General features: G+C 71.5%; 40 protein-coding genes and 1 pseudogene (1 of these 41 cut by a window edge). 27 read left to right on the forward strand and 14 right to left on the reverse strand.

Translation table 11 applies throughout. The features are described from left to right. Positions 1–1,068, forward strand: partial view of a glycosyltransferase 87 family protein gene (locus Dsi01nite_RS11495; protein WP_203846081.1) — the 3' portion only. It extends 543 nt beyond the left edge of the window; the window shows 1,068 of its 1,611 coding nt (coding positions 544–1,611); its start codon lies beyond the left edge, outside the window; its stop codon occupies positions 1,066–1,068. Here Dsi01nite_RS11495 and Dsi01nite_RS11500 read toward each other — a convergent pair. Then, entirely contained in the window at positions 1,052–1,483 is a 432-nt protein-coding gene (locus Dsi01nite_RS11500; RefSeq protein ID WP_203846082.1) for an SRPBCC domain-containing protein, read from the reverse strand. The two genes, Dsi01nite_RS11495 and Dsi01nite_RS11500, sit on opposite strands and share 17 nt — an antisense overlap. A gap of 97 nt (positions 1,484–1,580) precedes the next feature. Between Dsi01nite_RS11500 and Dsi01nite_RS11505 the strand changes: the two genes are divergently transcribed. The 6 genes from Dsi01nite_RS11505 to sigB all read left to right on the forward strand — a co-directional run bounded on the left by Dsi01nite_RS11505 (position 1,581) and on the right by sigB (position 6,029). Next, entirely contained in the window at positions 1,581–2,048 is a 468-nt protein-coding gene (locus Dsi01nite_RS11505; protein WP_203846083.1) for a heme-degrading domain-containing protein, read from the forward strand. Positions 2,049–2,161: 113 nt separating this feature from the next. Further along, entirely contained in the window at positions 2,162–2,602 is a 441-nt protein-coding gene (locus Dsi01nite_RS11510) for a hypothetical protein (protein WP_203846084.1), read from the forward strand. Between the two features lie 51 nt (positions 2,603–2,653). Beyond that, positions 2,654–2,995: a hypothetical protein gene (locus Dsi01nite_RS11515; protein WP_203846085.1), complete on the forward strand. Its 342-nt coding sequence runs from the start codon at positions 2,654–2,656 to the stop codon at positions 2,993–2,995. Positions 2,996–3,012: 17 nt separating this feature from the next. Then, complete coding sequence (locus Dsi01nite_RS11520) at positions 3,013–4,476, forward strand: DUF7782 domain-containing protein (protein WP_203846086.1); 1,464 nt, start codon at positions 3,013–3,015, stop codon at positions 4,474–4,476. Beyond that, a complete protein-coding gene (dtd, locus tag Dsi01nite_RS11525; protein ID WP_203846087.1) occupies positions 4,473–4,895 on the forward strand; it encodes a D-aminoacyl-tRNA deacylase in 423 nt (140 codons plus the stop codon). The genes Dsi01nite_RS11520 and dtd overlap by 4 nt, the downstream gene beginning before the upstream one ends. Before the next feature lie 129 nt (positions 4,896–5,024). Continuing rightward, positions 5,025–6,029, forward strand: coding sequence for an RNA polymerase sigma factor SigB (sigB, locus tag Dsi01nite_RS11530; RefSeq protein ID WP_275423351.1), 1,005 nt, complete (start codon positions 5,025–5,027; stop codon positions 6,027–6,029). Between the two features lie 124 nt (positions 6,030–6,153). Here the strand turns inward: sigB and Dsi01nite_RS11535 are convergent, their stop codons facing one another. Next, complete coding sequence (locus tag Dsi01nite_RS11535; protein ID WP_203846088.1) at positions 6,154–8,721, reverse strand: bifunctional acetate--CoA ligase family protein/GNAT family N-acetyltransferase; 2,568 nt, start codon at positions 8,719–8,721, stop codon at positions 6,154–6,156. Positions 8,722–8,761: 40 nt separating this feature from the next. Between Dsi01nite_RS11535 and Dsi01nite_RS58285 the strand changes: the two genes are divergently transcribed. Then, positions 8,762–9,037 (forward strand): DivIVA domain-containing protein, encoded by a 276-nt coding sequence (locus Dsi01nite_RS58285; RefSeq protein WP_203846089.1) that lies wholly within the window; start codon positions 8,762–8,764, stop codon positions 9,035–9,037. A gap of 55 nt (positions 9,038–9,092) precedes the next feature. Here Dsi01nite_RS58285 and Dsi01nite_RS11545 read toward each other — a convergent pair whose 3' ends face one another. After that, entirely contained in the window at positions 9,093–10,253 is a 1,161-nt protein-coding gene (locus Dsi01nite_RS11545; protein ID WP_203846124.1) for an acetoin utilization protein AcuC, read from the reverse strand. Positions 10,254–10,511: 258 nt separating this feature from the next. On the opposite strand from Dsi01nite_RS11545, the gene Dsi01nite_RS11550 reads away from it, so the two are divergent. The 4 genes from Dsi01nite_RS11550 (at position 10,512) to Dsi01nite_RS11565 (ending at position 12,931) form a co-directional block, all read left to right on the forward strand. Further along, positions 10,512–11,192 (forward strand): iron-dependent transcriptional repressor DtxR, encoded by a 681-nt coding sequence (locus Dsi01nite_RS11550; RefSeq protein WP_373318762.1) that lies wholly within the window; start codon positions 10,512–10,514, stop codon positions 11,190–11,192. Continuing rightward, complete coding sequence (locus Dsi01nite_RS11555; protein ID WP_203846091.1) at positions 11,192–11,539, forward strand: winged helix-turn-helix transcriptional regulator; 348 nt, start codon at positions 11,192–11,194, stop codon at positions 11,537–11,539. Before Dsi01nite_RS11550 ends, Dsi01nite_RS11555 begins: the two co-directional genes overlap by 1 nt. Before the next feature lie 87 nt (positions 11,540–11,626). Then, positions 11,627–12,154 (forward strand): Uma2 family endonuclease, encoded by a 528-nt coding sequence (locus Dsi01nite_RS11560; protein WP_203846092.1) that lies wholly within the window; start codon positions 11,627–11,629, stop codon positions 12,152–12,154. A gap of 51 nt (positions 12,155–12,205) precedes the next feature. Next, entirely contained in the window at positions 12,206–12,931 is a 726-nt protein-coding gene (locus tag Dsi01nite_RS11565; RefSeq protein ID WP_203846093.1) for an SDR family oxidoreductase, read from the forward strand. Here the strand turns inward: Dsi01nite_RS11565 and Dsi01nite_RS11570 are convergent. Further along, positions 12,857–13,903, reverse strand: coding sequence for a lysylphosphatidylglycerol synthase transmembrane domain-containing protein (locus Dsi01nite_RS11570; RefSeq protein ID WP_203846094.1), 1,047 nt, complete (start codon positions 13,901–13,903; stop codon positions 12,857–12,859). The two genes, Dsi01nite_RS11565 and Dsi01nite_RS11570, sit on opposite strands and share 75 nt — an antisense overlap. A 67-nt stretch (positions 13,904–13,970) precedes the next feature. Here Dsi01nite_RS11570 and lhgD point away from each other — a divergent pair, with 67 nt between their 5' ends. Together lhgD and Dsi01nite_RS11580 are read left to right on the forward strand one after the other, a co-directional pair. Further along, a complete protein-coding gene (gene lhgD / locus Dsi01nite_RS11575; protein ID WP_203846095.1) occupies positions 13,971–15,158 on the forward strand; it encodes an L-2-hydroxyglutarate dehydrogenase in 1,188 nt (395 codons plus the stop codon). Between the two features lie 10 nt (positions 15,159–15,168). Further along, positions 15,169–15,699 (forward strand): hypothetical protein, encoded by a 531-nt coding sequence (locus tag Dsi01nite_RS11580; protein WP_203846096.1) that lies wholly within the window; start codon positions 15,169–15,171, stop codon positions 15,697–15,699. On the opposite strand, the gene Dsi01nite_RS11585 is transcribed toward Dsi01nite_RS11580, so the two are convergent. Next, a complete protein-coding gene (locus Dsi01nite_RS11585; RefSeq protein WP_203846097.1) occupies positions 15,686–16,600 on the reverse strand; it encodes a LysR family transcriptional regulator in 915 nt (304 codons plus the stop codon). The genes Dsi01nite_RS11580 and Dsi01nite_RS11585 overlap by 14 nt on opposite strands. 81 nt (positions 16,601–16,681) lie before the next feature. On the opposite strand from Dsi01nite_RS11585, the gene Dsi01nite_RS11590 reads away from it, so the two are divergent. The 4 genes from Dsi01nite_RS11590 to Dsi01nite_RS11605 all read left to right on the forward strand — a co-directional run bounded on the left by Dsi01nite_RS11590 (position 16,682) and on the right by Dsi01nite_RS11605 (position 18,776). Then, a complete protein-coding gene (locus Dsi01nite_RS11590) occupies positions 16,682–17,473 on the forward strand; it encodes an NAD(P)-dependent oxidoreductase (RefSeq protein WP_203846098.1) in 792 nt (263 codons plus the stop codon). After that, entirely contained in the window at positions 17,461–17,859 is a 399-nt protein-coding gene (locus tag Dsi01nite_RS11595; RefSeq protein WP_203846099.1) for a RidA family protein, read from the forward strand. Before Dsi01nite_RS11590 ends, Dsi01nite_RS11595 begins: the two co-directional genes overlap by 13 nt. A 63-nt stretch (positions 17,860–17,922) precedes the next feature. After that, on the forward strand, positions 17,923–18,156 hold the full coding sequence (locus Dsi01nite_RS11600) for a hypothetical protein (protein ID WP_203846100.1): 234 nt from the start codon (positions 17,923–17,925) through the stop codon (positions 18,154–18,156). Between the two features lie 11 nt (positions 18,157–18,167). Further along, a complete protein-coding gene (locus Dsi01nite_RS11605) occupies positions 18,168–18,776 on the forward strand; it encodes a hypothetical protein (protein ID WP_203846101.1) in 609 nt (202 codons plus the stop codon). 63 nt (positions 18,777–18,839) lie between these two features. On the opposite strand, the gene Dsi01nite_RS11610 is transcribed toward Dsi01nite_RS11605, so the two are convergent. Continuing rightward, a complete protein-coding gene (locus tag Dsi01nite_RS11610; protein ID WP_203846102.1) occupies positions 18,840–20,615 on the reverse strand; it encodes a hypothetical protein in 1,776 nt (591 codons plus the stop codon). A gap of 108 nt (positions 20,616–20,723) precedes the next feature. Here Dsi01nite_RS11610 and Dsi01nite_RS11615 point away from each other — a divergent pair. After that, positions 20,724–21,737, forward strand: a pseudogene (locus tag Dsi01nite_RS11615) (acyltransferase family protein); the annotation flags it as partial. 102 nt (positions 21,738–21,839) lie between these two features. Here the strand turns inward: Dsi01nite_RS11615 and Dsi01nite_RS58870 are convergent. From Dsi01nite_RS58870 to Dsi01nite_RS11630, 4 genes are all read right to left on the reverse strand, one after another. Beyond that, entirely contained in the window at positions 21,840–22,208 is a 369-nt protein-coding gene (locus Dsi01nite_RS58870) for a winged helix-turn-helix transcriptional regulator (protein ID WP_373318763.1), read from the reverse strand. 607 nt (positions 22,209–22,815) lie between these two features. Next, on the reverse strand, positions 22,816–25,671 hold the full coding sequence (locus Dsi01nite_RS11620) for a vitamin B12-dependent ribonucleotide reductase (protein WP_203846104.1): 2,856 nt from the start codon (positions 25,669–25,671) through the stop codon (positions 22,816–22,818). Positions 25,672–25,732: 61 nt separating this feature from the next. Further along, positions 25,733–26,257, reverse strand: coding sequence for a transcriptional regulator NrdR (gene nrdR / locus Dsi01nite_RS11625; protein WP_203846105.1), 525 nt, complete (start codon positions 26,255–26,257; stop codon positions 25,733–25,735). A 275-nt stretch (positions 26,258–26,532) separates the two neighbouring features. Then, positions 26,533–26,796, reverse strand: coding sequence for a LysM peptidoglycan-binding domain-containing protein (locus Dsi01nite_RS11630; RefSeq protein WP_239135831.1), 264 nt, complete (start codon positions 26,794–26,796; stop codon positions 26,533–26,535). 454 nt (positions 26,797–27,250) lie between these two features. Between Dsi01nite_RS11630 and lexA the strand changes: the two genes are divergently transcribed. Then, positions 27,251–27,931 carry a transcriptional repressor LexA gene (gene lexA / locus Dsi01nite_RS11635; RefSeq protein ID WP_239135838.1) on the forward strand — a complete coding sequence of 227 codons (681 nt, stop codon included), beginning with the start codon at positions 27,251–27,253 and terminating at the stop codon, positions 27,929–27,931. A 1,119-nt stretch (positions 27,932–29,050) separates the two neighbouring features. On the opposite strand, the gene Dsi01nite_RS11640 is transcribed toward lexA, so the two are convergent. Further along, positions 29,051–30,259, reverse strand: a complete 1,209-nt coding sequence (locus Dsi01nite_RS11640; RefSeq protein ID WP_203846108.1) for a DUF349 domain-containing protein — start codon at positions 30,257–30,259, stop codon at positions 29,051–29,053. 233 nt (positions 30,260–30,492) lie between these two features. On the opposite strand from Dsi01nite_RS11640, the gene Dsi01nite_RS11645 reads away from it, so the two are divergent. The 3 genes from Dsi01nite_RS11645 to dapF are packed head-to-tail and all read left to right on the forward strand — an operon-like array spanning position 30,493 to position 32,910. After that, positions 30,493–31,134 (forward strand): class III extradiol dioxygenase subunit B-like domain-containing protein, encoded by a 642-nt coding sequence (locus Dsi01nite_RS11645; RefSeq protein WP_203846125.1) that lies wholly within the window; start codon positions 30,493–30,495, stop codon positions 31,132–31,134. Next, positions 31,029–32,054, forward strand: a complete 1,026-nt coding sequence (gene miaA / locus Dsi01nite_RS11650; protein WP_203846109.1) for a tRNA (adenosine(37)-N6)-dimethylallyltransferase MiaA — start codon at positions 31,029–31,031, stop codon at positions 32,052–32,054. The genes Dsi01nite_RS11645 and miaA overlap by 106 nt, the downstream gene beginning before the upstream one ends. Positions 32,055–32,058: 4 nt before the next feature. Next, entirely contained in the window at positions 32,059–32,910 is an 852-nt protein-coding gene (gene dapF / locus Dsi01nite_RS11655; protein WP_203846110.1) for a diaminopimelate epimerase, read from the forward strand. Here dapF and Dsi01nite_RS11660 read toward each other — a convergent pair. Continuing rightward, positions 32,907–34,361 (reverse strand): NAD-dependent malic enzyme, encoded by a 1,455-nt coding sequence (locus Dsi01nite_RS11660; RefSeq protein WP_373318758.1) that lies wholly within the window; start codon positions 34,359–34,361, stop codon positions 32,907–32,909. The two genes, dapF and Dsi01nite_RS11660, sit on opposite strands and share 4 nt — an antisense overlap. Positions 34,362–34,475: 114 nt before the next feature. On the opposite strand from Dsi01nite_RS11660, the gene hflX reads away from it, so the two are divergent. Together hflX and Dsi01nite_RS11670 are read left to right on the forward strand one after the other, a co-directional pair. Then, positions 34,476–35,885, forward strand: coding sequence for a GTPase HflX (hflX, locus tag Dsi01nite_RS11665; RefSeq protein WP_203846112.1), 1,410 nt, complete (start codon positions 34,476–34,478; stop codon positions 35,883–35,885). Between the two features lie 111 nt (positions 35,886–35,996). Further along, entirely contained in the window at positions 35,997–37,454 is a 1,458-nt protein-coding gene (locus Dsi01nite_RS11670) for an SdiA-regulated/phytase-like domain-containing protein (protein WP_203846113.1), read from the forward strand. A 499-nt stretch (positions 37,455–37,953) separates the two neighbouring features. On the opposite strand, the gene miaB is transcribed toward Dsi01nite_RS11670, so the two are convergent. After that, positions 37,954–39,426: a tRNA (N6-isopentenyl adenosine(37)-C2)-methylthiotransferase MiaB gene (miaB, locus tag Dsi01nite_RS11675; protein WP_203846114.1), complete on the reverse strand. Its 1,473-nt coding sequence runs from the start codon at positions 39,424–39,426 to the stop codon at positions 37,954–37,956. Between the two features lie 13 nt (positions 39,427–39,439). Further along, entirely contained in the window at positions 39,440–40,225 is a 786-nt protein-coding gene (surE, locus tag Dsi01nite_RS11680) for a 5'/3'-nucleotidase SurE (RefSeq protein WP_239135833.1), read from the reverse strand. Positions 40,226–40,366: 141 nt separating this feature from the next. Between surE and Dsi01nite_RS11685 the strand changes: the two genes are divergently transcribed. Both Dsi01nite_RS11685 and Dsi01nite_RS11690 read left to right on the forward strand, forming a co-directional pair. After that, positions 40,367–41,113 carry an amino acid ABC transporter ATP-binding protein gene (locus Dsi01nite_RS11685; RefSeq protein WP_373318759.1) on the forward strand — a complete coding sequence of 249 codons (747 nt, stop codon included), beginning with the start codon at positions 40,367–40,369 and terminating at the stop codon, positions 41,111–41,113. A gap of 18 nt (positions 41,114–41,131) precedes the next feature. Beyond that, positions 41,132–42,091 carry a glutamate ABC transporter substrate-binding protein gene (locus tag Dsi01nite_RS11690; protein ID WP_203846115.1) on the forward strand — a complete coding sequence of 320 codons (960 nt, stop codon included), beginning with the start codon at positions 41,132–41,134 and terminating at the stop codon, positions 42,089–42,091. Positions 42,092–42,123: the final 32 nt, after the last annotated feature.

Here is a 42,123-nt window from a genome sequence, read left to right on the forward strand (position 1 = left end):
GGCATCCTCGTCGGGGTCGCCGCGGCCATCAAGCTCACCCCGTTGCTGTTCGTCGTGTACTTCCTGGTCGCGCGCCGGTACAAGGACGCCGCGCGGGCCGGGGCGGCGTTCGTCGCCTGCGCCGGGATCGCGGCGGCGCTCATGCCCGGCGCCAGCGTGCGGTACTGGGGCGGCACCATCTTCCAGACCTCCCGGATCGGCGATCTCGCCTCGCTGGGCAACCAGTCCGTGCACGGGATGCTGCTGCGGGTCGGGCTCGACCCCGCGACGCTGCCGGTCGTCTGGGCGGCGCTCATCGCCGCGATCTGCGGCGCCGCGCTGCTGCGGGCCCGGCAGCTGCACCTGCACGGCGAGCCGGTGCGGGCCGCGGTGCTCGTCGGCTGCGCCACGGTGGCGGCGTCGCCGGTGTCGTGGACGCACCACCAGGTGTGGACGGTGCTCGCGGCGATGGTGCTGGTCGCGGCCGAGGGCGCGGGGCGGCGGGCGGCGGGCGTGGCGCTGCTGGTCGTGATGACGGTGTCGCTGGGTGTCGCGCTGCGCGGCGTGGCGGTGTACCCCGGGTGGCAGTTCACGCTGGAGAACGCCCGGACGCTGGGGCTCGTCGCGGTCTGCGTCGCCGGGTTCGGCGGGGTGGCCGCGGTGAAGCTCCGCACGGCCCGGTTCCGCGTCGCCCGGCGCGTCGCGGTCGGCTTCGCGGCCGGGCTCGCCGTCCTCGCGCTCACCCCGCTGCCGGCCGGCGCCGACCCGACGTTCAAGGCGTACTCCGCCGACGACCTCACCAACCCGCGCTACTTCTACTTCACCGGCACGCCGGTGGCGGGGCAGCCGGTCACGTTCGCGATCCGGCGGGAGAAGACGAAGGTCCGGGTCAACGGCGTCGTCGGGGCCGAGGTGGCGGGGCTGCGCTACACCTCGGCGCCCGGCGGCGCGGCGCGCGGCATCCCGCTGCTGGAGGCCGAGCCGGGGGTGCGCACGTTCTCGTTCCGCAGCGCCAGCCTGGCCCACGGCCGCCTCGAGGCGCTCGACGCGGCCGGCCAGGTCACCGCGACGTTCACGAACCTGGCGTGAACCGGTCGGCCTCGAGCACCGACTTGAGGCCGCTCAGGACCCGCGACCACGCCTCGTCGCGCTCCTCGTCCGGGTCGCGCTCCACGTCGTCGCACGTGAGCGCGACCCGGCACACGCCCGGCTCGACGACCGTGATCAACCAGGTCAGCCAGCAGTGCACTTCTTGTTCGACGCCGATGCCGGTGTACAGGTTGTGCACGAGCAACCTCCCCTCCTCGACGTGCACGATGTCGCCGTGCAGGACGTCGGGGACGGGTCCGGCCTCGGCCCGGTAGACGATCGGTGCGCCCGGGATCCACTGCGACTCGACCGCGAGGCCGAGGTAGAAGCGCCGGGTGAAGCCGGGGTCGGTGATCGCCCGCCACACGCGGGCCGGGTCGGCGGCGATGTACAGGCTGCACGTCGAAGTTCTCATACCCGGATCGTGCGGCGGGTGACTTGGGAGGCGCTTGCGCCCGGCTTGCGGCTCTGGTCGTACCCTGGCGAAAACGAAAAATCAAAGGAGTCCCCGCGTGGAAGAGCTCATCGCCGAGCTGGTGGAGCAGGAGGAGCGGCTGCGGTTCACGCGGTTCGACAACGACGACGCGTGGACGCTGGGGTCGCTGCTGGTGCGGCTGGGCAAGGAGCGTGGCCTGCCGATCACGATCGACATCCGGCGGCACGGCCATCAGCTGTTCCACGCCGCGCTGCCGGGCACCGCGCCCGACAACGACCGGTGGATCGAGCGCAAGATCCGGGTTGTGGAGCGGCTCAACGCGTCGTCGTTCCTGGTCGGCCGGCGGATGGCGGCGAAGGGCCAGGCGATGGACGCGGCCTACGGGGTGGACCCGGCCGACTTCGCCACGCACGGCGGCGCGTTCCCGATCCGGGTCGTGGACGTCGGGGTCGTCGGGGTCGTCACCGTGTCCGGGCTGCCGCAGGCCGACGACCACGCGCTCGTCGTCGAGGCCATCGGGCTGTTCCTGGCCTCGAAGCCCTAGCGCTGGTCCCGTCTCGAAGCCCAACGGCTGGTCCTGTCTTCGAAGCCTAGGGCTGGTCCTGCGGAGATAGAGGGTTGTCTCAGGCCGGTCTGGGGCTGAGGATTCCGCGTGTGATGAAGCGACTTCTCGTGTGCGTCGCCGCCACCGCGGCCCTCGCACTGACCGGCTGCTCGGACGACGCGCCGAACAACGACGGCGCCGCCGCGGCACCCACCACGCAAGAGTCCCTGCCGCCGCAGACCGGCCCGGCGCCGACGAAGCCGGGCGCGAGCCCGCAGGCGGGGTGCCCGGTCGACGCGGCGACCCTGGAGAAGGCGTTCGTGGCGAACCTCGAGGTGTCCAACGCGGTCGACATCGGCAAGGGCCTCACCGACATCAGCTGCGCCGACAACTGGGCGACGGCGATGACCCAGCCGGAGGCGGTGGACAAGGCGACCGTGCTGTTCCAGTACGACACCGCCAAGAAGCAGTGGCTGGCCCTCGCCGGCGGCACCGACGGCGTCTGCCGTTCGCAGGTCCCGGCCGACGTGGTCAAGAAGCTCAAGAACTGCTGATCGTGCCGCACGGGGACTAACCAAAAGTCCCGTTTTATGGTCACATAGGTCATGGAGCGTGAAGCACTGCTCCGGCTTCTCGACGAGGAGCCGGGGGAAGCGTTCGTGGCCTGCAAGGACGCGATCCAGGCCGGCGCGGACTACGTCGTGTGGGACGACACCGTGCCGGCCGACCAACTGGCCCGCAGCTACTCGCGGCGGGCCCAGCACATGGCGAAGATCGGCACCCCGATGCTCGGCGGCGACGACGCGATCGCCGAGCTACGGGTCTCCGGGGACCGGCCGCTGCGCATCGGTGAGGCGAAGGTCGAGGACCCGCCGACGCATTTCCAGCTCTTCCTGACCGCCGACGCGACCCGCGTCGTGGCCTGTTTAGGAATCGACCAACGTTGACGTAGCAGGATGTCAGGGTGGACGCACTGCTCGACGCCGACGGTCTCGCCCGGCTCCGCGAGGCGCTGACCTCCGCCCGGTACACCTCCCAGGGCATCAAGGATCTGCTGGGTGAGCCCGCGACGGCCGCCCTGGCCCGCAACGACTTCCGCGCCGCGCTCAAGCGCACCGCCGAGCAGCCGGGCCGGCTGTCGACGCTGGTGCGGCTGTTCGTGTGCGGCCAGACTTCGTCGCTCTCCGAGGTCGCCGCGGCCTTGTCCCCGTTGTCCCTTGAGGCGGCTTTACCGCTTTTGTCCCCCGCAGCGGATGGTGTGCGGGCCGCGGTCGAGCTGGAGCCGTACGGCGACTGGTGGGTCGTGGCGGACCTGTCCGCCGGGATGCGACCCGGGCAACCGCTGCCGGGCGACCACGTGCTCGGCATCGGCGGCGCCTCCACCACCCTTGCCGCCGCCACCCTGCGTCACCCGGTCGCGACCGCGCTGGACCTCGGCACCGGCTGCGGCGTGCAGGCGCTGCACCTGTCGACGCACGCGGCGAAGGTCACCGCGACCGACCTGCTCCCCCGCGCGCTGCGGTTCGCCGCGACGACCGCCGCGCTCAACGGCCTCGACTGGGAGCTGCTGCACGGCGACCTGACCACGCCCGTCGCGGGGCGGCGCTTCGACCTCGTCGTGAGCAACCCGCCGTTCGTGGCCGGCCCGGGGACGACCGATCACACGTATCGCGACTCCGGCCGTCCCGGCGACGCGGTCTGCGCCGAGCTCGTGGCCGCCGCGCCGGGGCTGCTCACCGACGGCGGGCACATGCAGTTCCTGGCCAACTGGCTGCACGTCACCGGCGAGCAGTGGGAGGACCGGGTCGCGGACTGGCTGGCCGGCACCGGCCTCGACGCGTGGGTGATCCAGCGTGAGGTCTCCGACCCGGTGGCGTACGTCAACCTGTGGCTCTCCGACGCGTCCGAGGACCCTTTGAACATGTCGGCGATGGCCGCGGCCTGGCTGGACTGGTTCGACGCGCAGAAGGTCGACGCGGTCGGCTTCGGCCTGATCACCCTGCGTGCCGGCGGCCACGACGACCCGACGGTGCGCATCGAGGACCTGCGGCAGACGGTCGACGGGTCGTTCGGGCCACTGATCGGTGACTGGTTCACCCGGCAGGACTTCCTGCGGCACGCCTCGCTGCTGGATGCCCGCTTCACCGCCGCTCCCGGTCTGCGCCTGCGGCAGGAGGCGACCCAGGGTCCCGACGGCTGGGAGGTCGGCCAGCAGGTGCTGAGCCTGCCCGACGGCCTGCGGTGGAACGAGGAGGTCGACCCGGTCGCCCTCACCCTCGTCGGCGCGAGCGACGGCACCGTGACCCTGCGCGATCAGGTCGACATCCTGGCCGCCGCGCACGAGGTGCCGGCCGCCGTGCTCGCCGACGTCGCCGTCCCGCTCGTCGCCCACCTCGTGGAGCGCGGCATCCTGCTGCCCGCCTCGTGAGAGCCCTCGTGCAGACGGTGAGCCGCGCGTCGGTCACCGTCGATGACACCGTCGTGGGATCGATCGGGTCCGGCCTGCTGGTCCTCGTCGGGGTGACCCACACGGACACGGTGCCGACGGCGCAGACACTTGCCCGGAAAGTTCATGAACTGCGCATCCTGCCCGACGAGAAGTCGGCTTTCGAGGTAGGCGCGCCGCTGCTGGTGGTCTCGCAGTTCACGCTGTACGGCGACGCGCGCAAGGGCCGCCGCCCCACCTGGATCGCCGCCGCCCGCCCCGAGGTCGCCGAACCGCTCATCGCCGCGTTCTGCCAGCATCTGCGAGACCGGGGCGCAGTAGTCGAAACCGGAAGGTTCCGGACCCACATGCTGGTCGAGAGCGTGAACGTCGGACCTCACACGGTGATGCTCGAAATCTGAGACTCACGGATTCGTGCCACGGCTCGGCCGCCTCACCGCCACTTCACGCCCGCTGGGCGAAGCTTCTTCCCGTAGGAATGATCGCGCCACTTGTCCGAGACTGAGGCAAGCACACGGGAGGCGAGCGAAGTGGCCCAGCCGCTGAGTGACACCACGGAGTTCAACGCAGTCGATGTCGACGCTGACGCCGACGAGCAGCACGAGCCGCAGATCGACAACACGGGCGTCTCAGCGGACCTCGTTCGCGCTTACCTCAACACCATCGGACGGACCAAGCTGCTCACCGCCGAGCAGGAGGTCGACCTCTCCAAGCGGATCGAGGCCGGCCTCTACGCCGAGGAGAAGCTCAGCACGGGCAACGTCCACCCCGCGTGGATGAACACCTACGAGGTCGTCGTCCGCGAGGGCCGCGCCGCGAAGGCCCACCTGCTGGAGGCCAACCTGCGCCTGGTGGTCAGCATCGCCAAGCGGTACACCGGCCGCGGCATGGCGTTCCTGGACCTCATCCAGGAGGGCAACCTCGGTCTCATCCGCGCCGTCGAGAAGTTCGACTACACCAAGGGCTACAAGTTCTCCACCTACGCGACCTGGTGGATCCGGCAGGCCATCACCCGCGCCATGGCCGACCAGGCCCGCACCATCCGCATCCCGGTGCACATGGTCGAGCAGGTCAACCGCATGGTCCGGGTCCGCCGCGACCTGTCGGCCACCCTCGGCCGCGAGCCGGTCGTGGCCGAGGTCGCCGCCGCCCTCGGCATCGAGGAGTACCAGGTCATCGAGCTGATCTCGTATGACCGCGAGCCGGTCAGCCTCGACCAGGCCGTCGGCGAGGACGGCGAGAGCGCCCTCGGCGACTTCGTCGCCCGCATCGACCCCCGCGAGGAGCCCGCCGACAGCGTGTCGCAGGGCATGCTGAAGTCCGAGGTCGAGATCGTGCTCTCCACGCTCTCCCAGCGCGAGCAGGCCGTGATCCGGCTCCGCTTCGGCCTCGACGACGGCCGGCAGCGCACCCTCGACGAGGTCGGCCGCGAGTTCGGGCTGTCGCGGGAGCGCATCCGCCAGATCGAGAAGGTCACCCTGCTCAAGCTGCGCCACCCCTCCCGCGCCAAGCGCCTCGAGGCCTACGCCAGCTGAGGTGTCACGTAAACGCGCCCACCGTTTCACCTACTACGCCTTGATCGACAGGAACCTTTGGCTGCGGCGACAGCCAGGCGTCCCTGTCGATCAAGGCGTTCGCTGTTCGGGTGGCGGGGTTGGGTCAGAAGAGGCGGCGGGGGCCGCTGTCGGGGCGGGGCAGCGGGGTGGTGAAGTCGGCCGTGGCGTGCAGGACGGCCAGGCCCTCGGGGCGGGCCAGGATCGGGTTCAGCGACAGTGACGACAGCGTCGGTTGGTCGTCCACCAGGCGGCCGACGCGCAGCAGCAGATCGGCGAGGGCGTCCAGGTCGACCGGGGCGGAGCCGCGGTACCCGGTCAGCAGCGGCGCTGCGCGCGGGGCGCGGACCAGGGCGGCCGCGTCGCGGTCGGTGAGCGGGACCGGGCGCCAGGCGCGGTCACCGAGCAGGTCCGCCGCCTCGCCGCCGAGGCCGAAACCGACGACCGGGCCGAACGCCGGGTCGTCGACGACCTCGACCACGCAGGCGACACCGGGGGCGACCATCGGCTGGACGAGCACCTCCACGCCGAGGCCGAAGAGCCGTTCCAGCTCCTGGTATGCCTCGTCCACCAGCGCCGGCGACGTGAGGTTGAGCCGGACCGCGCCGAGGTCGAGGCGGTGCCGCCACGGTTTCGTGGCGACCTTCAACGCGACGGGCAGGCCGAGCGCGGCGGCGACCGTCGCGACGTCGGGGCCCGAGGTGCGGCGCGACGGGACGACGGGGACGCCGTACGCGGCGAGCAGCCCGTCGATGTCGCCGGCCAGGTCGGCCGCGACAGCCGGAAACGTCGGGACGGTCCCGACCGGTTCGCGGCGCCAGGCGGCGTAACGGGCGACCCGCCCCAGGGCCCGCACCGCCTCCTCGATCGCCGGGTACGTCGGCAGCGCGGTCGGGTCGCTCTCCACGTAGGCGGGGGCGACGGTGAACGACGGGTCCGCGGGCAGGACGACGGCGAGGGGGCGCGCGGATTCCACGGCCGAGGTGCGCAGCAGCTCCGCGACGCCGAGGTCGCCGGAGATCGCGAGCGCGGGGGCGTAGGCGGCGAGGACCGCGTCGACGGCGTCGTCGGCGAGAGCCTCCCGCACCGCGCGGACGAAGTCGGCGTCGCTGACCTCCGGGCCGAGGTCACGGACGGAGGCGACCCGGAGGCCGGCGGCCGGCGCCTTCGCGACGGTGAGGACGCCCAGGGCGGCGGCGTTGGTGACGACCGCGATGCGGTCCCCGGTCGGCAGGGGCTGCCCGGCGATGAGCAGGCCGACGTCGAAGAGCTCGGCGACGGTGTCGACGCGGATCACCCCGGAGCTGGCGAACAGCGCGGCGACACCGCGAGCGTCAGGCCCGGAAGGCAGGCCCGTGGACACCAACGGGGTGCGCACCGGGCTCGCGACCGCCGCGACCGGTTTGCGCCGGGCCAGCTCGCGGGCGATGCGGGCGAACTTGCGCGGGTTGCCGAACGTCTCCAGGTAGAGCAGGACGGCGTCGGTGTGCGGGTCGTCGCGCCAGTACTGGAGCGCGTCGTTGCCGGACACGTCGGCGCGGTTGCCGGCGGAGACGAATGTCGACAGGCCGAGCCCGCGCCGGTCGGCCTCGGCGAGCAGGGCCGTGCCGAGGGCGGCGGACTGGCTGAAGAAGCCGACCCGGCCCCGGCGCGGCAGCAGCGGCGCGAGGGTCGCGTTGAGCTGGACCCCGGGGTCGGTGTTGGCGATGCCGAGGCAGTTGGGACCGACCAGGCGCATGCCGTGGCTGCGGACCGTGCGCAGCAGCGTCGCCTGCGCCTCGGCGCCGGCCGGTCCGGCCTCGGCGAACCCGGCGGACACGACCACGAGGCCGTGCACGCCCGCGGCGGCGCAGTCCTCGGCGACGGAGAGGACGGCGTCCGCCGGCACCGCGACCACCGCCAGGTCAACGGGGTGCGTGGTGCCGGCCAGTGCGGCCACCGCCGGCAGCCCGCCGATGCCGGCGGCCGACGGGTGCACCGGGATGAGTGGTCCGGCCGGGCCGGCCGCCTTGAGGTGCGCGAGGATGGCGGCGCCGATGCCGGTGCCGTCGGCGCGGGCGCCGTAGACCGCGACGCCCCGCGGGTTGAGCAGCCGGCCGATCGAGCGCGCCTCGGCCTGCTGCTCGCGGGACCACTGGACGCGCATCGAGTCGGGGGTCGCCGCGATCGGGAACCACAGGTGCACGACGCCGTCGGAGAACTTGCGCTCGATCTGGAACCCGGCGGCCATGAAGACGCGCAGCATCGCCTGGTTGACCGGCAGGACGTCGGCCTCGAACTCGGTGATGCCCTCCTGCGACGCGGCCGCGACCAGGTGCTCGATGAGGACGGAGCCGATGCCCCGGCCCTGGTGCGCGTCCTCGACCACGAACGCCACCTCCGCCTGGTGCGAGCCGGCGCCGAGGCGTTCGTAGCGGCCCACGGCGATGAGCTCGCCGCCGTGCTCGATGACGAACGCCTCCCGGTCGCGGTGGTCGACGGTGACGAACCGGTCCAGGTCGCGCTGCGGGATCCGCGGGTACGCCGAGAAGTACCGCAGGTATCGGGTCCGCTCGGAGAACCGTGAGTGCAGGGCGACGATCCGGTCGGCGTCGTCGGGCCGGATCGGTCGCAAGTGGACGGTCGTGCCGTCGGAGAGCAGGACGTCCGCGGCCCGGTCCGGTGTTTCGGTCACGTCTTCATGCTCCCACCGGCCGGTTGGTTATCGTGTCGGGATGATGCTCACCCCGGCCGACGTGCAAGCCGTCCGGTTCACGAAGGCGGCGTTCGGCAAGCGCGGCTACGACGAGGACGAGGTCGACGCGTTCCTGGACGTGGTCGCCCAGGCGCTGACCGCGATGCACGACGAGCTGTCCATGCTGCGCGGCGCGCCGTCGCCGGACACGTCGTTCGGCACCTCGACGGCGGCGGAGACGGCGATGCTGGCCGAGCTCGACCGGATCAAGCAGCGCCTGACCCGCCTGGAGGAAGCGGCCGTGATCAGTTCCTAGCTCCGTCGGCTTCGCCAGCGGTTCCGTGGAGGGTCCCACTCACACCACTCGTGCCTCAGTCGCGCGGGTCGTGCGGGTCCAGGCCGAAGTGCGGGAAGCTCGCCGTGCGGGTTGCCATGATCGCCCGGTCGACGCCGTCCGGGGTCTGTCCCGGCACCCATGGCGACCATTGCGCGTTGCCGCCGTCCGTCATCTCCGTCGGCACGGGATGTCCCGGCCTCCGTCGAGCGGCGAGCGACTGCCACGACGCCGGCGTCGGTGTCGACGGGTCGACGGCGTCGCCGGTGAGCACGGCCAGCAGGTGTGTCCACGCCCGCGGGACGCACTCGACGAGCGCGTATCCACCGCCGCCGCTGGCCACCCACTTGCCGCCCGCCACCTCCGTCGCGAGGTCGCGCAGCGCGAGGTACGCGGCCCGCTGGCCGTCGACGGTCAGCCGCAGGTTGGCGAGGGGGTCGTGCCGGTACGTGTCGGCGCCGCACTGCGTGAACAGCAGCTGCGGCCGGAACGCGCGGAGCACGCCCGGCACCACGGCGTGGAACGCGCGCAGCCAGCCGGCGTCGTCGGTGCCCGCCGGCAGTGCGACGTTGACCGCGGAACCCTCCGCGCCCGGGCCGCCCGTCTCGACGGGGAACCCGGTGCCGGGGAAGAGCGAGTGCGGCGACTCGTGCAGGCTGACGGTGAGCACCCGCGGGTCGTCGTAGAAGATCTCCTGCACGCCGTCGCCGTGGTGGACGTCGATGTCGACGTACGCGACCCGTTCCGCGCCGAGCTCCAGCACCCGGGCGATCGCGACGGCGGGATCGTTGTAGACGCAGAACCCGGCGGCCCGGGCCGGCATCGCGTGGTGCAGCCCGCCGGCGATGCTGACCGCGCGGTCGGCCTCGCCGAGCCAGACCGCCTCGGCGGCGGCCCGGGTGGCGCCAGCGATGAGGGCGCTGACGTCGTGCATACCGGTGAATGTGGGGTTGTCGGAGGTGCCGAGCCCCATGATGCTGAGCCGCCGGCCGGTCGACGCGGCCTTGACCACGGCGATGTAGTCGGGATCGTGCACGGTGGCCAGCACGTCGTCGCCGGCCTGCTCCGGGGCTCGCAGCGTGACCCCGTCGCGACCGAGGATGCCCAGGTCACGGGCGAGTGCCATGGTCAGCTCCACGCGCACCGGGTCGAGGGGGTGCTCGCCCATGTCGTACCGCAGAAGCGCGTCATCCCACATGACCAGCGTGTTCACGTGACCGGCCCCTCCTTTGCAGTGTGCGCAGGGACCCTGCGCGCGCCGGTAGGATTGTGAAAAGCGGAGACCCCCGCTTCCCAAACCAGCTCGGCGACGACGGCACCGTCCAAGATCGCTTGGTTGGCTGTCACGTTCCAATCTTGACGTACGCGACGAGTACCATCGCGTACCGGGAGGGCAAGGCAGTGAACGACCTGGTCGATACCACTTCGCAAAGGTGTACCACCGGAGGTGGTTCAAATTAACGATCTCGTGGATACCACCGAGATGTACCTGAAGACGATCCTGGAGCTCGAAGAAGAGGGCGTCGTTCCCAAGCGTGCCCGGATCGCCGAGCGGCTCCACCAGAGCGGACCCACCGTCAGCCAGACCGTCGCCCGCATGGAGCGCGACGGCCTGCTGATCGTCGAGGGCGACCGCCACCTCGCGCTGACCGACGAGGGCCGCGTCCACGCGGTCGCCGTCATGCGCAAGCACCGCCTCGCCGAGCTGCTGCTGGTCAATGTGATCGGCCTGCCGTATGAGGAGGCGCACGAAGAGGCGTGCCGCTGGGAGCACGTCATGAGCGACGCCGTCGAGCAGCGGGTCTACGAGCTGCTGGGCCGCCCGACCCGATCGCCGTATGGCAACCCGATCCCGGGACTTGAGGGCCTCGAGGGCAGCACCACGCCCCACGACCCGTCCGACCCCGAGCGCAACCTCGCCTTCCCCGGCCTCGCCGGTGCGGTCGTGGTGAGCCGGATCTGCGAGAGCGTCCAGACCGACGCCGACGTCCTGCGCCAACTGCACACCGCCGGCATCGACCCCGGCGCGACGGTCACCGTGGCGCAGGAGCGCGACGGCGTCAGCATCGACCGGGCCGGCGAGCGCATCCGGCTGCCGCGCGAGGTCGCGTCGCGGGTGTTCGTAGCAGCGCACTGATGCTCAGTGGGTGCACCGTCCAGGAGCTGGTCGACCGCGTCGCCGGCAAGTGGAGCGTGTGCATCCTGGTGGCCGCGGCCGACGGCCCGATCCGGTTCACCGAGCTGGAGCGGGCCATCAGCGGCATCAGCCGCCGCATGCTGACCCTGACGCTGCGCAACCTGGAGCGCGACGGGATGCTCGTGCGGACCGTCTACCCGACGGTCCCGCCGCGGGTCGAATACAGCCTCACGCCGATGGCCCTGGAGCTGCACGCCGCCCTGCTCGCGATCACCACGTGGGCGGAGCGGCACCGCACCGACGTCGCCCTGGCCCGCGAACACTACGACGCCCGCCCCACCCCGTAGCTCCCTTCCTCCAAGTTGCCGATCAGCACTGTTGCATGGCCACATGGCCACATGTACGGTCAGGGCTGGACGGGAAGGAGCCACGGCATGACTGTCACCCTGAACGTGCCGCCTCGACCGCTGACAGTGCACGACGTGACGGCGCTCGCGGAGGCCGACGAGTTGCACTGCTTCGAGCTGACCGAAGGCAACCTCGTCGTCATACCGCCGAGGACTCTTGGGCACCAACACAGCGCTTCGCGTCTCGGCGTGTGGTTGATGAACCACGGCTTCCCCGGACGGACCGGTCTCTTCGTCGGCCTCAAAACCACGGACGACGACCTCAACGGTCGGGTCCCCGACGTGGCCGTCACGAAGGGTTACGTTCCGGGCGAAACTGTCTGGATACCGGCGGAGAATGTCCTGCTCGCGGCGGAGATCGTGTCGGCGGGGTCGGAGCGGACCGACCGGTGGTTCAAGCCGCTCGAATACGCCGCCGCCGGGATCGAGCACTTCTGGCGGGTCGAGCCCGACGGCACGGTGCTGCGGTTCCGGCTCGTCGACGGGGCGTACGCCGAGATCGGCAAGGACCCGCTCGACGCCCTGCTCGCCGGTGAGGTCCCCGACCTGGACTGAGACGCGGGCCACACGGTGTCACGTTCCGGCGGCTGAGGCGTCTGGTATGCCATGAAGCGAACAGTGCTCGTCACCGGCGCGACCGGGACGCTCGGGCGGGATGTCGTCGCCGTCCTGAAGGAACGTGGTCACGAGGTGCGCGGCTTGAGCCGGTCGAGGCCCGGCTACGCGCACGCCGACCTGCTCACCGGCGAAGGGCTCGCCGAGGCCCTCGACGGGATCGACGTCGTCGTGCACGCGGCGACCGACGGACGCAAGGACGTCGCGGCGACCGCGAAGCTCATCGAGGCCCTGGAAGCCGCCGGGAAGCCCCAGCTGGTGTTCGTGTCGATCGTCGGCGTCGACCGGATCCCGCTCGGCTACTACCGGGACAAGGTCACGATCGAGGGGATGGTGGCCGCGTACGGCGGGACCTCGCTGCGCGCCAGCCAGTTCCACGACCTGGTGCTCACCCTGGCGAAGGCGCTGACGAAGCTGCCGCTCATCGGGTTCTACCCGGCGTTCGACGTGCGGCCGGTCGAGGTGCACGACGTGGCCGTGCGGCTGGCGGAGATCGTCGAGGGTGAACTGCCGGCGCAGCCGGGGGACTTCTCCGGCCCGCAGCGGCGCAGCACGCGAGCGCTGTGGCAGGCGTACCTCACCCACACCGGGAAACGGCGGCTGCTCGTGCCGATCAGGCTGCCCGGGAGGATCTTCCGGGCGCTACGCGACGGCGCGGGGACCGGGCCCGGGGGCGGGATCGGGACTTGGGAGGAGTTCCTCGTCCGGAAGCTGTGAGTGGCGGATCCGGCGCAGCCCCACGGCGGCGGCGGCGCCCGCGGCGGCCACGTCGGCGACGGTGAAGAGCAGGCGCGACATGAGCGTCATGGCCCACGCCGTCGCCCACGGCATGCCCAGACCGGCCAGGCCGAGGGCCATCAGGAACTCGCGGGCGCCGAGCCCGGACGGCGCGACGATGACGAACGTGCTGATGCTCATGGCCAGGGCCATCGCGAAGATGCTGCCGGTCAGGCCGTGCAGGCCCGGCAGCTGCGCGCGCACCAGCAGCCACAGGTGCAGGCCCGCCGTCAGATAGCCGACGACGCACCACGCCATGGTGGAAAGGATCGGCCGCCAGGTGATCGGACGGTCCAGCGGTGGGCGCCGCAGCAACCGCATCGCCCGGCCGACGATCCAGGTCAGCAGCGGCGGGTAGCAGCAGACGACGGTGAACGGCAACAGGATGATCGACGACCACACGGCCAGGGAGCCGAACACCTCGTGCTTGGAGGCGCGCACCCCGTCGAACGCGGTGCCGAAGCCGGGCGACGTCAGGATCAGCCCGGTCGTGACGCCGACACCGCTCACCAGGACCGAGCCGATGAAGACCTTGGCCCGGGACACACCGGCGCGGCGGCCGAGCTCCATCTGCACGACATACGCCCACACGGAACCCGGCAGATACTTCCCGAGCGAGCCGACCAGCATGATCGGGGCGGCGTCGCGGACCCGCAGCGGATGGTCCATGCTGCCGACCATCGACCGCCACGCCATCATCGTCGCCCACAGTGACAGGACGGCAGTGAACAGTGACAGGGTCAGCGACGTCCACGACAGGCTACGGAACGTCGCCTGCACCTCGGGCCACTGGTCGCGCGTGGTGGCGACGATGAAATACACGATGCCGAGCACGGCGAGGATCCGGACGGCGGTGATCAGGCGGGCCCGCCAAGGCTTGGCTGGTGCCACTTCGACGACAGGCTGACCCACGGACGGGAACGCTAGCACGAATACGATTCGGCGGACGGCAGGTGTAGGTGGAACACAAGGAGGCAGCGTGCGGTACGTGGTCATCGGTGGCGGCATCGTCGGCTTGGCCACGGCGCACCGGCTCACCCTGGAACATCCCGGCGCGGACGTCACCGTCGTGGAGAAGGAACTGACCTGGGGCGCCCATCAGACGGGCCACAACTCCGGCGTCATCCACGCGGGTGTCTACTACCAGCCCGGCAGCCTCAAGGCGACGCTGTGCAAGGCCGGCAGCGCCTCCATGGTGGACTTCTGCCGCGAGCACGGCATCCCGCACCAGGTGACCGGCAAGCTGATCGTGGCAACCGAAGCGTCCGAGCTGCCCCGTTTGCGCGGCCTGTACGAGCGTGCTCTCGCCAACGGGCTCCCCGCCCGGCTGGTCGACGCCGACGAGGCCCGGTCGTTCGAGCCGGAGGTCGCCTGCGTCCAGGGCATCCACGTGGCGTCGACCGGCATCGCCGACTTCGGTGCCGTCTGCGCCACCCTCGCCGCACTGCTGGAGAAGGCCGGCGCGACGCTGCGCCTCGGCGCGCGGGTGACCGGGATCTCCACCCTGCACGGCGAGACGGTCGTGCACACCACCGTCGGCGACGTGTTCGCCGACGTCCTCGTCAACTGCGCCGGCCTGCACGCCGACCGGGTCGCGAAGCTCGCCGGCATCAAGCCACCGGCCCGGATCATCCCGTTCCGCGGCGAGTACTTCGAGCTGCGCGACTCCCGGCGCCACCTGGTCAACGGCCTGATCTACCCGGTGCCCGACCCGCAGTTCCCGTTCCTCGGCGTGCACCTGACCCGCATGATCGACGGCAGCGTCCACGCCGGCCCCAACGCGGTCCTCGCCACCGCCCGCGAGGGCTACTCGTGGTCCCGCGTCCGCCCCCGTGACGTCGCCGACACGGTCACCTACCCCGGCATGTGGCAGCTGGCCCGCAAGCACCTGCGGTACGGGCTCACCGAGGTCCGCCGCTCCCTGTCGAAGCAACGCTTCGCCGACAGCCTGGCCCGGCTGGTGCCCGCGGTGACCGCGGCCGACCTGGTGCCCGCCGCCGCGGGGGTGCGCGCCCAGGCCATCACGCCGGCCGGCGCCCTCGTCGACGACTTCCTCATCGTCGCCGAGGGCCGGCAGGTCCACGTCCTCAACGCCCCGTCACCGGCCGCGACCAGCTCGCTGGAGATCGCCAGGTACATCGTCGACCGGCTGCCGCCGCCGCGATAGGGTGCGCGTCGTGCGGAGGCTTGTCGTGGCATGCTCGGTGCTGGTCCTGCTCGCCGGTTGCGACGACGCCGGCGCGCAGCCACCGGCCAACCCGTCGACCGCGCCCGCCGCCGCGGCCGGGGGCGCCTGCCAGCTGCTCGACTTCCCGGTGGTCAACGCCAAGCTCGGCCTTGACCTCGCCGTCGCCGCGGCGGCCACCCAGGACAACACCTTCACCTGCGTCCTGCAGCCCCGCGGCGCCGGCTCCCCCGACCTGATCCTGTCGGTGAGCGCCACGACGATCGGCGCCGACATCTACACGTCCACCGTCCAGCCCAAGGGCGCCGCCGCGGTCCCCGGCCTCGGCGCCGCCGCCTATCAGCTGCCGACCCCCGCCACGGACACCACCGGCCCGGGCGCGGAGGTCGGCTGGCTCGCCGGCAACAAGCGGATCATCCAGCTGTCGGTGCACCTCGCCCGGGGCACTCCCGACGACCGGTCCGCCGACCTCCTGCCGAAGCTCATCGACCTGGCCAAACTGCTCGACCTCAGCAGCCTGTAGTTGGGTTGAGGAACGCGGCCGCCTCGGCGCGGAGGAGGGTCAGGAAGTCTGTGACGGCCGGCGGGACGGTGCGGCCGGCGATCGTGGCCGCGAGGACGCTGCGGGGTGGGACCTCGTCGGGGTGCAGGGCGAGCAGCGTCACGTCGGGCGGGGCGGCCCGCGCGGCCAGGGCGGGGACCAGGGTCACGCCGAGGCCGGCGGCCACGAAGCCGAGTTTCGCGGTCCACTCGCCGGCGACGAAGGCGATCCGCGGCCGGTACCCCAACCGCACGCTCGGCGCCAGCAGGGTCTCCTCCGGGGCCGCCGAGCCCGCGATCCACGCCTCGGACGCCAGCGACGCCAGCCGCACCGGTGCACCCGCCGGCAGCGGATGTCCCGTCGGCACGGCCAGGAGCACGGGCTCGTCCAGGACGTGATGCGTGGTGAACCGGGCGTCCTCGAACGGGCGGTCCGCACCCGCGGTGACCAGCACCACGTCGGCCTCGCCGGTGAGCAGGGCGGTGAGGAGGCTGCCGGTGACGCCCTCGATGAGGGTCAGGCGGACCTCGGGGCGGGCGGCGTGGAAGCGGGCGAGGGCGCGCGGGACGAGCGCGGCGTCGGCGGTGGCGAACGCGCCCACCCGCAGGTGGCCGGCGGTGCCGGCGTGCACGGCGGTGACCTCGCGGCGGGCCAGGGCGAGCCGGTCGAGGATCGCCGTCGCGTGGTCGAGCAGGCAGGCGCCCTCGGCGGTGAGGGCGACACCGCGGGGCAGCCGGTCGAACAGGCGCGCGCCGAGCTCCAGCTCCAGGGCCGCGATCTGGCGGGAGACGGCCGACTGCGTGTAGCGCAGCGTCGTCGCGGCGCCGGTGATCGAGCGCTGCCGGGCAACCTCCCGGAAGACTTCCAGCGTCTCGGTCTGCACGCCGATACATTCTCACACCGCATGGCAGCGATGCCAGACATTCGTTGGTCGCATGGCATGGCCCGGATTACGGTCACCGGCATGGAGAAGATCGCTGTGCTCGGGCTCGGGCACATGGGGGCACCGATCGCGCGACGCCTGGCCGCGCACGGGTTTCCGGTCACGGGGTGGAGCCGCACACCGAGACGGATCGACGGCGTGACCGTCGTGCCGGACGCCGCGGCGGCGGCGCGCGACGCCGGCATCGTCATCACGATGCTCACCGACGGCCCGACGGTGATCGAGGTCGTCCGAGCCGCACAATTCAAGGCGACCGCGACGCTGGTCGACATGTCGACGATCGGCCCCGACGCCGTGCGCGACCTCGCCGCGGTCCTGCCCGGCGGCGTGGACCTGGTCGACGCGCCGGTCGCGGGCAGCACCGGAGCCGCCGAGGGTGGCACGTTGCGCATTTTCGCGGGGGGCACGGATGCCGCCCTCGACCGGGTCGCCCCGGTCCTCGCCGCGCTCGGGGAGGTCCGTCGCTGCGGCCCGTCCGGCCGTGGCGCGGCGATGAAGGTGGTGCTCAACACCGCGCTCGTCACCGCGCTCGCCTCGCTGGCCGAGGTGCTGCAGGTCGCCGACGCGGTCGGCGTGCCCCGCGAGGAGGCCCTGGAGGCGTTGCGCGGCGGGCCGCTCGGGATCGCCGTGGAACGCGTCCTGACCGCCAGGTCGGCGCACTTCGCGGTGCGGCTCGCGGCGAAGGACCTCGCCCTCAGCGTCGGCGACCGGGACCTGCCGGTGGCCGTCGCCGCCGGGCGGCACCTGGCCGCCGCCGACCCGGAGGCGGACCTGACCACCATCGTGCTGAAAGGACTTCCATGCTCGTCATAGACAACCCCGCCACGGTGGCGGCGCCGGTCGGGGCGTACTCGCACGTGGCCCGGGTCGACGTCGGCACCGGGACGCTGCTGTTCCTGTCCGGCCAGATCGCGCTGGACGACGACGGCCGGCTCGTCGGCGCCGGTGACATGGTCGCGCAGGCGACCCGGGTGTTCGAGCTGATCGGCGCGATCCTCGAGGCGCACGGGGCGACGTTCGCCGACGTCGTGAACATCCGCACGTTCCTGACCGACATGGCGCAGCTGCCGCAGTACGGTCAGGTCCGCCTGGCGGTGTTCACGGGCCGGCCGCCGACCAGCACCACGGTCGAGGTGTCGAAGCTGTTCCGCGACGGCGCCCTGCTCGAGGTCGAGGTGGTGGCCGCCGTCGCCGGCTGACTTGACCGGATCCTTACGTTGTCCCGCGGGCCGCGCTTACCCGCGGGACACACCATGTCCGGCATGAGACGAACCATCGCCATCGCGCTCGCGGCCGCGCTGCTGTTCGCGGGCGGCTGCGGGCGGCAGGAGCGCAAGGATCGGCGCGACCAGCGCCCACCCGCGGTCTCGACCCAGACGACCCCGGCCCAGGACGCCCCTGCGGCAGCCTCCCAGGGCGACGACGTCGACCAGCTGCTCGACCAGGTGGACCAGCAGCTGTCCGGCGACGCCCAGCCCGCCGGCGACGAAGACTGAGAGGGACCGATATGAAGCGCACCCTGATCGCCCTGACCCTGATCCTCACCGCCGTGCTCATCCCGGCCACGGCCTCGGCCGAGCCGTCCGCACGGCCGTCGGTGAAGGCCGCCACGCTCGAAGCGGCCAAGGACGCCGTCGCGGACCGCATCGACAAGCGCCTCGACGCGCTGAAGAAGTTCGAGACGAGCCTCGCCGCCGCGAAGCAGGTCCAATCCGGGCACCGCGGCACCCTCACGAAGCTCATCAGCGACCAGCGGGCCGGCCTGACCGCGCTGAAGACCAAGGTCCAGGGCGAGACGACCGCCGCGGCGGTGAAGGACGACGCCCAGTCGATGGTCTTCGACTACCGCGTCTTCGTCCTCACCGGCCCCAAGGTCCGGCTCGCCGCGGCGATCGACACGGAGCTCGCCGTGGTGGCCAAGCTGCGCACCCAGCCCGGTGCCGACGCCGCGAAGCTCGACGCGATCGAGGCCACCCTGAAGGGCAAGGTCGACACCCTGCTGGCGGTCAAGCCGGGCCCGGACGGCGACGCGCTGCGGGCGCAGGTCCAGCAGGTCCGCGCCGCCGCCAAGACCGCCCACGCCGACCTGAAGGCGCTGCGCAAGACCAAGAAGTAACGCCTGGCCGGGCACGTGCCGTACACCCGCCGCGGTGATCGTCACGATCACCGCGGCGGACCGCTAGGCGGTGACGATCTCGATCGAGGTCGACGGGTGGCGGCGGCGCAGCGCCTCGGCCCGGGTCCGGGCGTCGTCGGACAGGACGAGCAGGCGCACCGGGCCGGGCATCCGGGCGATCACGGCGTCCAGGCGGTCCGGCGAGTTGATCGGCCCGACGTGGTAGGTGGCGCCGGCCATCTCGCCGGAGGTGCGCTGCAACGCCGAGATGAACAGCGTCAGCCGGTATGACTCGTAGCCCGGGTCGTCGCCGACGACCACGGTCGGGCGGCCCGGGGTGAGGGCCAGGGCCGCCCTCGCGTAGGCGAACTGGTCCACCCCGGCCCCGGCCAGCCAGGTCGTCCTGGACTCCAGCTGGTCCGGCCGGTCGCCGCCGACGAGGGCGACGATCGCCATCAGCACCGACGCCGCCCTGAGGTTGATCACGGTCCGGGGCCGGCGGGGCAGGTGCAGCGCGAGGGCTCCGGTGCCGGCCAGCAGCAGGGCCAGGACCAGGAACAGGGCCTTGTTGGCGTAGTAGCCGCTGCCGGCGCCGAAGAGCCGCTGCACGGCCAGCATCCCCACCGCGAAGCCGGCCACGGGGACGAAGATCAGCGCGTACGAGCGCCAGATCCTGCTCCGGCGGCCACGGCCGGTCAGGAGGCCCGACGCGACCAGGCAGAACAGGACCGCGAGCCCTTCCCGGCCGACCCTCAGGGTCCCGACGCTGAGCAGCGCGCCGGCCTGGCCGGCGACGAGGACGCCGATGGCGAGCGGGACGGCGCTGGTGACGGCGATCGCGAGGGCGGCGGCGGGGATCCGCTGCGCGCGAGCTCGTCGGCGTTCCCGCATCAGCCAGAGGATCGCGGCCAGGCCGACCGGCGGCAGGTACAGGTAGTAGGTGAACCCCACGGCGGCGAGCAGGGCCGCGACAAGCAGCAGCTGCTGCCGGGGGCGGGGCACCGGGCGGATGAGGACGGTGAGGAGCATGACCGCCTCGGCGAGGCCGAGCACCTGGCTCGGGTAGCCGAACCGGACGAGGTCCAGCAGTTCCCCGAACGCGCACAGCGCGGCGATGCCGCCGGCGAGCGGGATCATGCGCGCCGGGCTGAGGCCGCCGGCGCCGATCCACTGCGCGGCCCAGATGATCGTCGCGGCGAGCAGCAGGTAGCCGCCCGCGACGAACACCAGGTAGTGGTCGAACATGGCGGCGCCGGTGCCCTGCGCGGTGGCAGAGGACCGGACGAACCCGTCGAGCAGCGCGGCGGTCAGGTGCTCGCCCTGCGGGTAGGTGACCATCCCCTCGTAGACCAGGGCCCGGCCCTGTTCCGGTTGCTGGAAGAGGTACCCGCCGGCGTGGCGGATGGCGTCGAACAGGGACGCGTGCCGGGCGAGGTCCTCGCCCTCCATGACGAGCGCGAGCCGTCCGGGGCGCCCGTCACGCAGCAGCGGCCAGGCGACGACCGCACCGACGGCGGCGACGGCGAGCCCCGCGATCGCGTCGGTGGCGCCGGGTCTCGGCAGCCGCGGCCGGCGGCCGGTCTTCGCGGCGGCGACGATCAGGGCGGTGGCGGCGGTCCCGCCGGCGGTCACCGGGTGCAGACCCCACGGCCAGACGGCGAAGACGAGCGCGGCGAGGCAGGTGAGGCCGAGCAGCAGCCCGGTCGCGAGCATCAGCCGGTCGAGGACGGTCCGGCCGCCCCGCAGCAGCGCGGCGGTGGCGATCAGCAGCAGCGGCGGGACGAGGAGGGCTCCTCCGGCGAGGTACAGCAGCGCGATGACCAGCCAGGCGGCCGCCACCAGTGCGACGACGGGGAGTTGCTTGGGTGTGACGTCCGTTTTGGGGGGTGCGGATACTGACACAACTCGCTTAACGACGAAGTCCGGCATCTAGTCGTTTGTCATGACGTGTTGGCTGACCGGTACTCACCCCGCGCGAACGCGTTCGGGTTCCTGCGCCTGTGTCTCGCACTCGCGGTGCTGATCGGGCACTCGTGGCCGCTCGGCGCCGGCCGGCCGACCCCCGGACTCGGGCTCTCGCACGGTCAGACGGACCTCGGGTCGCTCGCGGTGTCCGGCTTCTTCGTCCTGTCCGGGTTCCTGGTCAGTGCCAGCGCGGCGCGGCTGGGGTTCGTGCGCTTCGCCTGGCACCGCTGCCTGCGGATCTTCCCCGGGCTGTGGGCCTGCCTGCTGGTCATCGCGGTCGTCGCCGGATGTTTCGCGTCGTTTTCCGCCTCGGTGACATTCGCCCTGAACAACGCGCTCGGGCAGCCGCACCAGTGGGGCATCGGCACCCTGTTCGGCGACAACCCCTACGGCCGCCTCACCGCCGGCGGGTCGGTCGTCAACGGCTCACTGTGGAGCCTGCCGTTCGAGCTCTTCTGGTACGGCGTCTTCACCGCCCTCACCGCCTGCGGCGTCGTCCGCCGCTCCCCGCGCCTGATCCTGCTGCTCACCGCCGGCGCCTACGGCGTCCTGCTGAGCGACTTCCTGCACCAGCTGCCCGACCCGCACACGGTCCCGCACCCCCGCGGCTCCGTCGGCCCGATCCCGCTGTTCGGCGCGCTGGACACCCAGCTGCTCGTCTACCTGGGCTTCCTGTTCCTGCTCGGCGCCTCGGCGCAGCTGTTCCAGCACCGCGTCCCGGTCCACCCGCTGCTGATCGTCGCCGCGGCGGCGGTGCTGCTGGCGACCCTGCGCCTCGGCGCCTTCCACCTGCTCGGCTCCCCCGCGTTCGCGTATCTGCTGCTGTGCGCCGCCGGTACGCTGCCACGCTGGTCGCACCGGATCGGGCGGGGGCACGACTACTCGTTTGGCGTCTACATCTACGCGTTCCCGACCCAGCAGGTCCTCGCCGCGCTCGGCGTGCACCGCTGGGGCCTGCCGGCGTACATCGCCGTGTCCGTCGTGGCCACGACGCTGCTGGCGGCCGCCTCATGGCACCTCGTCGAGCGGCCGGCGCTGACGCTCAAGCACTGGACCCCGCCGCTGCCGGCCCGTTCCCCGGCTGGCCTGATCTTCCGATCAGCCCGAGGGCGCGTCCGCGCCGCGAGCCAGTTCGGCCAGGACGTTGTTGTCGCCGACGAAGATGCAGCCGCCCTCGCGCACCGTTGCGGTGATCAGCCGGATCATCGCCGGCTTGTCGGCGTCCACCAGCGCGACCCAGTCCACTGGCGCGCCGGTGTCCGGATCGGTTCGGGCGCTCCACGCCGCGATCTCCACCAGGATCGGGATCAGGGTGGGCCCATCCACGGTGAGCCGGTAGCCGGTCTTGCGGCGGTCTCCGGAGTCGTGGGTCCGCAAGAGGATGTTGCGTTGCTCGAGGTGGGCCAGGCGGTTGGCGAGGATGCTCGGCGCGCGCCGAAGGCGTGAGCCTGCTCGCCATGCAGGCACCCGATCACTACGGCGGCGGGCGGACGTTCACCACCTGGAGCTACCGCGTGGTCGAGGCCATGGCCCGGCTGGAGTACGACGTGCGGTTCGCCGACCCGGACGGCGCGACGAATACCCCCTGCGCGCGGGCATCTCGCCCGGCGTGCCCGACACCGTGCCACACGTGGTCACCTTCACGCCCCTCGCCGGCGGCGGCACCGAGGTGAGCAGCGACGCGGTGATCGAAGGCCATCGACTGGGCGTCATCCCCACCGTCGCGGCAATCGTCTCGCCTCGACCTTGGTCTTCAGCACGATCAGCCCGGTGCGCTGAGGATCCTGCGTTTCGGCGCCTTCCACCTGCTCGGGTACCCCGCGTCCGCGTACCTGCTGCTATGGCGTGCACCGCTGGGCGCTGCCGAACTACACCGCCGCATCGGCCCTGGCGACCATCGTGCCGGCCGCCGCCTCATGGCATCTCGTCGAACGGCCGGCGCGACGCCTGAACATTCGAGCCCACAGACGCATCGGCCACGCACAGCGCCGCTCTTGATCTCTATTCAGTGGCTACTGAGACCACTGGCCGGGCACGTCGTTCCCGTGACCCGGCCAGTGGCCTGCATCAGCTGTCAGCTGCAGCCGCTGGTGGAGCCGCAGCCCTCGCAGACGTAGCAGCTACCGGCGGGGCGCATCTTCGTGCCGCAGGTGAAGCACAGCGGCGCGTCGGCGGCCTTGCCCTGGACCAGTTCGAGCAGTTCGGTCGACGAGCCCACCTTGCGCGGGGTCGCGATCTCGACCTCGACCGGCTTCGGTGCCACGGCCGCCGGCTTCGCGGCCGCCTCCACCGGGGCGGAGTTGCGCATCTCGGTCAGATCGACGTCCGGCTCGCCCGCCTCGGCGCGCAGCTGGGCGGCGCGCTCCGACGAGGTGAGGATGCCCAGCTCCGAGCGGGTCTCGAAGTCCAGGAAGTCCAGCGCCAGGCGACGGAAGATGTAGTCCATCACCGACGACGACAGGCGGATGTCCGGGTCGTCGGTCATGCCGGCCGGCTCGAAGCGCATGTTGACGAACTTGCTGACGTAGGTCTCCAGCGGCACGCCGTACTGCAGGCCGATGGAGATCGCCACGGAGAAGGCGTCCATCACGCCGGCCAGGGTCGAGCCCTGCTTCGACATCTTCAGGAAGACCTCGCCGAGGCCGTCGTCCGGGTATGACGACGCGGTCAGGTACCCCTCGGCGCCGGCGACCGAGAACGACACGGTCGAGCTGGGCCGCTTCTTCGGCAGCCGCTTGCGGACCGGGCGGTACTCGATGACCTTCTCGGTCTTGACGACCTCCTGGACGACCGTCTTTTCCTCGGGCGCGGCCTTCGCGGACTTGTTCACCGCCGACAGCGGCTGGCCGACCTTGCAGTTGTCGCGGTAGATCGCGAGGGCCTTGAGGCCCAGCTTCCAGCCCTGGAAGTAGATCTCCTCGACGTCCTCGACGGTGGCCGCCTCCGGCATGTTGACCGTCTTGGAGATGGCGCCGGAGATGAACGGCTGGATCGCCGACATCATCCGCACGTGGCCCATCGGGGCGATGGTGCGCTCGCCCATGGCGCAGTCGAAGACGGAGTAGTGCTCGGCGCGCAGGCCGGGCGCGTCCACGACGTGGCCGTGCTCGGAGATGTGCTCGACGATCGCCTCGACCTGCTCCTCCTGGTAGCCCAGGTTGCGCAGGGCGCGGGGGACGGTCTGGTTGACGATCTGCATCGAGCCGCCGCCGACGAGCTTCTTGAACTTGACCAGGGCCAGGTCCGGCTCGACGCCAGTGGTGTCGCAGTCCATCATCAGGCCGATGGTGCCGGTCGGGGCGAGGACGCTGGCCTGCGAGTTGCGCCAGCCGTTCTTCGCGCCGATCTCGTTGCCCCGGGCCCACTCCGCGGTGGCCGCGACCTTGATCGCGACGTCGACGCCGCCGACGGTGCTGATCGCGTCGTTGGCGGTCGCGTGCTGCCGCATGACCCGCTGGTGCGGGACGGCGTTGCGGGCGTAGCCGTCGTACGCGCCGACGATCCCGGCCAGCTCGGCCGAGCGGCGGTACGCGGTGCCCGACATGAGGCTGCTGATCGTCGCGGCGACCGCGCGGCCACCGTCCGAGTCGTACGCGAGGCCACTGGCCATCAGCAGTGCGCCGAGGTTGGCGTAGCCGATGCCGAGCTGCCGGTACGCGCGGGTGGTCGCGCCGATCTTCTCGGTCGGGAAGTCGGCGAAGCAGATCGAGATGTCCATCGCGGTGATCACGAACTCGATCGACTTGACGAACTTCTCCACCGCGAACGTGCCGTCGGCGTTGAGGTACTTCATCAGGTTCAGCGACGCGAGGTTGCAGCTGGAGTTGTCCAGGTGCATGTACTCGCTGCACGGGTTCGACGCGGTGATCCGGCCGGTCTCCGGGCAGGTGTGCCACTCGTTGATCGTGTCGTCGTACTGGATGCCGGGGTCGGCGCACGCCCACGCGGCCTGGGCGAGCTTGCGGAACAGCTCGCGGCCCTTGACGGTCGACACGACGCTGCCGTCGAGCCGGGAGCGCAGCGCGAACTCGGCGTCGTCCTCGATCGACTGCATGAACTCGGCCGAGACCCGGATCGAGTTGTTGGCGTTCTGGTACTGGACGCTGACGATGTCCTTGCCGCCGAGGTCCATGTCGAAGCCGGCGTCGCGCAGGGCGCGGATCTTGTCCTCTTCGCTGGCCTTGGTCTCGATGAACTCCTCGACGTCGGGGTGGTCGACGTCCAGGATGACCATCTTCGCCGCGCGGCGGGTTGCGCCACCGCTCTTGATCGTCCCGGCGGACGCGTCGGCGCCGCGCATGAAGCTCACCGGGCCGCTGGCGGTGCCGCCGCTGCTCAGCAGCTCCTTCGAGGAGCGGATCCGGGACAGGTTGACGCCGGAGCCGGACCCTCCCTTGAAGATCAGGCCCTCCTCCTTGTACCAGTCGAGGATGCTGTCCATCGAGTCGTCCACCGCGAGGATGAAGCAGGCGCTGACCTGCTGCGGCGACTGCGTGCCCACGTTGAACCAGACCGGCGAGTTGAAGCTGAACACCTGGTGCAGCAGCATCCAGGTCAGCTCGTGGCCGAACACCTCGGCGTCGGCGGGCGAGGCGAAGTAGCCGTTGTCCTCGCCGGCCTTGCGGTACACGGTGACGACGCGGTCGATCAGCTGCCGCAGCGACCACTCACGGGCGTCGGTGCCGACCGCGCCGCGGAAGTACTTGGTGGTGACGATGTTCGCCGCGTTCACGGACCAGGAGTCCGGGAACTCGACGCCGCGCTGCTCGAAGTTGATCGAACCGTCGCGCCAGTTGGTCATGACGATGTCGCGACGCTCCCACGTCACCTCGTCGTAAGGGTGGACGCCCTCGGTCGTCCACACCCGCTCGACGCGCAGGCCCTGTGCCTCTTTGCGCGACGCTGCCTTGGTCTTCGTCTCCCCCGCCATCCGCGGCCCCCTCAAGTCTGCTTCGTACGTTTCTTCGACGCTGTGGTGCTGTGTGTGCGCTTCAGCCGACCGGCTCGGCCGCGCGCTCCCCCTGGTGTGGTGCGGTCTGTTGCGGTGCCTCCACGGCACTGGCGGGCCGGTTCGACGCCGCCCTGAGCGATGCGATCTCGCGCTCGAAGTCCTGCAGCGAGTCGAACGACCGGTAGACGGACGCGAAACGCAGATACGCCACCTCGTCGAGCTCCCGCAGCGGCGCGAGGATGGCCAGGCCGACCTCGTGGCTCGGCAGCTCGGCGGCCCCGCGGGCACGCACGGTCTCCTCGACCTTCTGCGCGAGGACCGCGATCGCGTCCTCGTCGACCGGGCGGCCCTGACATGCCTTACGGACCCCAGCGATGATCTTGGTACGGCTGAACGGTTCGGTGACGCCGCTGCGCTTGACGACTGCGAGGACGGCCTCCTCGACGGTGGTGAACCTCCGGCCGCACTCGGGGCAGGACCGGCGCCGACGGATGATCTGGCCGTCCTCGGCTTCCCGGGAGTCGACCACCCGCGAGTCGGCGTGGCGGCAGTACGGGCAGCGCATGCGGTGGCCTTCCAGTCTACGTCGTATATGTCCTGACAAAACGCACACGAACGCCCAACGGTCGGCCTTGGTGCCCGGCCTCCGCTGGTCTTTACCGTCAGTAAGGGTGATTGCCGAATCCACTACCTGTGGACGACTTACAGCCCTGTAACTACTACATCTAGGGGTAGACGCTATGCCGACGCATACGCGGACGCAAGTTGATCCGGGATTTCTGACCCTCGCGTGTCGCGCGTCTCGTTTTCCGGCGTTGGCCCGATGTTCATTTGCCCTGATCAGCCCGCCTCAGCCCGCCGAGGCAGGGTCAGCCGCTGTCCGGCGTCGACACTGTAGCCGTCCAAGTGGTTGAGACGGCGGATCTCCTCCATGGTCGCGTCGCGCCCCCGGGACCCCGAAAGCCGGGTCGCGATGTCCCACAACGTGTCACCCGGCTGCACGATCAGCACGGGCGCCGGCGCCGGCGGGTCGGCCGCCTGCCCCGGCACCGCGACGAGCGTGAACAACCCACCCGCGACGGCCAGCAGCAGACAGAAGAGCACGACACGCCCCCGGCGAGTGAGCCGAATGGGTGGGTTTCGCGGGTGTCGTCGCATCTCAGCCCTCGATTCCGTACAGCCGTTCGATCGAACGGACGTACGATGGTCTACCAGAGCGAGAAGACCCGAGTCCAGCGACGCGCCGAAAAAACAGCGCGCCACGTAGTACAGATGTTTGAAACTGTCACACCTCGGCGATACGGTGATCCACACACGATCGAGACGATTGATCGGGATACCCGAAATTTGCGACAACCGGCGCCGTCACACCCGGTGGCGGTCAAGGTGGCGGGCCGCACGGCTCGTCCGCACCAGCGGCCTTCCCACCGCTGGTGCCAACAAGAGGGAGGACGACGTGTCAGCCGACGACCGCACCGACGAACCCGCCGAGGTCACCGCGATCGGCAGCGGCAGCACCCGCCGCGCCAGCACCCGCCGCCGCGGAGGCGAGCCGGAGATGCGCGCGGTCACCGCGGTGGTCAGCGCCTTCCCGGACCTGTTCGCGGCCGACCTGACCGTCCGCCAGCGACGCATCCTCGAGTTCATCCGCAGCGCGGTGGAGCGCAACGGCTATCCGCCGAGCGTCCGCGAGATCGGCGAGGCCGTCGGCCTGGTCTCCCCCTCCAGCGTCGCCTACCAGCTCAAGGAGCTGGAGCGGAAGGGCTACCTGCGCCGCGACCCCAACCGCCCCCGCGCCGTCGACGTGCGCCCCCCGAGCGAGCTCGTCTCGGTCGACGAGGAGGCCGAGCGCGCCGCTCGCCCCGCCCCGGCGTACGTGCCGGTCCTGGGCCGCATCGCCGCCGGTGGCCCGATCCTCGCCGAGCAGGCCGTCGAAGACGTCTTCCCCCTCCCCCGCGAGCTCGTCGGCGAGGGCACCCTCTTCATGCTCCAGGTCAAGGGCTCCTCAATGATCGAGGCCGCCATCTGCGACGGCGACTGGGTCGTCGTCCGCCAGCAGCCCAACGCCAACAACGGCGACATCGTGGCCGCGATGATCGACGGCGAGGCCACGGTGAAGACCTACCGCAACCGCGACGGCCACGTCTGGCTCATGCCGCAGAACCCGGCCTTCGACCCGATCGCCGGCGACCACGCCACCATCCTCGGCCGCGTCGTCACCGTCGTCCGCCGCATCTGACCCACCCCCTCCACCCGGACCGAGAAGGGCCCGCCCAGCTGCCAAGCCGAGCGGGCCCGCGTGCTGTCCAGGACCGCCCCACCGCCCGCGTGCCTGCTTGTCCAAGACAGGTGGGCCTGCGGCCCCCTTGCCGGCTTGTCCAGAATCGGCCTTGTCCAGAAATCGGCCTTGTCCAGAATCGGCCCGCAGGCCCGTCACACGTCGGCTCCCGTCACGCCCCGGCTCCCGTCACGCCCCGGCTCCCGTCACCTCGGCCCAGCACCTCGGCCCAGCACCTCGGCCCAGCACCTCGGCCCAGCACATCGGCCCGGCACCTCGGCGCCATCGCGCCGCTGGGCGTCCGGCAGCGCGACCGTCGCCGGCGCACCGCCCGCCTGAGGCCCCCGTCCCGCTGAACGATCTCGCAACCATGATCGAAGGACGACTCCGGCCGCGCGGACGACCAACCCGCGACTTCGATCCGTGAACGGTCTTTGTCGACCGGGTGGTGGCACGACAAGCCGATCGCCGGGGTCAGGGGCCGAGGACCCTTCGAGTTGTGGGAATCCGGCAACCACACCGCGCGCCCGCCGCGCCGATCCGGCGCCGTCGACGTCCAGATCAGCCTTTCGTCCGCGCGTGCTGCGCCAGGAGTGAATCTCCCCGGTGATCGAAGTCGCCGACCGGCTGTCCGCACAGCCGGCGCGCGACTTCGATCACCGCAGCGATCGCCGGGGTCGGAGGATCCTTCGGGTTGTGGGAATCCGGCAACCACGCCGCATGCCCGCCGCGCGATCCGGCACCGCAGACGCCCAGATCAGCCTGTTCGCCCGCGGGTCCCGCGCCGGAAAGTGCATCTCCCCGGTGATCGAAGTCCCCGAAACGGACAGCTGCGTGGGCGGCCGTTTCCGTCGTTCGATCATGGGGTGGATCCGAGCGGATCGGCGGCGAGGGCTGTTCACGCGCGGGTTGGGCTCTCGACGGGGCTGGCGGCGCCCCTCCGAAACCGGCCGCGTCGGGCGGCGGGTGATCGCGGGGTCGGCCGTATAACGACGTTGACCACTACACGCCGCGGCGTGTAGTGGTCAACTTTTCTATGTCGGACGGGCTCACCGGCCCGTCACTGGAGAAGTCTCTTGATCAGCCGGTGTGCTCGGCCATCGCCAGGAACTTGCGCTTGCTCTCCAGGGCCTTCTCGGCCTCCTTGATGCGGCGCTGGTCGCCGGCGGCCTGGGCGCTGGCGAGCTGCTGCTCCGCGCGGGCCACCTGCTCCCGCATCTGGGCGAGGAGGGGGCTGGCCTCCGGCGGGGTCCGGCGCCAGGCGGCGTCCATTGCCGTCTTGACCTTGTCCTCGATGACGCGCAGGCGGCGGTCGAGGCCCGTCTGCGCCTCGCGGGGGACGCGGCCCACGTCGTGCCAGGCGGCCTGGATGTCGCGGAGCTTCGCCTGGGCACCCTTCGGGTCAGTGTCGACGTCGAGGGCCTCGGCCTGCACGAGGAGCGCCTGCTTGGCGTCCAGGTTGCCCTTGAACTCGGCGTCGCGGGCACTGAAGACCTCGCTGCGGCGCTTGAAGAAGGCGTCCTGGGCGGCACGGAACCGCTCCCAGAGCTTCTGCTCGGTCTCCTTCGCGGCGCGCGGGGCGGCCTTCCACTCGGTCATGAGGTCCTTGAGGCGGGCGGCCGTCGCGTTCCACTCGGTGGACTCGGCGATCTGCTCGGCCTCGATGACCAGCTCCTCCTTGCGGCCCTGCGCCTGCTTGCGGCTGGCGTCGAGGGTCGCGAAGTGGGCGCCGCGGCGGCGGGTGAAGGCGTCGCGGGCGGCCGCGTAGCGCTTCCAGAGCTCGCTCTCGGCCTTCTTCTCGACGCCGTGGATGGACTTCCACTCGTCGAGGATCTCCTTGAGACGGTCGCCCGCGGTCTTCCAGCCGGTGGCGTCGGCCGCGATCTGCTCGGCCTCCTCGACCAGGGTGGTCTTGCGGGTGAGGGCCTCGGCGCGGGCGGCGTCGCGGGCCGCGCGGGCGGCGCCGGCCTTCTCCTCGGCGATCGAGGTCAGCTTGTCGAGGCGGGCGGCGAGCCCGTCGATGTCGCCGACGACGTGCGCCTCGTCGAGGCCGCTGCGCAGCCGCTTGATGGTGGACAGCGACTGACCGGCGTCGGCCGCGCCGCTACCGAGCCGCGCCTCGATCAGGTCGACCTCGGTCACCAGGTCGGCGAACCGGCGGGCGAAGTGGGCAAGGCCCTCCTCCGGTGTGCCGGCCTGCCACGATCCGATGGCCCGCTCTCCGGCTGCCGTCTTCACGAAGACGTTGCCGTCAGCGTCGATCCGTCCAAACGTCGTAGGCTCGCTCATCTGCCATCCTCGCTCCCGGCGCCCGTGGGATCGGGTATCCCACTGTCACGCCGCCATCGCACAGCAAAGTTCCCCATGGCATTCTCACAGGTGTGCCCCGGGGCCGGTCGAGGGCCTGCGGCCGAACCGTGACCATTCCGGTGCCGAACGGGTCGCAGGATGCCGCAGCGACCATCCCCGATAACGTTAAGACCGTGCCACTCGTCGCCGCCGCCGTCTGCCCACATCCGCCGATGCTCGTGCCGGAGGTGGCCGCCGGAGCGGCGGGTGAGCTCGACGACCTGCGGGCCGCCTGCCGTGCCGCCGTGGCGCACCTCGACCCCGCCGACGTGCTCATCGTGGTCGGTGCCGATGCCACGACGATACGCCGCGAGCCGCCCTTCGGGGGGACCCTGGCCCCCTGGGGCATCGACCGGAGGGTGGGTGAGCCGGCCGAGGACCCGCTGCCGCTGAGCCTGCTGATCGGGGCCTGGCTCCTGGAAGACGGACATAACCGAAATGTCCGATACCACAGCATCGCCGCCGACGCGGCACCGGCGGACTGCGAAGCGCTGGGCAGGAGCCTGAGGCACATCGGTACCGACGCCGCACTTCTCGTCCTTGGCGACGGATCCGCGTGCCACGGGGAGAAGGCGCCCGGCTACGACGACCCGCGGGCCGAAGGCTTCGACGCGGCCGTCGCGGACGCCCTGGCCAAGGGTGACACCGCGGCGCTGCGCGACCTCGACCCGGCGCTGGCCGCGGAGCTGCTCGCCGTCGGCAGGGCACCGTGGCAGGTCCTGGCCGGCGCGGTCGACACTCCGTTCGGCACGACAGAGCTGCTGCACCACTCGGCGCCGTACGGGGTCGGATACTTCGTGGCGAGCTGGCGGTGACCCGGGACAACGCGGTGACCCGGGTCGTCGCGGTGGTCGGGCCGACCGCGGCCGGCAAGTCGGCGCTGAGCCTCGGACTGGCGCACGAGCTCGGCGGCGAGGTGGTCAACGCCGACTCGATGCAGCTGTACAAGGGCATGGACATCGGCACGGCCAAGCTCACCGTCACCGAGCGTGAGGGCGTGCCGCACCACGTGCTGGACATCTGGGACGTGACGGAGCCGGCGAGCGTCGCGGTGTACCAGCGTCTGGCCCGCGCCGCGATCGACGACATCGCCGCCCGCGGAAAGGTGCCCCTGCTGGTCGGTGGCTCGGGGCTCTACGTGCGGGCCGTCCTGGAGGACTTCGACTTCCCCGGCACCGACCCCGGGCTGCGCGACGCGTTGGAGAGGGAGCTCGCGGAGGTCGGCCCGGAGGTGCTGCACGCCCGCCTCAGCAGCACGGACCCGGAGGCGGCGGAGCGGATCCTGCCCGGCAACGGCCGCCGGATCGTCCGTGCGCTCGAGGTCAACGCGCTGACCGGCACGACGTTCACGGCGCGCCTGCCGTCACAGCCGAGGCCGGTGTACGACGCGCTGCAGCTGGGCGTGGACGTCGCCACGGCGGTCCTCGACGAGCGGATCGAGGCGCGGGTCGACGCGATGTGGTCCGCGGGCCTGGTGGAGGAGGTGCGGGCGCTGGACGCCGCCGGCCTGCGCTCCGGGCGGACCGCCGGCGCAGCGCTCGGATATAAACAGGTATTGGACTACTTTTCCGGTTTGTCGGACGAGCCGGCCGCCCGGGCCGAGACGGTCCGTGCCACCAGGCGGTTCGTGCGCCGGCAGCGGTCCTGGTTCCGCCGGGACGACCGGATTGTGTGGCTCGATGGTGGCGCTGCCGACATCACCGCAACGGCGCTGGAGGTCGTGCGGCAAGATTGACGCCATGCGCTTCGCCAAGGGACACGGAACGGGCAACGACTTCGTCATCCTGCCCGACCCCGACGGCGTGCTGCCGTTGACGCCGACGTTCGTCGCCGCGCTCTGCGACCGCCGGCGGGGCATCGGCGCCGACGGCGTCCTGCGCGTGGTCCGCAGCGCCGCCCACCCCGACGCCGAGGCGTCCGCGGGGACGGCCGAGTGGTTCATGGACTACTGGAACGCCGACGGTTCCCAGTCCGAGATGTGCGGCAACGGGGTGCGCGTCTACGCCCGCTACCTCGCGGAGGCCGGCCTGGTCGCCCCCGAGGGGTCGTTCAACCTGGTCACCCGCGCGGGGGTGGTGCCGGTGACCATTGGCGAGGAGATCGCCGCCGGCATGCCGATGCCACGGGTCTACGTGCAGAGCGAGGCCACCAGCGAGGGCCGGGTGTTCGGCGGGACGGCCGTGGACGTCGGCAACCCGCACCTGGTCTGCCCGGTCGACGAGCCGACACTGGAGCGGCTCGACCTGACCCGCGCGCCCGGGATCGACCCGCTGATCTTCCCGGCCGGCGTCAACGTCGAGTTCGCCGCCGCGGGGGCACCGCCGGCCGGCGCCGACCTGTACCGGCGGATGCGCGTCTACGAACGCGGCTCCGGCGAGACCCAGTCCTGCGGATCCGGCGCGTGCGCGGTGGCGGCGGTGGCCCTCGACCACGCCGGACTGGAATCCGGCGTGGTCATCGTGGACGTGGCGGGCGGCCGGCTGACGATCACCCAGACCGCGTCGGAGTTCCTGCTGGCCGGACCGGCCGTGATCGTCGCGCACGGTGACGTCGACGCCCAGGCGATCCGGCAGCTGGCACCCTCCTTCTAGCTGATCGGTGCCACCTCGGTGGGCGGCTCGCCGTCAACGGTGCTGTCCAGGTGGGGGCCCTTCGCGGCGGCCCGGACCGCGGCGGCCACGGCCGGGGCGACCCTGGCGTCGAAGACGCTGGGGACGATGACGCTCGGGTTGAGCTTGTCCTCGCCGACGGAGTCCGCGATCGCGCGGGCCGCGGCGAGTGCCATCGCCTCGGTGAACCCGCGCGCCTGGGCGTCGAGCATCCCGCGGAACACGCCGGGGAACGCGAGGACGTTGTTGATCTGGTTCGGCTGGTCGGAGCGGCCGGTCGCGACGATCGCCGCGTGCTCGCGGGCCTCCCGCGGGTCGACCTCCGGGTCCGGGTTGGCCAGGGCGAACACGATCGAGTTGGGTGCCATCGTGGCGATGTCGTCGCCGGTGAGCAGGTTCGGGGCGCTGACCCCGATGAACACGTCGGCGCCGCGCAGCGCGCCCTTGAGGTCGCCGCTGTAGCCGGTCTTGTTGGTGTTCTCGACCAGCCACGGCCAGGCGCCCGTGAGGCCGGGCAGGCCGCGGTGCAGGGCGCCGGGCCGGTCCGTGGCGATCACGTCGCCGACCCCCTGGCGCAGCAGCAGCTTGATGATCGCCGTGCCGGCCGCGCCGGCGCCGCTGACCACGACCCGGATGTCACCGATCGACTTGCCGACGACGCGCAGCGCGTTGGTGAGCGCGGCGAGGACGCAGATCGCGGTGCCGTGCTGGTCGTCGTGGAACACGGGGATGTCCAGCATCGCCCGGAGCCGCTCCTCGATCTCGAAGCAGCGCGGCGCGGCGATGTCCTCCAGGTTGATGCCGCCGTACGCCGGGGCGATCGCCCGCACGATCGAGATGATCTCCTCGGTGTCCTGGGTGTCCAGCGCGACCGGCCAGGCGTCGACGCCGCCGAACCGCTTGAACAGCGCGGCCTTGCCCTCCATGACGGGCATCGCGGCGGCCGGGCCGATGTTGCCCAGGCCGAGCACCGCGGAGCCGTCGGTGACCACGGCGACGGTGTTGCGCTTGATCGTGAGGCGGCGGGCGTCCTCGGGGTTCTCCGCGATCTGCAGGCACACCCGGGCCACCCCCGGCGTGTACGCCCGGGACAGCTCGTCACGGTTGCGCAGGGCGACCTTCGGCGTCACCTCGATCTTGCCGCCGAGGTGCAGCAGGAACGTGCGGTCGGAGACCTTGCGCACGTCGACCCCGTCGAGCTTCTCGAGGCAGGCGACGACCTGCTCGGCGTGTGCGGAGTCGGCGGTGTCGCAGGTCAGGTCGACCACGACAGCCGTGCTGTCGGAGTCGACGACGTCGACCGCGGTGACGACGCCACCGGCCTCCCCGACCGCGGTCGTGAGGCGGCCGATCGCCGAGGCGTCGGCACGGACGGAGACACGGATCGTGATGGAGAACCCGGCGCTGGGCAAACGGTGCGTGGCAGTCGTCACGTCACCCATTCTTATCCCCCGCCCGACCGGATCGCGCACGGGGACATATCCGATGCGGGAACGCGGCACGAGGTGTCACGATTGGTGGGTCTTACTGATCGAAGCAAGGAGCACATGTTGCGCGCGACTGCCGCAGAAACCTGGGATCTCGCCGACGACGGCGACGGCCTGGAGCTCGAGGAGCGGCATGCGCTGCGCCGTGTCGCCGGTCTGTCGACCGAGCTCGCCGATGTCACCGAGGTCGAATACCGCCAGCTGCGCCTCGAGCGGGTCGTGCTCGTCGGGGTGTGGACCGAAGGCACCGCCACCGACGCGGAGAACTCCCTCGCGGAGCTCGCCGCGCTCGCCGAGACCGCCGGCTCGCAGGTCCTCGACGGGCTGATCCAGCGCCGGAGCCGGCCCGACTCCAGCACGTACATCGGCTCCGGCAAGGTCGACGAGCTGCGGGTCGTGGTGCAGAGCACCGGCGCCGACACGGTCATCTGCGACGGGGAGCTGTCCCCGTCGCAGCTGCGGACCCTGGAGGCGAAGGTCAACGTCAAGGTCATCGACCGGACCGCGCTGATCCTGGACATCTTCGCCCAGCACGCGAAGAGCAAGGAGGGCAAGGCCCAGGTCGAACTCGCCCAGCTGCAGTACTTCCTGCCGCGCCTGCGCGGTTGGGGTGAGGCGCTGAGCCGGCAGGCCGGTGGCTCCGCCAGCGGCAACGGCGGCGTCGGCCTCCGTGGTCCCGGTGAGACCAAGATCGAAACCGACCGGCGGCGGATCCGGACCAAGATCAGCCGCCTGAAGCGCGAGATCGCCGCGATGGCGACGATCCGCGACACCAAGCGCTCCACCCGGCGGCGCAACCGGGTGCCCAGCGTCGCGATCGCCGGCTACACCAACGCCGGCAAGTCGAGCCTGCTCAACCGGCTCACCGGCGCCGGAGTGCTGGTCGAGGACGCGCTGTTCGCCACCCTGGACACCACGACCAGGCGGGCCCGGGCCGAGGACGGCCGGATCTACACGCTGTCCGACACCGTCGGGTTCGTCCGGCACCTGCCGCACCAGCTGATCGAGGCGTTCCGCTCCACCCTCGAGGAGGTCGCCGAGGCCGACCTGGTCCTGCACGTCGTGGACGGCGCCCACGCCGACCCCGAGGAGCAGGTCCGCGCGGTCCGGGAGGTGCTCGCCGAGGTCGGCGCCGACGCGGTGCCCGAGCTGCTCGTCGTCAACAAGATCGACGCCGCCGACGAGGAGACCCAGCTCCGGCTGAAGTCCCTGTGGCCCGACGCGGTGTTCGCCTCCGCCCGCACCGGTGCCGGCATCGACGCCGTGCGGGCCGCGGTCGAGCAGCGGCTGCCCTGGCCGGCGATCGAGCTGACCGCGGTGGTGCCGTACGAGCGGGGCGACCTGGTCGCCAGGGTCCACACCCTCGGTGAGGTGCTCGAAACCGCGCACCTGGCCGAGGGCACCCGCATCCGGGCCCGGATCAACGACGCCCTGGCCGCGGAGCTCGCCCCATTTGCCGTGAAGTCATAGGGTTCGCCTGATCACAGCGAGTGAGAGCCGGACCGGGCGCACCCACTTCCGGTCCGGCTCTGCCAAACTTGTCCGATGCGACAGCGGGTGGCCTTTGTTTCTGGTGCGGTGATGAGTCTGCTGGTGGGGCTCGCGACACCCGCCGCGGCGGCCCCTACGTCCCCAGCAGCCCAGTCGCCCGCGGCGGGGGCGGGTCAGACCATCTGCACGCCCGACTCGCAGAAGATCAATGAGATCTCCGGCCTCGTCGCGACGGCCACCGGCTACGTGGCGATCAACGACAGCGCGTCGGGCAACAGCAAGTCCCGCATCTTCACGCTCGACGCGGCCTGCAAGATCGTCGGTACGCCGATCAGCTACCCGTCGACGCCGCTGGACCCCGAGGACCTCGCCGTCGACAAGAGCGGCACGCTGTGGATCGCCGACATCGGCGACAACACCGAGGCGGCCGGCGGCAGCGCCTCCGCCCGGCCCACGATCGCGCTGTGGAACCTGCCCCAGGGCGCGAAGGCCCCGGTCATCCACCGGCTCGCGTACCCGGACGGCAAGAAGCGCGACGCCGAGGCCCTGCTGCTCAGCGGCGACGGCACCCCGATCATCATCACCAAGGACCCCGTCGGCGAGATCTGGGTCCCCGAGGGCCCGCTGCAGCCCAACGCCACCAAGGGCGTCAAGCTCAAGCAGGTCGGCACGTTCGCCCCGCAGGAGACGAAGACGCCCAACCCCCTCGCCTTCCTCGGCTGGAAGGCGATCACCGGCGCCGCCTCCTCGCCCGACGGCACCCGCGTGGTCATCCGCACCTACTCCGACGCCTACGAGTTCGACGTCCAGGGCGGCGAGGTCGTCAAGGCGATCACCAGCGGCAAGCCCCGCATCACCCCACTGCCCAACGAGGCCCGTGGCGAGGCGATCACCTACTCGACCGACGGCAAGCAGTACATCACCGCCTCCGACGTGCCGTCCGACGTGAAGGCGCCGATCCTCAAGTACACGCCGCAGAACGTCACCCCGGGCAAGGGCACCGGCGCGGTCGTGCCGACCCCGAAGCCCGACGACCGGTCGTTCCTGCAAGACCTGACGCTGCAGGACATCACCTACATGGTGGCCGCCGTCGGCGTGCTCGGCCTGATCCTCGTGGTCGCCGGCATCGTCGGCATCCGGCGTTCCCGTGCCGGGCGGCGGGCGGCTGCCGCGAGCGGGCCGGTCCGCGGCTCGGCCCCCCGCCCCGCGGACGACGACCTGCCAGGTCTGGGCGAGGAGGGCGGCACCGGCAACGTGTACGGCGCCCGCCCCGCCACCTCAGCCTCCCGCGGCTCCGCACCCGGCGGCACCGTCTACGGCGCCGGTGGCGGTGGCGGGCAGCAGTCCGACGGTTTCGGGCCGCCCCAGTCGTATGACCAGCCTCGCGGTTTCCAGCAGGGGGGCTATCCGCCGCAGTCCGGTCCACCGCAGGGTGGGGTGTATGGCGGCGGTGGCGGCCAGGGCGGATATGACCAGCGTGGGGCGTATGGCGGTGGGCACCCTGGGGATCATGACGGGTACGAGCGAGGCTACGCACCGCACCGGTAACGCCGCGTTCGTCGCGGCCGGTCGGTGACGCCGCGTTCGTCGCGGCCGGTCGGTGACGCCGCGTTCGTCGCGGCCGGGTCGGCGTCGGTCCCATGATCCGGTAGACCTTGTGCCGGCGCGGCGGTGACGCTCCGGGTCGGCTGCCAGGGTTCTCTGCGACGACAGCCCGATCTGTGAAGGTCTTTGTCGAGCGGCCGGTGGCGCGACAAGCCGAACGATCCCCGGGTCAGGCGGCCGGGAATCCTTCGGGTCGCGGGAATCCGGCAACGACGCCGCATGCCCGCCACGCCGATCCAGCGCGGCCGACGCCCAGATCAAGCCTCTGCCCGCTTGTCCCGCGCCGGGAGTGGTCTCCCGATGATCGAGGTCGCGGCGCGGTCGTCCAGGCGGCCACGCGGCGACTTCGATCAGCGGGAAGGTCCACCCCGGAGGCTTCCCGTGATCCGGTGGAGCTTGTGTACCCCTGGGTGCACGAGGTCTTCGGGATCCCGGAGAGGGGTCAGCAGGAGCGGGCGGGGGTTTCGGTGGGGGGTGGGGTGCCGATGGTGGGCATGCCCAGGGAGACGCCGGGGGTGCGGGTGACGCGGCCGGCCTCCCAGGCGTCGCCGGCGCGGGTGCGGCGGTGGGACAGCAGCGGGCCGTCGGCGTTGAGGTGGTGGGGGGCGGCGTAGGTGATCGTGGTGTGCACGATGTCGCCGGGGCGCAGGCCGGCCGACGCGTCGGCGGCGAAGTGCACCAGGCGACCGTCGCGGGCCCGGCCCGACAGGCGGCCGGTGGCACCGTCCTTGCGGCCCTCGCCGACGGCGACCAGGACCTCGACCGGGGTGCCGACGAGCTTCTTGTTCTCGTCCCAGCTGATCTGCTCCAGGGTGGCGATCAGCCGGTCGTAGCGCTCCTGGACGACCGCCTTCGGGACCTGCAGGTCCATGGTGGCGGCGGGGGTACCGGGGCGCTTGGAGTACTGGAACGTGAAGGCGCTCGAATACCGGGCCGCGCGGACCACGTCCAGGGTGTGCTCGAAGTCGGCATCCGTCTCGCCGGGGAAGCCGACGATGATGTCGGTGGTGATCGCCGCGTCGGGCATGGCGGCCCGGACGTTCTCGATGATGCCGAGGTAGCGCTCCGCGCGGTACGAGCGGCGCATCGCCTTCAACACGGCGTCGGAGCCGGACTGCAGCGGCATGTGCAGGGAGTGGCAGACGTTGGGGGTCTCGGCCATCGCGGCGATGACGTCGTCGGTGAAGTCCTTCGGGTGCGGGCTGGTGAAGCGGACCCGCTCCAGGCCCTCGACGTCGCCGCAGGCGCGCAGGAGCTTGCCGAAGGCCAGGCGGTCGCCGAACTCGACGCCGTAGGAGTTCACGTTCTGCCCGAGCAGCGTGACCTCCAGGACACCCTCAAGAGCCAGGGCGCGGACCTCGGCGAGGATGTCGCCGGGGCGGCGGTCCTTCTCCTTGCCGCGCAGGGCCGGGACGATGCAGAAGGTGCAGGTGTTGTTGCAGCCGACGGAGATCGAGACCCAGCCGGCATACGTCGACTCGCGGCGGGTGGGCAGCGTCGACGGGAACACCTCGAGGGACTCGAGGATCTCGACCTCGGCGGCGGCGTTGTGCCTGGCGCGCTCCAGCAGCACCGGCAGGGAGCCGATGTTGTGGGTGCCGAACACGACGTCGACCCAGGGGGCCTTCTTGACGATGTCGCCGCGGTCCTTCTGGGCGAGGCAGCCGCCGACCGCGATCTGCATGCCGGGCTGGGCGAGCTTCGTCGGGCGCAGGTGGCCGAGGTTGCCGTAGAGGCGGTTGTCGGCGTTCTCCCGCACGGCGCAGGTGTTGAACACGACGACGTCCGGCTCGGCGTCGGCGGGCACCGGGACGTAGCCGGCGCCCTCGAGCAGGCCGGAGATGCGCTCGGAATCGTGCGCGTTCATCTGGCAGCCGTAGGTGATGACCTTGAAGCTGCGAGGGGTCTCAGTCATAGCAGCGCAAAGTTTAGCCCCCGACGTGTTCGCCTGCGGTATCCACCAGCCCGGGCAGCACGACGTCGCGGGCCTCGTGGGGTGGGCGGACCGGTGTGACGGCCACGTAGCCGTCCAGCAGCCACGCGTCGTCGCTGCCGGGCTCCGCGCCGTGGTCGCTCTGCTCGAGGGACATGCGCACGTAGCCGTGGCCCTGCTCCAGCAGGACCATCTGCACGGTGCCGAACTGGGCGAGGGACGCCCGGCGGATGCCGCGCAGGTCGCCGGCGTGCAGGTTCGGCACGTTGACGTTGAGCACGAAGTCGGCGTTGAGCAGCGGCAACAGGTCGCCGGCGACCTCGGCGGCGGTGTCCCAGTGCTCGACGGCGCCCTCCTCAGAACGCGAAGAGAACGGGATGTCGAGGGAGACCGCCATGGCGCGGCAGCCGTTGGCGGCGGCGGTGAACGCGGCGCCGACGGTGCCGGAGTGCAGGACGGCCGCGCCGGTGTTCGGGCCGCGGTTGATGCCGGACAGGATGACGTCGGGCTCCGGGCCGTAGGCGCCACGGGTCGCCATCAGCGCGATGAAGGCGGGTGAGGCGGAGACGGCGAAGGTCGGTACCCCGGCGAACATCGACGCACGGGTCTCCGTCGCGATGCGCCCGTCCGCCTCGACGCCGGTGAGGGAACTGCCGGAGCCACTCGCCTCGCGGGCCGGGGCCGCCACCACCACGTCGTGGCCCAGGCGGACCGCCATCGCGGCCAGGGCGTGCAGGCCGGGGCTGTCGATACCGTCGTCGTTGGTCACCAGGATGCGCATGGTCATCATTGTGACAACCGCGGGCCGTTATCGGTCCGTGACCGCTATGCGGCTGATCGTGGGCATTGCCACCGCTAACGTCGAGCCCACTACGGAGCCAGGGTGCGCGCAGGTGCACAGCGACGAGACGCGATGGGGCGGATGATGACGGACGAGCCTTTGATCGTGCTCAGCGGCGTCAACAAATGGTTCGGCGAGCTCCACGTGCTCAAAGACGTCAATTTGTCGATCGCCCGCGGCGAGGTCGTGGTCGTGATCGGCCCGTCGGGCTCGGGCAAGTCGACGCTGTGCCGGGCGATCAACCGGCTGGAGCCGATCAACAACGGCGAGATCGTGTTCGACGGCGTCCGGTTGCCCGAGGAGGGGCGCCCCCTCGCGCGGCTGCGCAGCGAGGTCGGCATGGTGTTCCAGTCGTTCAACCTGTTCGCGCACAAGACGATCCTCGAAAACGTGATGCTCGGCCCGGTCAAGGTGCGCAAGGAGAAGGCGCCGGTGGTGCGGGAGCGCGCCATGGGCCTGCTCGAGCGCGTCGGGATCGCCGCGCAGGCGCAGAAGTATCCGGCGCAGCTGTCCGGCGGGCAGCAGCAGCGGGCCGCGATCGCCCGGGCCCTGGCCATGCAGCCGAAGGCGATGCTGTTCGACGAGCCGACGAGCGCCCTGGACCCGGAAATGGTCGGCGAGGTGCTCGACGTCATGACGGGCCTGGCGAGCGAGGGCATGACGATGGTCGTCGTCACGCACGAGATGGGCTTCGCGCGGCACGCCGCCAACCGGGTCGTGTTCATGGCCGACGGCCAGCTGGTCGAGGAGGCGGAGCCGGAGACCTTCTTCGCCAACCCGCGCACCGACCGGGCCAAGGACTTCCTGTCGAAGATTCTCACCCACTGAAAGGGGATAGCGACCATCATGCGAATCACGCGTATCGCCGCGGCAGCCGCCGCCGTCACGCTTGCGCTGGGCCTGGCCGCCTGTGGCAAGGAGGGCACGCCCGCCCCGCCGTCCACCGGCGGTAGCTCCGGCGCGGCCGCACCGGCGAGCGACACCTGCAGCTCGTCCGGCACCACGTTCACGCCCGCCACCGGCGTGGCGATCACCGGTAGCCCGACGTTCGACCGGATCAAGGCGGCCGGCAAGGTCGTCATCGGCGTCAAGTTCGACCAGCCCAACCTGGGCTACAAGGACGCCGCCGGCAAGCGCTGCGGCTTCGACATCGAGATCGCCCAGCTGATCGCCTCGAAGCTCGGCATCGACCCGGCGAAGATCGAATACAAGGAGATCGCCTCCGCCAACCGCGAGACGGCGATCAAGGGTGGTGAGGTCGACTACTACGTCGGCACCTACTCGATCACCGACAAGCGCAAGGCGGACGTGTCCTTCGCCGGCCCGTACTTCGTCGCCGCGCAGGACCTGCTCGTCCGTAAGGACGACACGTCGATCACCGGCTCGGACAGCCTCAAGGGCAAGACGGTCTGCTCCGCGACCGGCTCCACGCCGATCCAGCGGGTCCGTGACCAGAAGCTGACCGACAAGATCGTGGAGTTCAAGACCTACTCCGAGTGCGTGTCGCAGCTGCTGGACAAGAAGGTCGACGCGGTCACCACCGACGACGCGATCCTCAAGGGCTTCGCGGCGCAGGCGCCGTCGCAGCTGAAGGTCGTCGGCAAGCCGTTCCTCGACCCGACCACCGGCAAGGCCTACCCGGAGAAGTACGGCATCGGCCTGGGCCGCGACGACAAGGCCCTGCGCGACTTCGTCAACGCGTCCCTCGAGGCCGCGTTCGGTGACGGCACCTGGCAGAAGATCTACGACGGCACGCTCGGCAAGTCCGGCTCGGCGGGCAGCCCGCCGGCGCTCGAGAAGTACTGATCCTGTGATGACGGGGCGCCGCCTTCGGCGGC

It is taken from the genome of Dactylosporangium siamense (assembly GCF_016862795.1).
GTDB classification, from domain to species: domain Bacteria; phylum Actinomycetota; class Actinomycetes; order Mycobacteriales; family Micromonosporaceae; genus Dactylosporangium; species Dactylosporangium siamense.

Excerpts from the sequence above, each read along its gene's own strand:
- Dsi01nite_RS11500 (WP_203846082.1), bottom strand. The coding sequence starts at position 1,483 with ATGAGAACTTCGACGTGCAGCCTGTACATCGCCGCCGACCCGGCCCGC.
- Dsi01nite_RS11510 (WP_203846084.1), top strand. The coding sequence starts at position 2,162 with ATGAAGCGACTTCTCGTGTGCGTCGCCGCCACCGCGGCCCTCGCACTG.
- Dsi01nite_RS11515 (WP_203846085.1), top strand. The coding sequence starts at position 2,654 with ATGGAGCGTGAAGCACTGCTCCGGCTTCTCGACGAGGAGCCGGGGGAA.
- Dsi01nite_RS58285 (WP_203846089.1), top strand. The coding sequence starts at position 8,762 with ATGATGCTCACCCCGGCCGACGTGCAAGCCGTCCGGTTCACGAAGGCG.
- Dsi01nite_RS11545 (WP_203846124.1), bottom strand. The coding sequence starts at position 10,253 with ATGTGGGATGACGCGCTTCTGCGGTACGACATGGGCGAGCACCCCCTC.
- Dsi01nite_RS11555 (WP_203846091.1), top strand. The coding sequence starts at position 11,192 with ATGCTCAGTGGGTGCACCGTCCAGGAGCTGGTCGACCGCGTCGCCGGC.
- Dsi01nite_RS11560 (WP_203846092.1), top strand. The coding sequence starts at position 11,627 with ATGACTGTCACCCTGAACGTGCCGCCTCGACCGCTGACAGTGCACGAC.
- Dsi01nite_RS11565 (WP_203846093.1), top strand. The coding sequence starts at position 12,206 with ATGAAGCGAACAGTGCTCGTCACCGGCGCGACCGGGACGCTCGGGCGG.
- Dsi01nite_RS11590 (WP_203846098.1), top strand. The coding sequence starts at position 16,682 with ATGGAGAAGATCGCTGTGCTCGGGCTCGGGCACATGGGGGCACCGATC.
- Dsi01nite_RS11595 (WP_203846099.1), top strand. The coding sequence starts at position 17,461 with ATGCTCGTCATAGACAACCCCGCCACGGTGGCGGCGCCGGTCGGGGCG.
- Dsi01nite_RS11600 (WP_203846100.1), top strand. The coding sequence starts at position 17,923 with ATGAGACGAACCATCGCCATCGCGCTCGCGGCCGCGCTGCTGTTCGCG.
- Dsi01nite_RS11605 (WP_203846101.1), top strand. The coding sequence starts at position 18,168 with ATGAAGCGCACCCTGATCGCCCTGACCCTGATCCTCACCGCCGTGCTC.
- Dsi01nite_RS11620 (WP_203846104.1), bottom strand. The coding sequence starts at position 25,671 with ATGGCGGGGGAGACGAAGACCAAGGCAGCGTCGCGCAAAGAGGCACAG.
- nrdR (WP_203846105.1), bottom strand. The coding sequence starts at position 26,257 with ATGCGCTGCCCGTACTGCCGCCACGCCGACTCGCGGGTGGTCGACTCC.
- lexA (WP_239135838.1), top strand. The coding sequence starts at position 27,251 with ATGCGCGCGGTCACCGCGGTGGTCAGCGCCTTCCCGGACCTGTTCGCG.
- Dsi01nite_RS11640 (WP_203846108.1), bottom strand. The coding sequence starts at position 30,259 with ATGAGCGAGCCTACGACGTTTGGACGGATCGACGCTGACGGCAACGTC.
- Dsi01nite_RS11645 (WP_203846125.1), top strand. The coding sequence starts at position 30,493 with ATGCTCGTGCCGGAGGTGGCCGCCGGAGCGGCGGGTGAGCTCGACGAC.
- dapF (WP_203846110.1), top strand. The coding sequence starts at position 32,059 with ATGCGCTTCGCCAAGGGACACGGAACGGGCAACGACTTCGTCATCCTG.
- hflX (WP_203846112.1), top strand. The coding sequence starts at position 34,476 with ATGTTGCGCGCGACTGCCGCAGAAACCTGGGATCTCGCCGACGACGGC.
- Dsi01nite_RS11670 (WP_203846113.1), top strand. The coding sequence starts at position 35,997 with ATGAGTCTGCTGGTGGGGCTCGCGACACCCGCCGCGGCGGCCCCTACG.
- miaB (WP_203846114.1), bottom strand. The coding sequence starts at position 39,426 with ATGACTGAGACCCCTCGCAGCTTCAAGGTCATCACCTACGGCTGCCAG.
- surE (WP_239135833.1), bottom strand. The coding sequence starts at position 40,225 with ATGCGCATCCTGGTGACCAACGACGACGGTATCGACAGCCCCGGCCTG.
- Dsi01nite_RS11685 (WP_373318759.1), top strand. The coding sequence starts at position 40,367 with ATGATGACGGACGAGCCTTTGATCGTGCTCAGCGGCGTCAACAAATGG.
- Dsi01nite_RS11690 (WP_203846115.1), top strand. The coding sequence starts at position 41,132 with ATGCGAATCACGCGTATCGCCGCGGCAGCCGCCGCCGTCACGCTTGCG.